This is a genomic window from Streptomyces sp. NRRL F-5650, from assembly GCF_000721365.1.
Taxonomy (GTDB): domain Bacteria; phylum Actinomycetota; class Actinomycetes; order Streptomycetales; family Streptomycetaceae; genus Streptomyces; species Streptomyces ardesiacus.
On the sequence record NZ_JOGV01000041.1, the window covers coordinates 1 to 56,185 of the forward strand.

The window sequence follows — 56,185 nt, forward strand, 5'->3', positions numbered from 1 at the left end:
CTGGATGTCCAGCAGGGCCACGTCGACCGCGGTGCTCCGGGCGGTCTCCACCGCCTCCCGGCCGTCCCGGGCCTCGGCGACCACCTCGATGTCCCCGGCCGAGGTGAGGATCATCCTGATGCCGGCCCTGATGAGCGGCTCGTCGTCGGCGACGAGGACCCGGATCATGCGGCCTCCTGCGCGGGGTCGGTGTGCGGCGGCGGTATGACAAGCGGACGGCAAGCCCGCTCATCATGCCCGATCCGCCGCGGCCGTCGGCACGAGCCGCCGTCACGGGCCGGCGTCACGGGCCGCCACCACGGGCCGTCCGTCAGACCTTGTGCGCGTAGGACTCCTTGGAGGACAGCTTCCCGTCGCGGAAGCAGAAGCGGTAGACGATGTCCTCCTCGTCGTCCACGAAGTGCTCGCAGACGGCGTCCTCGGGCAGCGGCGGGCCGTACTTGTCCACGCCGTCGGTGAGCAGGGAGCCGCCCTCCGGGAACTTCGCGCGCAGGTCCGCCTCCGCGTCGCCGACCCGCGCCGACTCGTACACGCTCGCCGGGACGACGCCCTTCTCCACCTCGTCGAGCAGCTTCGACACCCCCCACACCACGAGGGCGCCGACGCCCACGACGAGGACCACGGCGGTGAGGGCACATCCCAGGGCGGCGTTCTTCTTGCTGCTCATGATGGTGGCGAACTCCTTGTGCGGATCGGTGCGTTCGAAGACGCCACCACCGTCGCCCGCGAGGGCCCCGCCGGTCGTCACCCGGAAGTCGCCGTCCGCGACGACCGAAGTCGCGCCGTCCGCAGCGGAGCGCTGCCCGCCGTCGCCGTACGGCAGCACACCGGCGAGCCGGAAGCCACCGTCGGGGGTGGGGCCGGTGTGCACCATGCCGCCGACCAGGCGGACCCGCTCGCGCAGACCCGTCAGCCCCTGGCCGCCGCTGATCGCGGGCGGCCCGGCCGGTGCCCCGGCCGGCACGGGCCCGTTGGCGACCTCCACCACGAGGCTGTCCGGTTCGTAGCGCAGCGCCACGGTGATCGGGGCGCCCGGCGCGTGCTTGTGCGCGTTGGTCAGGCCCTCCTGCGCGATGCGGTACGCCGCGCGGTCGGCGGCGGGGGCGAGGGGCCGCTCGGTGCCCGACCGGCGCAGTTCCACCGCCGTCCCCGCGGCCCGCGACGCCGCGACGAGGCCGTCGACCGAGGCCGCCGCGCGCTCCGTCGACGGCCCCGCCCCCTCCGGGCCGGGCGCGGGCACCTCCGCGTCGTCCCGCAGGACGCCCACCGCCTCGCGCAGCTCCCGCATCGCCGACCTGGCGGCCTCCCGCAGGATGCCCACCCCTTCGCGCCGGCGGCCGTCCAGCTCCGGGTCCACCTCCAGTGCCCCGGTGTGCACGGCGATCAGGGCGAGCTGGTGGCCGAGGCTGTCGTGCATGTCCTGGGCGATGCGCTGCCGCTCCAGCAGCCGGGCCTGCCGCGCCACCATGGCCTGCTCGCGCACCAGTTGGGCGTTGTGCCGGCGCAGGGCGTCGAGCAGGGCACGGCGCTGGGCGCGGTACCGGGCGGCGAACCCCGGCACGACCGCCAGCACCACGAACGGGCTCGCGGCCAGCGCGGCCGTCATCGGCAGCGACGCGCCGAGCCCGTCGTCGCCCGAGGTGGAGACCTCGGCGACGAGGTGGAGGACGAACCCGGCCGTGAACGCGGCCAGCGCGCGCGCCGGGCGCTCGATGCGGCCGCCCGCCGACCAGGCGGCGCAGACCAGCAGCGCGAACGTACCGAGGACCGCCCCCGCCAGTGCCGACGAGACCACCAGCACCGTCGCCGGCAGCGCGCGGCGGGCCAGGGACAGGACGGCGACGGCCAGGGCCAGGGCGCCGCCCAGCACCCCGGACCCGGTGCTCGTCGTGCCGAGGAGACCGGCGACCGCGGAGAGCAGCGAGGCGAGCACGGTCTCCCCGGCGATCCGCCGGCGCGGCCAGGAGGAGGCGGTGACCGGCGGGGTGAGGAACCGCGGACCGGTGCGGGGGGTCTCTGCTACGTCCACGCACAGACGATAGAGGGCCGCCCCGGGACCCCCGCGTCCTCCCTTCGGCGCGGACCCGGACGACGAAAGTGGACGCCCGGCAGAGCCCTACCGGCCCGGCGTCCGGCCACGCGGCACCGCCCCCGGAGCCCCGGTGCCCGGCCCCGCCTGGAAGAATCCCGCCATGGACCTGGACCTCCCCGAACTGCCCTTCCCCTTGCGCGCCCACGGCCCCGACGGCCACTGGTCCCACCGGGACGGCGTCCTCACCGGACGGGCCGGCCCCCGGCAGGACCGCTTCGTGCCGCCCACCGGGGAGTCGCTGGAGTCCGTGTCCGACGCGCCGCGGCTGCTGGGCGAGCCCGAGGGGGACTTCCAGCTCGTCGCGCGCGTCACCGTCGGGTTCCGGAGCGCCTTCGACGCCGGGGTGCTCTACGTCCACGTGGGGGAGCGGGCCTGGGCCAAGCTGTGCCTGGAGTACTCCCCGGACGTGGCCACCGTCTGCACGGTGGTCACCCGGGGCCACTCCGACGACTGCAACTCCTTCACCGTCGAGGGGGACTCCGTCTGGTTCCGGGTCGGCCGGAGCGGCCGGGCCTTCGCCTTCCACGCCTCCCTGGACGGCGAGCACTGGACCTTCGTCCGCCTCTTCACGCTCGGCGACGAGAAGGAGACCGGCGCGGCCCTCGTCGGCTTCCTGGTCCAGGCGCCGACGGGCGAGGGCTGCACGGTGACCTTCGACCACCTGGAGTTCCGGCCGGGGTGGCCCGCGGACCTGCGGGACGGGAGCTGAGGGCGGGAATGCGGCCGGCTGGTTGAAGGTTCACGCAAGGGGCGGAGAAGGACTCCGCCGCCGTACGAGCCGGAGAAGAGCCGAGACATGCGCGTCGAGATCTGGAGCGACATCGCCTGCCCCTGGTGCTACGTGGGCAAGGCCCGCTTCGAGAAGGCGCTCGCCGCCTTCCCGCACCGGGACGCGGTCGAGGTGGTCCACCGTTCGTTCGAGCTGGACCCCGGGCGGGCCAAGGACGACGTGCAGCCGGTGCTGACCATGCTCACCGCCAAGTACGGCATGAGCGAGGCCCAGGCGCAGGCCGGTGAGGACAACCTCGGCGCGCAGGCCGCCGCCGAGGGCCTGGACTACCGCACCCGGGGCCGCGACCACGGCAGCACCTTCGACATGCACCGCCTGCTGCACCTCGCCCGGGAACGGGGACGGCACGAGGCCCTCCTCGACGCCTTCTACCGGGGCAACTTCGCCGACGAGCGCTCCGTGTTCAACGACGACGAGCGGCTCGAGGAGCTCGCCGTCGGCGCCGGGCTCGACGCCGGTGAGGTCCGCGCGGTGCTCGCCGACCCCGAGGCGTACGCCGACGCCGTCCGCGCCGACGAGCGGGAGGCCGCGCAGCTCGGGGCCACCGGGGTGCCGTTCTTCGTGCTCGACCGGGCCTACGGCGTCTCCGGAGCCCAGCCCGCCGAGGTCTTCGCCGAGGCGCTGACCCGGGCGTGGGGCGAGCGCGCGCCGCTGAAGCTGATCGACGACGGGGACGCGGAGGCCTGCGGGCCGGACGGATGCGCGGTGCCCGGGACGTGACGGGGCCGCCGTCGTCGCAGGTGGGCGGCGGTACATAAGCGTTGCTTGGGGGCACCGCGTAGAAAGAGGCGATGGACGGGGAGATCCGGGGGCCGCACAGTGGTGCCATGGAAAGCTTCGAGAACCTCGTCCGTGCCGAGTTCGCGCCGAAGACCACCTACCTGAACACAGCCAGTACCGGCCTGCTCCCCGCGCGGGCCCTCGTAGCGATGCGCGACGCCGCGGCCGCCGCGGCGGCGGGGCAGCCGCTCGACATGTTCGCCGACGTCGAGGCGTCCCGGGCCGCGTACGCCCGCCTCGTCGGGGTGCCCGCCACCCGGGTCGCGACCGGCGCGTCCGTCGCCACGTTCAGCGCGCTCGTCGCCGCGTCGCTGCCGCCGGGGGCCGAAGTCCTCACCGCGGAGGCCGACTTCAGCTCCCTGGTGAACCCGCTGCACGCCCGGGGCGACCTCAAGGTGCGCAGCGTTCCGCTGGAACGTCTCGCCGAGTCGGTGGGCCCCGCGACCGCGCTGGTCGCGGTCAGTTCCGTGCAGTCCGCCGACGGGCGGATCGCCGACCTCGCCGCCCTGCGGGACGCCGCCCGGGCGCACGGGGCGCGGACGCTGATCGACGTCTCCCAGGCGAACGGCTGGCTGCCGACGGCCGCGGACGACTTCGACTTCGTGACCGCCGTCGGCTACAAGTGGGTGCTCTGCCCGCGCGGCGTCGCCTTCCTCGTCGTACCGGAGGACCTGGGCGCGGCGGCCGGGCTCAGGCCGCTGTTCGCCGGGTGGGCGACCGGCGAACGCCCCTGGGAGAGCTGCTACGGTCCGGTCGAGGAGTACGCGCACTCGGCCCGGCGGTTCGACGAGTCCCCCGCCCTGTTCTCGTACACCGGCGCCCGGCACTCCTTGGCACTGATCGAGGAACTGGGCGTCGAGGCCGTGCACGCCCACGACACCGCCCTCGCCGACCGGTTCCGCGCGGGGGTGCGCTCACTGGGTCACGAGCCGGTGCCCGCGCCGGGCTCCGCCGTCGTGTCGGTGCCGGGGCTCGGCCACCGCCAGGGCGGGCTGGGCGAGGCCGGCGTCCAGGTCTCCGACCGGGCGGGCAACCTGCGGGCCGCCTTCCACGTGTACAACACCGAGTCCGACGTGGACCGGCTGCTCGACGTGCTGGCGGGCTGAGCGCGGCGGCCGAGGACGGCGTCGGTCAGGACGGCGTACGGCCGGACGGCATCGGGCAGGGGCCTCCCGTCCCACACGAAAAGGCCCCTGCCCGAGATCAGTCGCGGGTCACTTCACCGGAGTGAAGTCCCGCGCGCCGATGAACTCCGGCCGCCGGATCGGGGCCGCGAAGGGCTCCACGGCCGTGTTCTCCACGCTGTTGAACACGATGAACACGTTGCTGCGCGGGAACGGCGTGATGTTGTCGCCCGACCCGTGCATGCAGTTGCAGTCGAACCAGGTCGCCGAGCCCGCCTTGCCGGTGAACAGCTTGATGCCGTACTCGGAGGCCATCTTCGTCAGCGCCTCGTCGGACGGCGTCCCCGCGTCCTGCATCTGCAGGGACTTCTTGTAGTTGTCCTTCGGCGTGGCCCCCGCGCACCCGAGGAACGTCTTGTGCGACCCCGGCATGATCATCAGGCCGCCGTTGGTGTCGAAGTTCTCCGTCAGCGCGATCGAGACCGAGATCGTGCGCATGTTGGGCAGGCCGTCCTCGGCGTGCCAGGTCTCGAAGTCCGAGTGCCAGTAGAAGCCGCTGGCCCCGAAGCCCGGCTTGACGTTGATCCGCGACTGGTGGACGTAGACGTCCGAACCGAGGATCTGCCGGGCCCGCCCGACCACGCGCTCGTCGCGCACCAGCTTGGCGAAGACCTCGCTGATCCTGTGCACTTCGAAGACCGACCGGATCTCCTTGGACTGCGGCTCCACGATCGAGCGCTCGTCCGCGCGGATCGCCGGGTCCGTGGTGAGCCGCTCCAGCTCGCGCTGGTACTCGGCCACCTCCTCCGGCGCGATGAGCTGGTCGATGGCGAGGAAGCCGTCGCGGTCCAGGGACTGCAGGTCGCTCGCCGAGACCGGACCGGGCGTGTCCGGGGAGCCCCAGACGACCGGGTCCTGCCGGGGGGTTGCCACCTCGGTGGCGCCGCGGGTGGGATAGAGATCAGTGACGTTCGTGGTCGTGGTCACGGTGACTCACACCTCCTCGGTGAGCAGCGGGTAGACGCCGTTCTCGTCGTGATCCTCCCGTCCGGTGACCGGCGGGTTGAAGACACAGATGCAGTGGAAGTCCTCCTTGACCTTGAGCGTGTGCCGCTCGTGGCCGTCGAGGAGGTACATCGTGCCCGGCGTGATGTGGTACGTCTTCCCCGTCTCGCGGTCGGTCAACTCGGCGTCGCCCTTGGTGCAGACGACGGCCTCGATGTGGTTCGCGTACCACATCGACGTCTCCGTACCCGCGTACAGGATCGTCTCGTGCAGGGAGAAGCCGACCTTCTCCTTGGCGAGGACGATCCGGGTGCTTTCCCAGGTGCCGGACGCGCTCTTGACGTGCCGGTCGGTGCCTTCGAACTCCTTGAACGATCGGACGATCACGGTGTTGCGATGCCTCCTAGGTGAAGGATGTGCAAGGGTCTCCGGCGCCCTCGGCCGCGCGGGCGGAAGGCGCCGGAAGCTCTGGTGGTGGTGGACGCCCTGACCTGCGGACGGTCAGGACGGCGTACGGTCAGGACGGCGTACGGTCAGGCCGTCTCGCGCACGGCGCGGGCGAGGGTCTTCATGCCCTCGTCCAGCTCGTCGGGGGTGATGGTGAGCGCCGGCAGGAGCTTGACGACCTCGCTCTCGGGGCCGGAGGTCTCGATGAGCAGCCCCAGCTCGAAGGCGCGCCGGGCGACCCGGCCCGCGCGGCCCTTGTCGTGGAACTCCAGGCCCCAGACCAGACCGCGGCCCCGGTACTCCTTGATGTCGGCGAGGTTCTCCTCGGTGATGGCGATCATGTGCTGCTCGACCTGCTCACCGCGGGTGCGGGTCTGCTTCTCCATCGCCGAGCCGTCGGTCCAGTACGTCTCCAGCGTGGCGGTCGCCGTGACGAAGGCCGGGTTGTTGCCGCGGAAGGTGCCGTTGTGCTCGCCCGGCTCCCAGACGTCCAGCTCGGGCTTGAACAGGGTCAGCGCCATCGGCAGGCCGTAGCCGCTGATCGACTTGGAGACGGTGACGATGTCCGGCGTGATGCCCGCCTCCTCGAAGGAGAAGAAGGCGCCGGTACGGCCGCAGCCCATCTGGATGTCGTCGACGATGAGCAGCATGTCCTGGCGCTCGCACAGGTCGGCCAGCGCCCGCAGCCACTCGGCACGGGCCACGTTGATGCCGCCCTCGCCCTGCACCGTCTCGACGATCACGGCGGCCGGCTTGTTCAGGCCGGAACCCTGGTCCTCCAGGAGCCGCTCGAACCAGATGAAGTCCTCGACGGTGCCGTCGAAGTAGTTGTCGAACGGCATGGGCGTGCCGTGCACCAGCGGGATGCCGGCGCCGGCCCGCTTGAAGGCGTTGCCGGTCACGGCCAGCGAGCCGAGCGACATGCCGTGGAAGGCGTTGGTGAAGGAGACGATCGACTCGCGCCCCTTCACCTTGCGCGCCAGCTTCAGCGCCGACTCCACGGCGTTGGTGCCCGTCGGGCCCGGGAACATGACCTTGTACGGCAGGTCGCGCGGGCGCAGGATCGTGTTCTGGAACGTCTCCAGGAAGCGGCGCTTGGCGGTCGTCGACATGTCGAGCCCGTGCGTGACGCCGTCCCGCTCCAGGTAGTCGATCAGCGCGCGTTTCAGGACGGCGTTGTTGTGCCCGTAGTTGAGCGAGCCCGCTCCGGCGAAGAAGTCGAGGTACTCGTGGCCGTCCTCGTCGTACATGCGGCTGCCGACCGCACGGTCGAAGATGGTGGGCCAGCCGCGGCAGTAGCTGCGCACCTCGGACTCGACGGTCTCGAAGACGCTGAGGTCGGGCTGGGTGATGGTCACGACGAATCGCTCCTCGTGGGGTGAGGTGGGAGAGGAAGGTCGTACGGATCCGGGGGCCGGTGCGGTCCGCCGGGAAGTCTGTGGGCCGGACTGGCACGGGGTGCCGGGCCGTCCGGAGGGCCCGGTCAGCCGGTGGCGGACAGCGGGCCTATGCGGTACAGGACCTCGGGCTCGTGCGGTCCGTCGGGGAACACGCCGGTGTCGAACAGCACCTCGCGCTCCACCCGGGCGCCACGGCGCTCGGCGAACGAGGTGAACAGCCGCTGGGAGGCGGTGTTGTCGGGGGAGATGGTGGTCTCCAGGGTGGTCAGCCCCTGTTCCGCGACGGTCCGCTCGGCCAGCCCGTCGAGCAGGGAGGCGGCGAGCCGGCGCCCGCGGTACGCCTCGTCCACCGCCACCTGCCACACGAGCAGGGTGTCCGGGCGGTCCGGACGCACGTATCCGGTGACGAAGCCGACCGGCTCACCGTTCTCGTCGCGGGCTACGGCCGACGTGGCGGCGAAGTCCCGGCACCAGAGCAGGTAGCTGTAGGAGGAGTTCAGGTCGAGGACCTTGGAATCCCTCGCTATCCGCCACAGGGCGGCGCCGTCGGCCACTCTCGGACGATCGATTTGCAGGTCTGCTTGCGCGGCAGTCATGCAAATTGAATTTACCCAGCGAAAATCGAAATTGCATCGCCGGATGGGGTTACGAATGAGCGCCTCGTGTGTTATCACGCGGGCGCGTGCTTCCGCGCGAGGCGGCGGCGCTATGGGGTGGTTTGTGGGGGATGTAAGCCGCAAAACGGGCGGCTTGTGGATCGGGTCACAATCCCGTAACCCGTGTGGAACGTGTCCGAATTGTGAAGATCGGCGTTCGTGAAATCGCCGTGTTTAGGTCCCGGGAAAGCGGGCAGAAGAATACGGGAAGCTGCGTTGAGTGGAATTCCTTAATTCTGCTTGTGTGAGCATCGGAAATTCCCGCGAATTCATCCTTCCGATGAACTGGTTCCGGCCGGCCGCTCCCACGCCTCCTCGACGGCCCGCCGGGCCGCCTCCGGATCGGCCTTGCCGCCCCGCTCGGTCAGCGCGGCACCCAGTGCCGCCAGGCAGCCCTGCACGGCCCCGGGCGTGGCGTGGGGGCCGTAGTGGTTGACCCGGATCATCTCGCCCGCCAGCGCGCCCCCGCCCGCCGCCAGCGGCAGCGCCGGGTCGGACTCCAGGGCGCGGGCCACCAGCGCGGACGCGTCGACGTCCGGGGGCGTCCGCAACGTCGTCGCGACCGGCGCCGCGTCCTTCGCCTCGTGCACGAACGGCTCCAGGCCGCCCAGCGCGAGTGCGCCGGCCCGGGTCGCCGCCGCGGCGGACGCGTGCCGCGCCATCACCGCTTCGGCGCCCTCCGCCTCGATGCGCTCCACGCACGCCTCCAGCGCGAGCATCTCCAACTGCGCCGGCGCGTGCAGCAGCGTCCTGCGCCCGCCGTCGATCCAGCGCTCCTTCCAGTCCAGGAGGGAGAGGTACGAGCGCCGCGGCGCGTTCGGGTTCGCGGCCATCCGCGCCCAGGCCCGCTCGCTCACCGACACCGCCGACACCCCGGCCGGGCCGCCCATCGCCTTCTGCGCGCCGATCACGCACAGGTCCACGCCCCACGCGTCCGGCAGTACCGGCTCGGCGCCCACGGAGGCCACCGCGTCCAGGTAGAACAGCGCGCCGTGCGCCCGCACCACCTCGCCGATCTCCGCGACCGGGTTGGTGTTGCCCGTGGCCGCCTCGGCGTGCACCAGGGACACGAAGTCGATCTCCGGGTGCTCGGCGAGGGCCTGGCCGATCTGCTCCGCGGAGACGGCCGTGCGGAACGGCACGGCGAGGTCGTGCACGGTCGCGCCGCAGTCCCGCAGCCAGTCCCCGAAGGTCTGCCCGTAGGGCCCCGTGACGACGTTCAGCGCGACGGTGCCGGGGCCCGCGGCGGCGCGGATGGCGCCCTCCAGCGGCAGCAGTGCCTCGCCCTGCATGACCACCACGTCCTGCGCGGTGCCGAGCAGGCGCGCGATCCGGTCCTCGATCGCGGCGAAACGGCCGGCGCTCAACGGGGCGAGATCCAGGAAGGGATGGGTCACGGCGGTGCTCTCTTCAGTAACGGCAGGTGTACGGCGCGGGTGCGGCACGGGTACGGCGAGGTACCTCGCGTACGGAGTCGAGAGTAACCGCGGCACCCGCCGGCACTCGCGCCGGAGGGCTTCCGTTGCGACACCCCCACGCCCGGAACCATGGCTTCCGTCACAGCGGAAGCGCTCGCCGCCTGATGGACTGGCCCGGTGTTCCTGACACTCCTGCTGGTCGTCGTGGTCGCCGTGGTGACGGCCGTCGGTCTGACCGGCCACGGCGTGAGCGTCCTCGCCGCCCGCCGCGAACGGGGACCGGGGCCCGGGCCGGTGCTGCACGCCCTCGCCGCCCTCGCCGGTGCCGCCGCCGTCGCCGCGTACGCCTGGGGGCTGCTGCACGTGACCGGCGCCGTCATGGAGTCCAACGGTGGCGCGAGTTCCGCACCGGCGCCGCCCTGCCGCGGCCACGGGAACGAGGAGCGCGCCCGCCACGTCGTCGACCAGTCGGTCTCCTTCGTGCCCCTGGGCTTCGTCTGTGAGACCGCCGACGGCGGCGAGTACACCAGCGGGGACGTCCCCGGCTACGTCAACCCCGCCACCGCCGTCCTGGCCCTGACCGCCGTCGCGAGCGCCGTCGGGGCCGGGTGCGCGGCCGAGTCGCGTGCCCGTGCGGCAGCGCGCGGGGGCCGCCGGTGACCGGCCCGGCACGGGCGAACGGGCACCGTCTAGGGTGCCGGTCATGAGCGATCGCGCGGTGCTGCACGTGAAGGGTCGGGTGCTCGTCGGACCGGAGGAGGTCCGGGACGAGGTGTGGGTGATCGACGGCCGGATCTCGTACGACCGGCCCACCGGCGCGGCCGACGTCCGCACCGTCGAGGGGTGGGCGCTGCCCGGCCTGGTCGACGCGCACTGCCACGTCGGCCTCGACCGGCACGGGGCCGTCCCCGCGGACGTCGCCGAGAAGCAGGCGCTGACCGAGCGCGAGGCGGGCACGCTGCTCCTCCGGGACGCGGGCTCGCCCTCCGACACCCGCTGGATCGACGACCGCGAGGACCTGCCGAGGATCATCCGGGCCGGCCGGCACATCGCCCGCACCCGCCGCTACATCCGCAACTACGCCTGGGAGGTCGAGCCCGAGGACCTCGTCGCCCACGTCGCCCAGGAGGCCCGGCGCGGCGACGGCTGGGTGAAGCTGGTCGGCGACTGGATCGACCGCGACCTGGGCGACCTGTCGGCCTGCTGGCCGCGCGGTGCCGTCGAGGCGGCCATCGCGGAGGCCCACCGGCTGGGCGCCCGCGTCACCGCGCACTGCTTCGCCGAGGACTCCCTGCGCGACCTGGTCGAGGCCGGAATCGACTGCGTCGAGCACGCCACGGGGCTGACCGACGACACGATCCCCCTCTTCGCCGAGCGGGGGGTCGCCATCGTGCCCACCCTCGTCAACATCGCCACCTTCCCCGCGCTGGCCGACGGCGGCGAGGCCCGCTATCCGCGCTGGTCGGCCCATATGCGCCGGCTCCACGAACGCCGCTACGACACCGTGCGCAACGCCTACGACGCCGGGGTTCCGGTCTTCGTCGGCACCGACGCGGGCGGTGCCCTCGCCCACGGCCTGGCGGGGGCCGAGGTCGCCGAACTGGTCACCGCCGGCATCCCGCCCGTCGAGGCCCTCGCGGCGACGACCTGGGCCGCCCGGCGCTGGCTCGGCCGCCCGGGCCTGGAGGAGGGCGCACCGGCGGACCTGGTGGTGTACGACCAGGACCCGCGCGCGGACGTGCGCGTGCTCACGGCTCCGCGCCGGGTGGTGCTGCGCGGGCGGGTCGTCGGTTAGCCGACGCGGGTGACACGGGCGAACACCCGTGCCGGACGATGCGAAGAAGATTCGAATAGCTTCACCAAAACCCCACGAAGGGGTGAAGTGCCCCCGGTTCACTGACGGTTGGGTGGACGCCGGGACATTCTGTCCGGGTCCCAAGCACGTCGCTCATGCGTGCCCCGCACGCATGTCTCACTGGGGGTCCCACCACCTTGAACGGCAACACCTTCCGCATGCCCGCACGCCGTCTCGCCGCCGTCGCGGCGGCCACGGCCCTGGCCGCCGGTCCCGCGGTCCTGGCCGGCGCGGGCACCGCCCACGCGACCGGCGACCACGGCCGCGCGAGCGCCACCGTGCTGCGCACCGGGCTCGACGTCTCCCTGCTCAACAAGACCGTGAACGTCCCGCTCGCGGTCACCCTGAACGAGGTGCAGGCGCCCGAGAGCGCCGAGAAGACGGCACTCACCGCCCGGCTCGACGGCGTCGACGGCGGAAAGCCCTTCAGCGTCCTGCGCGCCGACGTCGCCGAGGCGAAGGCGACGGCCACCGCCGACAAGAGCGAGGGCACCACGACGCTGGCCCGCGCCCGGCTGCACGTCCCCGGGCTGCCGCTGCTGTCGGTGATCGAGGTCCAGGAGGTCACGTCGACGGCGACCTGCGAGGCCGGGAAGCGGCCGGTCGCGGACGCCGGTCTGCTGGGCCCGGTGACCGTCCTCGGCAAGAAGGTCACGCTCACCACCGGCGGGACGACGGAGGTGAAGGTGCCCGGCGTCGGGGAGGTGCGGCTCGACCTGTCGAAGACCGAGACCACCTCCCGCACGGCCGCCGCCACCGCGCTCGAACTCAAGGTCTCCGTCAACCCCGGAAACCTGAACGTCGCCGAGGTCGACGGCACCGTCACCCTGGCGAAGGCGACCTGCGAGTCCCCGGCCGCCCCGGCGCACGAGGCCGAGCAGCCCCCGGCGAAGGCCGACGAGCCCCCGGCCGGGCAGAAGGCCGAGCCCGCCGCCGAACCGGCGGCCGACGTCGAGGCCCAGGGCGCCCGCACCGAGGCGGGGGCAGACCTCGCCGAGACGGGCGGCAGTTCGTCGACCCCGTACGTCGCGGCCGGCGCCGCGGCCCTGGTCCTCGCGGGAGGCGGAGCCCTGTTCCTGGCCCGACGCAAGCGCGGCTGACCGCGCCGGGACCGGCCGAGCCGTACGCGGCATGTCTCGGGCCGGTCCTGGCACGGCGACCGCCCGCTTCAGGGCTCGCAGGGAGCCTTCGGCCGAGCCGTACGCGGCATGTCTCAGGCCGGTCCTGGCACCGCCACCGCCCGCTCCAGGGCCCGCAGGAAGCCTTCCGTCGTCGCCCGGTCCCGTACGGCCAGGCGCAGCCACTCCTCGCCGAGCCCCGGGAACGTGTCGCCCCGCCGCACCGCGTACCCCAGGCCGCGCAGCCGGCGCCGTACGCCGGCGCCGTCGGGGACGCGGAGCAGCACGAAGGGGGCCTCGGCGGGGGCGACGACCCGCAGTCCGACCGCGGCGAACCGCGCGAGCCCGGCGACCAGACGGTCCCGGTCGGCGGCGATCCGGTGGGCGGCGTGGGCGGCCTCCGCCAGCGCCCGCGGCGCCACGCACGCCTCGGCCGCCGCCAGCGCGGGCGTGGACACCGGCCACAGGGGCTGGGCACGCTCCAGCGCGTCCACCGTCTCCGGGTCCGCCAGGACGTACCCGATGCGCAGCCCCGCCAGCCCCCACGTCTTGGTGAGGCTGCGCAGGACCACCAGGCCGGGCACGTCCGTCCGCCCGGCCAGCGCCTCCCGCTCGCCCGGCACCGCGTCCATGAACGCCTCGTCCACGACCAGCGTCCGCCCCGGCCGGGCCAGCGACGCCAGTACGCCCGCCGGGTGCAGCACCGACGTGGGGTTCGTCGGGTTGCCGACCACCACCAGGTCGGCGTCCTGCGGCACGTCCCCGGCGTCGAGGCGGAAGCCGTCCGCCGACCGCAGCAGCACCCGGCCGACCGTGTGCCCCGCGTCCCGCAGCGCCGCCTCCGGCTCGGTGAACTGCGGGTGCACCACGACCGGCCGGCTCACCTTCAGCGCCCGCGCCAGCAGCACGAACGCCTCCGCCGCGCCCGCCGTCAGCAGCACCCGCTCCACGGGCAGCCCGTGCCGCGCCGCCACCGCCGCCCGGGCGGCGCGCCCGTCCGGGTAGGCGGCGAGCGAACCGAGCGAGGCGGCGACGTGCTCGCGCAGCCAGGCCGGGGGAGTGTCCGCGCGGACGTTCACCGCGAGGTCCACCAGCGACGGACCGCCGTCGCGCACCTCGGCGTCCCCGTGGTGGCGCAGGTCCGGGCCGCCGGGCCCGCTCGTCCCGGACTCAGTGGGCGTGGGAGTGTGCGTGTCCATGCCCGTGATGGTGCCCGTGGTGGTGATCGCCGTCGTCGTCGGGGTGGAAGTGCGGCTGCTGCGGCAGCCCCACCTTGTCCTCGAACCCCGGCAGCGCGATCCGGTACACGCAACTGTCGCAGTTCATCCGCAGGTCGCCCTCGACGGCCTCCTCGTACCGCTCCCACACCAGGTCGAGCAGCTCCGGCTCGGGGCCGATGACGTCCGCCGACCGCACCGCCGTCTCCGGGTGCGCGGCGGCCCACTCCTCCGTCTGCTGCCGGACCCGGTCCGGGAGAATGCCGGTGAACAGGAAGTACGGCAGCACGACGATCCGCCGGGCCCCCAGCCGCGCACACCGCTCCAGGCCGCCCGGCACGTCCGGCTGCGCCAGCGACACGAACGCCGTCTCCACCGCCGCGTAACCGCGTCCCTCCCACAGCAGCCGCGCCGCCTTGAACACCTCGGCGTTGGCGTCCGGGTCCGTCGACCCGCGCCCCACCAGCAGCACGGTCACCTCGGCGGGGTCCCAGGCCGGGTCCACCGCCTCCGCCAGGCGCCGCTCCAGCACCCGCAGCAGTGCGGGGTGCGGGCCCAGCGGGCGCCCGTACGTGTAGGAGATGCCGGGGTGGCGCTCCTTCTCCCGGGACAGGGCCGCAGGTATGTCGCCCTTGGCGTGCCCGGCGGACACCAGCATCAGCGGCACCGCCGCGAAGCGGCGCACACCGCGCTCCACCAGTTCGGCGACCGCCTCGCCCAGGGGCGGCGGGGACAGCTCGATGAAGCCGCCCGCGACGGGCAGCTCGGGGTGGCGTCGGCCCAGCGCGCGCACGAAGTCGCGGAACGCCTCGGCTCCGGCCTCGTCCCGGGTGCCGTGTCCGGCGATGAGCAGGGCGGGCGGGGTCGTCACAGGTTCTCCTCGGGTTTCTCGGATGCGGACGTCCCGGACCCGGAGGCCCGGGAGGCGGCGGCAGGGGAGCGGCGGGTCGCCGGGTCCTCCTGCCAGCGGTAGCCGCGCGGTGTCACCATGCGCCCGGAGATCTCCCGGGTCGCGGTGTTGCCCACCGTCACGACGGTCATCATGTCGACGGTCGCCGGGTCGAGGGCGGCGAGCGTGGACAGTCGGCTCGACTCGTCGGCGCGCGACGCGTTGCGCACCACGCCCACCGGAGTCGACGGCTCGCGGTGCTCCGCGAGGATCGCCAGCGCCTTCGGCAACTGCCAGTCGCGGCCCCGGCTGCGCGGGTTGTAGAACGTCACGACGAGGTCCGCCTCCGCCGCCGCCCGCACCCGCCGCTCGATGACCTCCCACGGCGTGTGCAGGTCGGACAGGCTGATGGACACGTGGTCGTGGCCCAGCGGCGCGCCCAGGAGCGCCCCGGCCGCCAGCGCCGCCGTCACGCCCGGCACCCCGACCACGTCGATGTCGTCGCCCGCCTCGGCCAGCGCGGGCGAGGCCATCGCGTACACCCCGGCGTCCCCGCTGCCGATCAGCGCGACGGCGTGTCCGCGCCGGGCCTGTTCGACCGCCGTCCGGGCCCGCTCCTCCTCCGCGCCGAGCCCCGACTCCAGCACCCGCGTGCCGGGCCGCAGCAGGTCGCGGATCTGGTCGACGTACTGGTCGAGCCCGACCAGCACCGACGCCCGCCGCAGCTCCGCCCGCGCCCGCGGCGTCACCAGGTCCCGCGCGCCGGGCCCCAGCCCGACCACCGCGAGCCGCCCGCGCCCGGGCCGCCGTACGACCGCGCACGTCGCCGTCGCGGGCACCGCCGCCGACTTCCGCTTGGGCACCAGGAGTTCACCCCCGCGCACCAGCGCCGCCGCCTCCGCGACCGACGGCGTGCCCACCGCCGCGAGCGGCGCGTCGGAGGGGTTGGGCACCTCGACACCCGCCAGCTCCCCGGCCGGGTACGTCACCAGGGGCACGCCCAGCCGCCCGGCCGCCCCGACGATCCCGGGCTCCTCCGCCTTCGCGTCGACGGTGGCCAGTTCGGCGACCGACGCGGCCGACAGCCCCGCCTCGCGCAGGGCGTCCTCCACCACCCCGAGCACCTCCTCCACCGGCGCGCCCCGCGAGGCGCCGACGCCGACGACCAGGGACGGCGGCCGCAGGACGGCCTCGCCCTCGGCCGGGTCCACCACACGGTCCGTCACCCGGATGCCGTAGGCCCCCTCTTCCGCCACCGGCAGCGGCGGCAGCGGCCAGGCCACCTCCGCGCGCAGCGCCACCGGCTCACCGTCCAGCAGCGCCCGCGACACCCCGGCGACGTCGCCCTCGACGGGCAGCCCGAGCGTGTCCAGCCCGGCCAGCCCGACCGCGTCGGTCGCCGTCGTCACCACCGGCTCCGCGCCCAGCACCTCGCCGACCGCGCGGGCCAGTTCGTTGGCCCCGCCTCCGTGCCCCCCGACCAGAGACACGGCGAACCGCCCGCCCTCGTCGACGCACACCACACCCGGGTCGGTGCGCTTGTCGTCCAGCAGCGGCGCCACGAGCCGCACCACGGCCCCCGTGGCCAGGAAGCACACCAGCCGGTCGCACTCGGCGAACGCGGTCCGTACGGCGTCCGCCACGGGACCCCCGTACACGCGCGTGCGCTCCGGCCACGCCGCGGCCAGCCGGTCCCGCGCCGCCGCTCCCGCCGCCGTGGCGGAGATGAGGCCGATCAAGGGGCAACTCCTTCGGTACGGCTGTGCGGCCTCGCGCCCCACAGCAGGAAGACGGGATTGGTGGCCGCCAGCCGGGTCACGTCCCCCGGCAGCGGCGCGAGCCGCGAGGACTGCAGCAGCACCCCGTCGCACTCCAGTCCGGCGCCGAGCAGCGCCTCGCGCGCCGCCGGCACCCGGTCCAGCGCGGCCACGGCCACGACCACGACGCGCCGGGCCCGGCGCGCGCACGCGCCGACGATCCCGGGCAGCCCGCGCCCGCCGCCGCCCACGAACACGGCGTCGGGGTCCTCGTCCAGCCCGGACAGCACCGCGGGCGCCGCCCCGTGCACCACCCGCACGTCGACACCGTGCGCGGCGGCGTTGGCACGGATGCGGTCCACCCCGTCGGGCGCCTTCTCCACGGCGGTGACGGCGGCACCCAGCCGCGCGCACTCCACGGCCACCGACCCGGAGCCCGCGCCGACGTCCCACACCAGGTCGCCGGGCCGGGGACCGAGCCGCGCCAGCGCCAGCGCCCGCACCTCGAACTTGGTGATCATGGAGTCGCGGTGGGCGAACTCCGTCTCGTCCAGCGCCCACCCGGCGGGCCCCGGCCCCGGCCCGGCGACCGAGCGGACCGGTCCCAGCACCCGCTGCCCGTCCAGGCACAGCACCACGCTCACCGCCCCGCCCCAGTCGCGCGCGGCGGCCTCGGCCGGCGTCACCCGCTCCACCCGCTCCTCGGGCGAGCCCAGCGCGGAGGCGACGACGAACACCCGCCCGTCCCGCGCCAGGGCGGCCCCCAGCTCCGCCGGACCCGCCCCGGGGCCGGTCAGCACGGCGACCTTAGGGTGCGCCCGGCACAGGTGCACCGCCGTCCGCAGGTCCCGCCCGTGGGCGCTCGCCACCACGGCGTCGTCCCACGGCAGCCCGACCCGCGCGAAGGCCGCCGCGACCGAGGACACCCCCGGCCGCACGTCCAGCCGCGCGGACCCGAACCGCTCGGCCAGCGCCCGCACGATCCCGAAGAACCCCGGATCACCGGAGGCCAGCACGGTCACCGGCCGCTCCTCGGCGACGTACCGCGCGACCGTGTCCAGGGCGGGCGCCAACGCCCCCAGGACCACCGTCCTCGCCCCCTCCGGCAGCCGTACGGCGTCCAGGTGCCGCCGCCCGCCGACGACCAGCTCCGCGCCGCCGGCCACGTCCTCGGGCAGCACGGAACCGGTCCCGGCGCCGACCACCGTGATCACGTGCTCGCACCCCGCGCCCGCAGCTCCCGGCGCGCCTGCGGGTCGGCCCTGCGATAGCCGTGGAAGTGCCCCGGGTGGTACAGGTGCGAACGCGTGCCGTGCGCGTCGAGGGCCGGGCCGACCAGGAAGAGCGTGTGCTTCCAGAGCCTGTGCTCCTTGACCGTCTCCTCCAGCGTCCCGATCGTGCACCGCACGACCAGCTCCTCGGGCCAGGTGGCCTGGTGGGCGACGACGACCGGCGTCTCGGTCGGGTAGCCGCCCTCCAGCAGCTCCCGCACCAACTGCCCGCTGCGGGCGGCCGACAGGAAGACCGCCATGGTCGTCCCGTGCTTCGCGAACTCCCGGACCTCCTCGCCCGGCGGCATCGGTGTCTTGCCCCCGCCGAGCCGTGTGAGGATCACCGACTGCGCGACCTCCGGGATCGTCAGCTCCCGCTGCGCGAGCGCCGCGACCGCCGAGAACGCGGAGACACCGGGCACCACCTCGGTCGCGATGCCGATCTCCGCACACCGGTCGAGCTGCTCCTGCGTACCGCCCCACAGCGCCGGGTCCCCGGAGTGGACGCGAGCCACCCGCAGCCCCTCCTCCCGGGCCCGCCGGTACACGGCGACCACGTCCTCCAGCGACATCGTCGCCGAGTCCAGCACCTCGGCGCCCTCCCGCGCGTGGAGCAGCACGTCCGCGTGGACGAGGCTCGCCGCCCAGATCACCACGTCCGCCTCGGCGATGGCGCGCGCCGCGCGGAACGTCAGCAGATCGGCGGCGCCGGGACCGGCACCGACAAACGTCACCCTGGCCTCGGAATCCATCGTGCTCCGTCCTCTCCTGTGCGTCCTGCGCATATTTACTGCGGTTGCTGCTGTCGTACGCGCGTGAACGCGGTGCGATCGGATACCAAGGGCCCATGGCGGTCTTCGTCGCGCTCGGCGCGTTCCTGATGACGCTGGCCGGCGGCTGGACGGCGCAGCGGGTGACCGACCGGCGCCACCTGGTCCTGGGCCTGGCCGGCGGCCTCATGCTGGGCGTGGTCGGCCTCGACCTGCTGCCGGAAGCCCTGGACGCGGCGGGCGACGAGGTGTTCGGCGTCCCCGCCGCCCTGCTGCTCTTCGTCGCCGGGTTCCTGCTCGCGCACCTCGTGGAGCGCCTGCTGGCGGCCCGCCGCGCCGCACACGGCGCCGACGAGCACGGGCACCGCTCGCCCGAGGTGGGCCTGACGGCCGCCGCCGCGATGGTCGGCCACAGCGCGATGGACGGCGTGGCGATCGGCGCGGCCTTCCAGGTCGGCGGCGGCATGGGCGCGGCGGTGGCGCTGGCCGTGATCGCCCACGACTTCGCGGACGGCTTCAACACCTACACGCTGACCAGCCTCTACGGCAACGCCCGCCGCCGCGCCGTCGCCATGCTCGTCGCCGACGCCCTCGCCCCGGTCCTCGGCGCGTCCTCCACCCTGCTCTTCACCATCCCGGAGCAGGCGCTCGGCGCCTACCTCGGCCTCTTCGGCGGCGTACTCCTGTACCTCGCCGCGGCGGAGATCCTCCCCGAGGCCCACCACGAGCACCCCGCCCGCTCGACCCTGCTGTGCACGGTCGCGGGGGCGGCGTTTATCTGGCTGGTGGTGGGCCTCGCGGAGTGAGCGTCGGGAACGGGAGGCGGTCACAGCTTCCCGCCCCGCCCGCCCTCGCGCCGGGCGGGCGCGATGAGCGTCGACAGATACGGCAACGGTGCCCCGTCCAGCTCACCGGCGGGCCGTACGGACTCCTCCGGCAGCCCGAGCGCCGACCCCCACACGGCGTCGTCGAGGCGCCCGCTCTCCCGCAGCGCCTCCGCAACCTCGGCCGCCTGCCGGCCGAACTTGTAGGCGACGACCGTGCCGGGCCCGTGCAGCGCCTCCTTGAGCACGGCGGCCCCCGCCGTGACCGGCACCAGCGTCAACGGCTCGGTGCCCTCGGTCAGCACCGCACCCGACCGCGCCGCGAGATCCTGCATGGCGGTGATCCCGGGCACGGTCTCCACGACCGTCCCCGGCACGAGCGCTCCGACGGTCTGCGCGAGATAGGTGAAGGTCGAGTAGACGTTGGGATCGCCGATGGTCGCGAAGGCGACGGTGGCATGCTCCCGCAGCAGCCCGGCCACCCGCTCCCCGGCCGCGTCCCAGGCAGCCTCGCGCCGCGCCCGGTCGGCGCGCTCGTTCAGCGCGAACACCACCCGCACGACGTTCTCGGCGCCCACGTAGTGCAGCACGGTCGCCTCGGCGCGCCCGCGCTCGCCGCCGTCCGTCCCGTCGGGAGCGGCCATCACGGGGACGACGACGACATCGGCGTCCCGCAAGGCGTTGACCCCCTTCACGGTCACCAGCTCGGGGTCCCCGGGCCCGACCCCCACCCCGATCAGCCTGCTGCTCATGACGTCCGGCACCTCTCCACGAACCGACGGGCGACACCGGGCTCGGCCGCCCAGTGCGTGTGCAGATAGCTCGCGTGCACACCGCGCTCCACGAATCCCTCGACGCGCCGCTCGGGCGCCCGCATCCCCCACGCCGGCGCGGCCCCGGCGCCCGGCTCCACCACCGTCCGGTGGAACTCGTGCCCCCGCATCCGCGTCCCCGCCCCGGCCAGCACGCTGTCCGACACCGCCACCGCGGCCCGGTAGCCCAGCGTCAGCCGCTCCGACATCCGCGCGGAGGCGTCCAGCACCCCGCACATCGGCAGCCCGTCCAGCTCCCGGCACAGATACAGCAGCCCCGCACACTCGGCGGCGACGGGAGCGCCGCTCAGCGCCAGCTCGGCGACGGACTTCCGCAGCCCCTCGTTGGCGGACAGCTCGGAGGCGTACACCTCGGGGAAGCCGCCCCCGACGACGAGCCCGGCGGTCCCCTCGGGCAGCTCCTCGTCCCGCAACGGATCGAACGTCACGACCTCGGCCCCGGCGGCGGCGAGCAGCTCGGTGTGCTCGGCGTAGGAGAACGTGAAGGCGGGTCCGCCGGCGACGGCGACGCGGGGCGTCGACCTCTCGACCGACCGAGCCGGGTGGTGGGTGGTCGGGCGGTGGGTGGGCACAGGCCCGGGGGTCCAGGGGGCGGAGCCCCCCGGCAACGGCCCGGCAGCCCGCGCCAACCCGACCAACGCCTCCAGGTCACACCCCGCGGCAACCTGCGCACCCATCGCCGCCACGGCGTCCACCGCATCCGAGCCCCGCTCGGCGACAGGCACCAGCCCCAGATGCCGCGACGGCACGTCGACCCGCGCGGCCCGCCGCAAAACCCCGAGCACCGGCACCCCGACGGAGTCCACCGCCTCCCGAAGCAACGCCTCGTGCCGGTCCGACGCGACCTTGTTCAGGATCACGCCCCCGATCCGCACCTCCGGGTCGAAGGACACGAACCCGTGCACCAGCGCCGCCACCGACCGCGACTGCGACGACGCGTCCACGACCAGCACCACCGGCGCCCGCAGCAGCTTGGCGACCTGCGCGGTGGACGCCAGCTCGCCCTCCCCGGCGGCACCGTCGTACAGCCCCATCACCCCCTCGACCACGGCGATGTCGCACCCGCGCGCCCCGTGCAGGAACAGCGGCCCGACCAGCTCGGGCCCGCACAGGTACGCGTCGAGGTTGCGCCCCACCCGCCCGGTCGCGAGCGCGTGGTACCCGGGGTCGATGTAGTCGGGCCCGACCTTGTGCGGCGACACGGCGAGCCCGCGCCCGGTGAGCGCGGCCATCAGCCCGGTGGCGACGGTGGTCTTGCCGCTCCCGGACGAGGGCGCGGCAACGACCAGCCGGGGAACACCGGAGTCCGGGGAGGTCACCACTCGATGCCCCTCTGCCCCTTCTGCCCCGCGTCCATCGGATGCTTGACCTTGGACATGTCGGTGACGAGATCGGCGAAGTCCACGAGGGCGGCGGGCGCGTTCCGCCCGGTGATCACGACGTGCTGGGTCCCCGGCCGCTCCCGCAGCACGGACACCACCTCGTCGGTGTCGACCCAGCCCCAGTGCATCGGATAGGCGAACTCGTCCAGCACGTACAGCTTGTACGTCTCGGCGGCCAGGTCCCGCTTGACCTGCTCCCAGCCCTCCCGGGCCTTCTCCTCGTTGTCGAGCTGCGCGTCGCGCTGGACCCAGGACCAGCCCTCGCCCATCTTGTGCCAGTCGACGGACCCGCCCTCGCCGCTGGCGCCCAGCACCCGCAGCGCGTTCTCCTCGCCGACCTTCCACTTGGCCGACTTGACGAACTGGAACACCCCGATCGGCCACCCCTGGTTCCAGGCGCGCAGCGCCAGCCCGAAGGCGGCGGTGGACTTGCCCTTCCCGACGCCGGTGTGCACGACGACCAGCGGACGATTGCGCCGCTGACGGGTCGTCAGCCCGTCGTCCGGTACGACACTCGGCTTGCCCTGCGGCATTACGCAGCCCTCCTGCTGCCCTGAACGTCCTTCACGAGAGAGGCGATCGAGTCCGCCCGCAGCTCGTCCAGCGTCACCGCGGTACCGCCCAGCTCACCCGCGAGCTGCCCGGCGAGCCCGAGCCGCACGGGCCCCGACTCGCAGTCCACGACGACGGAGGCGGTGCCCTCGGCGGCGAACAGCCGCGCCGCACGCGAGGCCAGCGCGACAGGCTCCGGACCGCCCGTCGCCCGCCCGTCCGTCACCACCACGACCAGCGCCCGCCGTGCCGGATCCCGCAGCCGCTCCACCCGCAGCACCTCGTGCGCCCTGAGCAGCCCGGCGGCCAGCGGTGTACGCCCGCCCGTCGGCAGCGACTCCAGCCGCACCGCCGCCGCGTCCACCGACGAGGTCGGCGGCAGGGCGACGTCGGCGGCCGACCCCCGGAAGGTCACCAGCCCCACCTTGTCCCGCCGCTGGTACGCGTCCAGCAGCAGCGACAGCACGGCACCCTTGACGGCACCCATCCGCTGCCGCGCGGCCATCGAACCGGAGGCGTCCACGACGAACAGCACGAGGTTGCCCTCACGCCCCTCACGGCTCGCCTGCCGCAGATCGTCCCGCCGCACCACCAGCCCCGGCCCGCTGCGGCCCCGCGCCCGCTGGTGCGGTGCCGCGGCCTGCACGGTGGCGGCCAGGTGCAGCTTGGTCAGCGCCCCCCGGGGACGCCGGGCCCCGATGGTCCGCCCGTGCTCGGTCCGCGCCCGCGAACGGCGCCCCGCGGCACCCTCCCCGAGCCCCGGCACGCTGAGCACCTTGGTCCGGAACGGCTCGGCGGCCCGCGCGGGGGACCGCTCACCGGCACCACCGGAGGGCTGCGGCTCGCCACCCTCCCCGGCCTCGGGGCGCGCGGTGGCGTCCCCGTCCCCCTGGGGCGCGTCGTCGGGCTCGGGCCGGCCGCCGGGACCGCCGCCGGGACCCGGACCGGGATCGTCGTCCCCGCCTCCGTCCCCGTCCCGCCCGTCCGACCCGCCGAACTCCTCCAGCGTCTCGTCCAGCTTGTCCTCGTCGAGCCCCGGCGCGTCGAACGGATTGCGCCGCCGCCGGTGCGGCAGCGCCAGCAGCGCCGCCTGCCGTACGTCTTCCGCGAGCACCTCCGTCCGCCCGGCCCAGGCCGCGAGCGCGGTCGCCGTCCGCGCCATCACGATGTCGGCCCGCATGCCGTCCACCTCGAAGGCCGCACAGGTCGCCGCGATCTGCCGCAGCGCCCCGTCGCCCAGCCGCACCGACGGCAGCAGCTCCCGCGCCGCCACGATCCGCGCCCGTACGGCGGCCTCCTCGTCGGCCCAGCGCGCGGCGAAACCGGCCGGGTCGTCGTCGTACGCCAGCCGGCGCCGCACGACCTCCACGCGCTGGTCGGGCTCGCGCGAGGCGGCGACCTCGACGGTGAGGCCGAAGCGGTCGAGCAACTGCGGGCGCAGCTCGCCCTCTTCGGGGTTCATGGTCCCGACGAGCAGGAACCGCGCCGCGTGCCGCACCGACACGCCCTCGCGCTCGACGTAGGAGGCGCCCATCGCGGCGGCGTCCAGCAGCAGGTCCACGAGGTGGTCGTGGAGCAGGTTGACCTCGTCGACGTACAGGATCCCGCGGTGCGCGTCGGCCAGCAGCCCCGGCTCGAAGGCCTTCACGCCCTCCGCCAGCGCCCGCTCGATGTCCAGCGCGCCCACCAGCCGGTCCTCGGAGGCCCCGACGGGCAGCTCCACCATGCGGGCCGGACGCGAGGCGAAGGCATGCGGCTCGTGCGGGCCGTCCGGGCAGCCCGGGTCGGGGGAGCCGGGGTCGCAGGAGAAACGGCACCCGGAGACGACGTCCACCTCCGGCATCAGCGCCGACAGCGCGCGCACGGCCGTGGACTTCGCGGTGCCCTTCTCGCCGCGCACCAGCACACCGCCGACGGCGGGTGACACCGCGTTCAGCAGCAACGCCAGCCGCAGGTCGTCCTGGCCCACGACGGCCGTGAACGGGAACGGGGTACTCACTTGTCGTCGCCCTCCAAGTCGCCTTCGAGCTCCAGATAGGTGGCGCGCAGCCGCTCCAGCGTCTCCGCGTCCGGTTCGGCCCACAGGCCGCGGTCGGCCGCCTCCAGCAGCCGTTCCGTGATGCCGCGCAGCGCCCACGGGTTGGACTTCTTCATGAACTCCCGGTTCTCCGCGTCGAAGACGTACTCCGCGCTGAGCTTCTCGTACATCCAGTCGTCCACCACCCCGGCCGTGGCGTCGTAGCCGAAGAGGTAGTCCACGGTGGCCGCCATCTCGAAGGCGCCCTTGTAGCCGTGGCGCCGCATCGCCGCCATCCACCTGGGATTGACCACCCGGGCTCGGAAGACTCTGTGCGTCTCCTCGCCCAACGTCCGCGTCTTCACCTGGTCCGGAGTCGCGGAGTCCCCGACGTACGCCTCCGGACTCTCTCCCGTCAGGTGCCGCACCATCGCCACCATGCCGCCGTGATACTGGAAGTAGTCGTCCGCATCGGCGATGTCATGTTCACGCGTATCGACATTCTTCGCCGCCACCGCGATCCGCCGGAACGCCGTCTCCATGTCGCCGCGCGCCGCCCGCCCGTCAAGACCGCGCCCGTAGGCGTAGCCGCCCCACACCGCGTACACCTCCGCGAGGTCCGCGTCGCTGCGCCAGTTCCGGGCGTCGATCAGCGGCAGCAGACCCGCGCCGTACGCGCCCGGCTTGGAGCCGAAGATGCGGGAGGTCGCCCGGCGGCGGTCGCCGTGCTCGGCGGTGTCCTCGTCGGCGTGCGCGCGGACGAAGTTCCGCGAGGCGGGCTCGTCCAGCTCCGCCACCGCCCGTACCGCGTCGTCGATCAACCCCACCACGTGCGGGAACGCGTCCCGGAAGAAGCCCGAGATGCGCACCGTGACGTCCACGCGCGGCCGGCCCAGCTCCGCGAGCGGGACCACCTCGAAGCCCGTCACCCGGCGCGACGCGTCGTCCCAGACGGGACGGCAGCCCAGCAGCGCCAGGATCTCCGCGATGTCGTCGCCCTGGGTGCGCATCGCCGACGTGCCCCAGACCGTCAGGCCGACCGACTTCGGGTACTCACCGGTGTCGGTCAGGTAGCGCTGCACGAGCGAGTCGGCCAGCGACTGACCGACCTCCCAGCTCAGCCGGGACGGGATCGCCTTCGGGTCGACGGAGTAGAAGTTCCGGCCGGTCGGCAGGACGTTGACCAGGCCGCGGGTCGGGGAGCCGGACGGACCGGCCGGGACGTAACCGCCGTCCAGGGCCCGCAGGATGTGCCCGATCTCGTCCGTGGTCCGGGCGAGCCGCGGCACGACCTCCGTGCAGGCGAACTCCACCACCGCGACCGCGTCGGGGAGTTCGGCGCCGAGCACGTCGCGGACCAGACCCGGCGCCGCCGCCGCGTCCCACGCCCGCAGTTCCATGCCCTCCGCGATGCGCCGGCACAACTGCTCCAGCAGGTCGATCGCGTCCGCCGCCGACCGGGCCGGGCCGTCCACCAGGTCCGTCAGCTCCGCCGGCACCTTCACCGGGGCGCCCGGCTCGGCCAGCAGCTCCTTCTCCACCAGCCCGAAGTGCTCGGCCAGGGACGCCCGCAGCCCCGGCAGGGCGTTCGCCCGCCCGCCCCACACCTGGGAGGCGCGCAGCACGGCCAGCACCAGGTTGACGCGCGGCTCGCCGACCGGACCGCCGCCCAGGACGTGCAGGCCGTCGCGGATCTGCACGTCCTTGATCTCGCACAGGTAGCCGTCGATGTGCATGACGAACTCGTCGAAGTCGTCGTCGTCCGGCTGGTCGTCCACGTGCAGGTCGTGGTGGAGTTCGGCCGCCTTGACCAGCGTCCAGATCTGCGCGCGGACCGTCGGCGCCTTCGCCGGGTCGAGGTCGGAGACGAGCGCGTACTCGTCGAGGAGCTGCTCCAGCTTGGCCAGGTCGCCGTAGGTGTCGGCGCGGGCCATCGGCGGAACCAGGTGGTCCACCACCGTGGCGTGTCCGCGCCGCTTGGCCTGGGTGCCCTCGCCGGGGTCGTTGACGATGAACGGGTAGACCAGCGGCAGGTCGCCGAGCACGGCGTCCGGTGCGCAGCCCGCGCTCAGGCCGAGGCCCTTGCCCGGCAGCCACTCCATCGTGCCGTGCTTGCCCATGTGCACGATCGCGTCGGCGCCGAAGCTGTTGTCCAGCCAGCGGTAGGCGGCCAGGTAGTGGTGCGACGGCGGCATGTCGGGGTCGTGGTAGATCGCGATCGGGTTCTCCCCGAAGCCGCGCGGCGGCTGGATCATCACCACGACGTTCCCGAACTGCAGGGACGCCAGCACGATGTCGTCCCCGTCGACGTACAGCGACCCCGGCGGCTCGCCCCACGCCCGCGTCATCGCCTCCCGCAGCTCCGGGTCCAGCTTCTCGAACCAGGCCCGGTAGTCGGCCAGCGGCACCCGCGCGGGCGCGGCGGCGAGCTGGTCCTCGGTCAGCCACTCGACGTCGTGACCGCCGGCCTCGATCAGGCGGTGGATCAACTCGTCGCCCCCGGACGGGTATCCGGTGACCCCGTACCCCGCGTCCCTGAGCGCGTCCAGCACCCGCACCGCCGACGCGGGGGTGTCCAGGCCGACCGCGTTGCCGACGCGGGAGTGCTTGGTCGGGTACGCCGTGAAGACCAGCGCGAGCCTCTTGTCGGCGTTCGGCTTGTGCCCCAGCGCCGCGTGCCGTACGGCGATCCCGGCGACCCGTCCGGCCCGCTCGGGGTCGGCGACGTACACCGGCACGTCGTCCGGACCCTGTTCCTTGAAGGAGAACGGCACCGTCACCAGACGCCCGTCGAACTCCGGGATGGCCACCTGCATCGCCGCGTCCATGGGGGACAGTGCGGCGTCGGAGTCCTGCCAGGCGGCCCGCGAGGAGGTGAGGCAGAGCCCCTGCAGCACCGGCACGTTCAGGTCGGCCAGGGCCCCGATGTCCCAGGCCTCCTCGTCGCCGCCCGCCGAAGCCTGCGAGGCGTGCGCGCCGCCCGCCGCGAGGACGGTGGCGACGAGGGCGTCGGCGCGGCCCAGCAGCTCGTACAGGCCGGGGTCCGCGCCGCGCAGGGAGCCGCAGTACACGGGCAGGGCGTTGGCGCCGCGCGCCTCGATCGCGTCGCACAGCGTGTCGACGAACGCGGTGTTGCCGCTGAGCTGGTGGGCGCGGTAGAAGAGCACGCCGACGGTGGGGCGGCCCGCCACGACGTCCCGGGACCCGTGGACGCCGTACTCCGGCATCTTCCGCGGTTCGTCGAAGCCCTCGCCGGTCAGCAGCACCGTGTCCGACAGGAACCGGGCGAGCTGGGTGAGGTTGTCCGGGCCGCCCTCGACCAGGTAGCGCAGCGCCTCGGCCACCACTCCGGCCGGGACCGACGACTCGGCCATCAGCTCCGCGTCCGGCACGCTCTCGCCGCCCAGCAGGACGGTCGGGAGGCCGGCGGCCTTCAGCGCGGCGAGTCCGTCCTCCCAGGCGCGCTTGCCGCCGAGCAGGCGCACGACGGCGAGGTCCGCGCCCTCGACCAGGCCCGGCAGCTCCTCGCGGACGTCGACGCGGGTCGGGTTGCCGATCCGGTAGGCGGCGTCCGACGCGCGGGCCGCCAGCAGGTCCGTGTCGGCGGTCGACAACAACAGCACAGTGCTCATGCGGGCGCTCCCGGTGGAATGAAGGGCAGTCCTTGCGGCGCGCCGGACTCGATGAGCCGCCACAGCGCGTCGGTGTCCGCGTGGTGTTCGATCAGGTCGCCGAGGCGGTCGAGCTGCTCCTCGCGCAGCGCGGCGAACGAGGTGTCGGGGGCCGGCACGAAGCGGCGGCCCGCGGCGGCGGCCACCTCGCGCAGGAACGCCCGCCGGAAGCCGTCCGACTCCAGCGAGCCGTGCCAGTGCGTGCCCCAGGTCTGTCCGGCCCGGCAGCCGTCCAGGAAGGGGTCGCCGCCCACGACCTCGGCGACCCCGTGGTGGATCTCGTACCCCTCGACGCGCTCGCCGAGGGCCTCTCCGACGGGCCGCGCGAGGGTCTTCTCGCGGGCGAACCGCACCCGCACGGGCAGCAGTCCGAGCCCGTCCACGTGCCCGGCGCGGGACTCGACCTCGTCCTCGATGTGCTCGCCGAGGAGCTGGAACCCGCCGCAGATCCCGAGCACCGGGCGCCGCTCGGCGGCCCTGCGGGCGATCGCGTCCGCGAGGCCCCGCTCCCGCAGCCACCGAAGCGCCCGCACCGTCCCGCGCGTGCCCGGCACCACCACCAGGTCGGCGTCGGCGAGTTCCTCCGGCCGGTCCACGAACCGGACCACGACGCCCGGCTCGGCGGCCAGCGCGTCCACGTCCGTGAAGTTGGACATCAGCGGCACCGCGCACACGGCGATCCGCAGCACGTCCTCGCCCACCGGCGGGGCGACGGCCGACTCCCGCACGCTCCCGCGCAGCGAGACACGCAGCCCGTCCTCCTCGTCGATGCCGAGCCCGTGCCGGAACGGCAGCACGCCGTAGGCCCGCCGCCCGGTGAGGCCGTGCAGCATCTCCAGCCCCGGCTCCAGCAGCGAGACGTCGCCGCGGAACTTGTTGACGAGGAACCCGGCGACCAGTGCCTGGTCCTCCGGCGCCAGCAGCGCCACCGTGCCGAAGAAGGAGGCGAAGACGCCCCCGCGGTCGATGTCGCCGACGACCAGGACGGGCAGCCCGGCGCCCCGGGCGATGCCCATGTTGACGATGTCGGTGCGGCGCAGGTTGATCTCGGCGGGGCTGCCCGCCCCCTCGCAGATCACCACGTCGTAGGAGGCGCGGAGTTCGGCGAGCGAGTCCAGCACGGTGCCGAGCAGCCGCTGCTGGCGCCCGCCGTGGTAGCCGCGGGCGCTCATCTCGCCGACCGGCCTGCCCAGCAGCACGACCTGGCTGCTGCGCTCCCCGCCGGGCTTGAGCAGCACGGGGTTCATGTGGGCGGTCGGCTCCACCCGGCAGGCCTGGGCCTGCATGGCCTGCGCCCGCCCGATCTCGGCGCCCTCGCGGGTCACGAACGAGTTGAGGGACATGTTCTGTGCCTTGAACGGCGCCACCTTCACGCCCCGGCGCACCAGCCAGCGGCAGATGCCGGCGGTGACGACGCTCTTGCCGGCGTCGGAGGTGGTGCCGGCCACGAGCAGGCCACCGTTCATGACGTACGTCCCTTCGTGACGATGCCGTGCGCGAGCAGCCGCGCGCCCGCGCACACGCCCAGCGCCAGCCAGCCCACGCGCCGGGACAGCCGTACGGCACGGTCGATGTCGCCGGAACCGGCCCGCACGGGGCGGCCCGCGGCGCCGTTGAGCACGGGCCGGTGCTCGACCCGCCCGCCGTAGGAGAGCGTCCCGCCGAGCCGCACGCCCAGGGCGCCCGCGAAGGAGGCCTCGACGGGCCCGGCGTTGGGGCTCGGGTGCCGGTGGGCGTCCGCGCGCCAGGCCCTCGCGGCGCCGCGCGGACGCCCACCGGCCACGGTGGTCAGGACGGCGGTCAGGCGGGCGCCCGGCCAGCCCGCGAGGTCGTCCAGGCGGGCCGAGGCCCAGCCGTAGCGGCGGTACCTGGGCGACTTGTGGCCGACCATGGCGTCCAGCGTGTTGACCGCCCGGAAGCCGAGCAGCCCGGGCACTCCCGCCACGGCGCCCCACACCAGGGCGCCCACGACCGCGTCCGAGGTGTTCTCGGCGACGGACTCCACGACGGCCCTGGCGATCCCGTCGGCGTCCAGCGCCTGCGGGTCCCGCCCGCACAGGTGCGGCAGCCGCGCCCGCGCCGCCTCGACGTCCCCGGCCTCCAGGGCCCGGCCGATCGCGGTGGCCTCGCGGGCGAGCGAGGTGCCGCCGACCACGGCCCAGGTGGCCGCGCCGGTCAGCGCGACGCGGGCGGCGGGGGAGCGGCGTACGACGTGCGAGGCGGCCGCACCGAGGGCGGCGGCGCCACCGGCGCACACGGCGGTGTGCACGGCGCCCCGGCCCCGGTGGTCCCGCCACAGCACCCGTTCCACGGCGCCCGCGGCACGGCCGAACGCGGCGACCGGGTGTCCGCGGCGCGGGTCGCCGAGGAGGAGGTCGCCGAGGAGGCCGGCGGCGGCGCCGTACGCGAAGACGCGTCCGGCACGCACGGGCTCAGCCGGTCACACGGTCGGGGAAGCACCTGGCACGGGGTGTCGAACGGTGGCGGCAGCCGGGCATCGCGTCATGTCCTCACTCAGGGTGTCCACGCCCTGGTTCGAAGAGTCCGGCGGTGAGAGTTCCTGGCTCCCGGGGGGGGTCCTGATCCCCGGTCACAGTGGCGGGACCGCGCCGGATTCGCACCGGGCTTCCTCTCCTGCCGCCGTAGATGGCCCCGGAAGTCCACCACGGCCCGCGAACACCCGTCAACCTGGCGTTGACCTGCGGCGGGGGAGTGTGCGGAGGCCCACACCCGTGAGGTGTGCGCCGGAACGCGCAGAGGCGGGGCGCGGAACGGTGCGAGTCCGTTCCGCGCCCCGCCCCGGGCGTGCGCGGCAGTGCCGGGGGCGCTCAGGCGACGATCAGGTAGATCCCGTACGCCACCGCAGCCGTGCAGGCCGCGAAGCACGCGTACGCGCCGGTGACCGCGAGGGCCGCGGAGCCGCCCTGCGCCGCGGCCCGCTCCTGGCGGGAGAGGCCGACGATGCCGAGGGTGAACAGGCCCACCAGGGCCACCGTGACCACGAGGCTGACGCCGAAGACGGAGCCGAGGGCTGCCCAGTCGATGCTCATGGAGGTTCGCTTCCTTCGTACCCGGGACGGGGGCTCAGACGGTGGTGGCCGAGGGGGCCTTGGGGTCGGCGGCGGGCGGGGCCGGGACGGTGGCCGTGAGGTCCTCCGTCACGCCCGCAGGGGGCGGTGCGACGGCGGCCATGGCCGTGGTGACCACACCGGCGGGCTCGGCCGCACCGACGGGCCCGGCCGTCGCGGCAAGCGTGGCCGACGCGGGCTCGTCCGTGTCGACGACGTTGGTGTGGTCGACGACCTCGCGGCGGGAGATCCGCCAGATCGCGTAGCTGGAGGCGACCAGGAACACCGCGACGAGGGCCGTGCCCCAGTCGCCCGCGCGGCAGACCCACTCGGCGAGCGCGGCGACCAGGGCCGCGGCCGGCAGCGTCAGGCCCCAGGCGACGAACATCCGGGTGGCCGTGGACCAGCGGACCACGCCGCCCTTGCGGCCGAGGCCCGCGCCCATCACCGCACCGGAGACCGAGTGCGTGGTGGAGAGGGAGAAGCCGAGGTGGGAGGAGGCCAGGATGACCGTCGCGGCGCTGGTCTGGGCGGCGAAGCCCTGCTGCGGCTGGAGGTCGGTCAGGCCCTTGCCCATGGTGCGGATGATGCGCCAGCCGCCCAGGTAGGTGCCGAGCGCGATGGCGAGGCCCGCGCTCAGGATGACCCACACGGGCGGGTCGGAGTCGGGGGCGAGCGCGCCGCCGGCGATCAGGGCGAGGGTGATGATGCCCATGGTCTTCTGGGCGTCGTTGGTGCCGTGGGCCAGCGAGACCAGGCCGGCGGAGGCGATCTGGCCGGCGCGGTAGCCCTTCGCGGCCGCCCTGCCGTCGGCCTTGCGGCCCAGCGAGTACGTCATGCGGGTCGCGAGCATCGCCGCGACGCCGGCCACGATCGGGGCGGCGACGGCGGGCAGGAGCACCTTGGTGACGAGTACGTCGCCGTTGACCGCGCCGATGCCGGCCGAGGCGACGGCGGCACCGATCAGGCCGCCCATCAGGGCGTGCGAGGAACTGGACGGGAGGCCGACCAGCCAGGTCAGCAGGTTCCAGAGGATCGCGCCGACCAGGGCGGCGAAGATGACCTCGGGACGGATGCCGGTCTCGTCGACGAGACCTTTGGAGATCGTGTTGGCGACCTCCACCGAGAGGAAGGCGCCGACAAGGTTGAGGACGGCGGACATCGCCACCGCCACCTTGGGCTTGAGCGCACCGGTCGAAATGGTCGTTGCCATCGCGTTCGCGGTGTCGTGGAAACCGTTCGTGAAATCAAACGCGAGTGCGGTTACCACCACAATCGCGAGGATCAGCGAGAAGCTTTCCATTTACCCAGGCAATCGTTCGAGGTCGTTGGCGCGACGAACGTAGGTAACCAGGGTGAACGGAAGATGAACTGGGCAGGGCGCCACGGTGACCGGAAGCGGTGCCGAAGCCTCCCTCTGCGTGCCCGTTCCGGTGCTCTCCGGAGACGGCCCTGGCAGGATCGCCGGAAGGCCGTTCGGCGGCGGAGGCGAGGGGCGCGCGGGCGGCCCGGGAGGAGGCGGCGACTGTGACGAATTCGCGGGCCACGGAGGCGGACGCGGCCAAGGGGACGGACTCGGCACCGGGCCGGAAGCCGGCCCGGGGGCCGGCGGGGGAGGGAGCCCGGGGGCCGGTGGGTGAGGGGACCAGGGAGTCGGCCTGGGCGGAGCTGGTCGCGACGGCCCGGCGGACGGTCGCCGACGGCCTGGTGGTCGGCACCTCCGGCAACGTCTCGGTACGCGTCGGCGACACGGTCCTGGTCACCCCTTCGGGCGTGCCCTACGACCGGCTGACCCCGGCCGACGCGACCGGCGTCGACCTGGACGGACGCCAGGTGCTCGGCACCCTCGTCCCCACCAGCGAACTGCCCATGCACCTGGCCGTCTACCGCGCCGACCCCGGCGCCCGCGCCGTCGTCCACACCCACGCCGTGCACGCGACGGCGGTCTCCCTGCTGGTGCCCGAACTGCCGCCGGTGCACTACATGACCGCCGCCCTCGGCGGCCCCGTCCGGGTCGCCCCGTACGCGGCCTACGGCACCGGCGAACTCGCCCGCGGCATGCTCGACGCCCTCGCGGGCCGCACCGGCTGCCTGCTCCGCAACCACGGCACGCTCACCTACGGCACCTCCCTCGACCAGGCCTACGACCGCACCGCCCAGCTCGAGTGGATGTGCCGCCTGTGGCTGACGGCCGCCTCGGTGCCGGGCCACTCGCCGTCCCTGCTGACACCGGCCCAACTGGCGGAGGCCGCCGAGCGGCTGAGCGGGTACGGCCAGTAGGGCCGGCGCGAGGTGCGTGCCGGGCGCCTCAGGGGGTACCGGCTACGGGACACGAGCACCTCGTCACCCACCGTCACGCGTCCACTGGCCGCCCGAGTACTCCCCCAGGAGACTGGCCCCATGCGCACTGTCACCGCGACGGCAGCCGCCGTCACCGCAGCCCTGGCGACCGGGGCGGCGAGCGTCGTCGCAGGCCGGCTGGCCAGCGACGCCGCGCTCAAGGCGACCCCCGGCCGTCCCCTGCCCACCGAGCCCCGGCTGACCGTGCACGGCACCGCCGCCGGGCAGATCACCCTCACCCGGGACCTGGCCGCGCTGCGCCCGGGCCGGTACGGGCTGGCCGGCGACGGCTCCCACGCGGTCGTCGGCCCGGTCCTCGGCACCGCCGAACACGGCGCCGACACCGTCGTACGCCGCCTCGAACGCGTCACGCACGGCACCCTCCGCACCGGCGACCGGGTGTGGATGACCCCGAACCTGTACGTCGGCAACCCGGGCACCGCCCTCGGCCTGGACCACACCGACGTCGAGGTACCGGGGGAACTCGGGCCGCTCCCGGCCTGGTTCGTGCCCGGGGCCCGGCCGACCTGGATCATCGCCGTGCACGGCCTGGCCGCCACCCGCGAACACGCCCTGAACCTGATCGCTCCCCTGCACCGCAGGAACGTCGCGGTGCTCGCCCTCGCCCACCGCGGCGACGTCGGCGCCCCGCCCTCTCCCGACGGAGTGCACCACTTCGGCGAGACCGAGTGGCGCGACGTGGACGCCGCCGTCCGCTACGCCGTCGACCACGGCGCCCGCAAGGTCGTCCTGCTCGGCTGGTCCACGGGCGCCACCATGGCCCTGCGTACCGCCGCGCTCTCCGGCGTGCGCGAGCGCATCGCGGGGCTCGTCCTGGACTCCCCGGTGCTCAGCTGGGAGACCACCCTGCGTGCCCTGGCCGCCGCCCGCCGCACGCCCGCCGCGCTCCTCCCGCTCGCCGTCCGGGCCGCGCAGGGCCGCGCCGGTCTGCACGCCGACCGGGACGCCGGCATGGCGGGTCTGTACCGCCCGTCGGTGCCCACCCTGATCTTCCACGGCCCCGACGACGCGGTGGCCCCCTGGCGCTTCTCCCGCCGCCTCGCCGACACCCACTCGCGCCTGGTCGCCCTGCACACGGTCCGCGACGCCCCGCACGGCGCCATGTGGAACGCCGACCCCGAGGGCTACGAGGAGGCCCTGCGCCGCTTCATGACCCCGTTGGTGTGACCCCCTGGTGCGACCTCGCGAGTGCGACCTCGCCAGTGCGACCCCGGCTGTGCGACCGCGGCGGCGTGACCCCCGCGCCCGGGGCCGGCGGGCCGCGTCGGGCGACCCCGGTCGCGTCGCCGTCCCGGCCCGCGTCGCCGCGGCCGCCTCCGGTGCCGTACCACTGGCCTGATCCGGTGCCCGGACAGGTCCGTCGAGCCCCGCGCCGACCGCTCCAGGAGGCCGCCGGGGACGTCCGTTTGGGTTTTCGGACCGTCAACCGGAAGACTGCACCCGTGACGTCCCGTATCCCGCGCGACTCCAGGCTTCGACTTGTCCGCCCGCGACCCCTGGCCGCCGCCCCCCGAGCGATCGATCAGCGGCGTCCGCGCCGCCCCGCGCCGCGCCCCCCGGAAGGCACACCAGCCCGGTCGGAACTGGCCGGAATGGCACGTTCCGGTCTCGCCGACGCGGCCCGTGTCGCCCGCTGGGCCGACTCCGCCCTCGGCCCCGGCCGCGGCAGCGCGACCGCCGACGGCAAGGCCACCCTGTCCGACGCCACCGCCGCCCACGCGGCCCGCGAACTGGGCCTCACCGTGGCCAAGGTCCGGGCCGACTGGGACACCGCCCGCCTCGCCGGACTGATCGAGGTGCACGGCGACACCGCCCGCCCGGGCTGGCGCCTGCGCGCCTGGAACCGCGACGACAGCGCCGTGCTGCGCGGCTGGGTCGCCCTCTTCGACGCCTGGTCGCTCGCCCAGCCCGAACCCGCCGGGGAACCGGCGGCCGTCGCCGAGGTCGTCTCGGCGATGCCCCAGGTGCTCTCCTTCCTCCAACTCTCCGCCGGACCCGTCCCCGTGGCGCAGCTCCTGGACCTGCTGGAGCAGCGCGTCACCGAACTGCGCACCGAGCGCTGCGAGGTGCCCTACGGCCCCGGCCCGGAGGCCGGCACCGCGGGAGCGGTCCCGCCCGCCGAGGACCCCGACACCCCGCTGGCCCCGCTGCTGGACTGGGCCCTGCACGCCCTCGCCTCCGTCGGCGCCCTCACCTGCGGCGACGGACACGCCACGCTCACCCCGCTCGGGAGCTGGGCGGTCTGGGTCAAGCTGGAGCAGATCTGCGTCGCCGCGCAGAGCCCCGCCGGCAACATCGAGCAGTCGGCCGAGGGCATGCTCCGCGGCTGCGCCCGGCTCCGCCCCAACGCCGCCCGCGACGAGTACCGGGCCTGGCTCGCCGCCCGCCCCGTCGGCAGCGCCGTCGCCGAACTGCTCGGCGCCGCCCGCGGCGAGGACGCCCTGCTGCGCGGCCTCGCCTTCGACGCGCTGCGGGTCGTCGGCGCCCCCGCCGAGCCGGACGTGCGCGGCGTCCTCGACGAACCGACGCTGCGCCCGTACGCCCTGCTGTGGCTGGCCGAGCACGACGGTGCCGACCCCGAGGACGCCCACGAGGTCCTCACCCGCACGGAGGCCACCTGGCTGTGGGTGGACACCGCGGCGGCCGTCGCCGACCACGGGGAGGCCCCGCTGCTCGTGCGGCACCTGGAGTCGGCGGTGCAGCCCACCGTCCCGGCCCTGCTCGACGAGGTCCGCGCGGTCGGCCACCCCCGCACCGTGCAGGTCCTGGTCGCGCTCGCGGCCGCGCATCCCGACCCCGCGCTGGCCAAGGCCGTGCGCCGGGCGGCCTTCCAGGTCCACACCGGGGCCGGCTGAGCCCGGAGCCCCCTCCGTGGGTGCAGCGCCGGAGGCTACCCGAGTGCCTCCGGCGCGTACGTCCCGAAGCTCCAGACGTTGCCCTCCAGGTCGCGGGCCATGTAGTCCCGGGAGCCGTAGTCCTGGTCGGTCGGGGGCATGAGGATCTCCGCGCCCTGCTCCACGGCCCGCCGGTGGTGGGCGTCGACGTCCGCCACCACGACGTACACCCCCGAGACGCCGCCGTTCTTCATCGCCTCGTCGAAGCGGCCGCCCTTGCCCTTCGAGCCGAGCATGACCACGCCGTTGCCCTGGCCCAGCTCGGCGTGGGCCACCGAGCCGTCCTGGCCTTCGTAGACCGCGATCTCGGTGAAGCCGAAGGCCGTGGTGAGCTGCCGGATCGCCGCCCTGGGGTCCGCGTACCGGAGCGTCGGGCAGATGCTCGGACGCCCGCTGTCATTGCCTGCCATGCCGATCACTTCCTTGTGAGCCGGTGGTTCGTCGTCGGGACCTGGCCAGGTCCGCGGCCGGAGCCGCTTTCGACTCGTTCGCCCAGTCTTGCACCGGCCACTGACAACGCACGGGCACCGCTCGGACGGCCCCCGGCGACGCTCGCGGGAAAACAGGTTGCACCGCCCCGTTAGACTGGCCCCCATGGCCATTCTCCTCGTGCATTAGACGGCGGGAACCTCCACAGCCGCCCACCCCGCCAATCCACCCGCCCAGGAGTCTGACCGTGATCTCCGCTTCCGGCATCGAGCTGCGCGCCGGTGCCCGCGTCCTCATCGAAAGCGCCACCTTCCGCGTCGCCAAGGGCGACCGCATCGGCCTGGTCGGCCGCAACGGCGCGGGCAAGACCACGCTCACCAAGGTGCTGGCCGGCGAGGGCCAGCCCGCCGCCGGTGCCGTCACCCGCTCCGGCGAGGTCGGCTACCTCCCGCAGGACCCGCGCACCGGCGACCTCGACGTGCTGGCCCGCGACCGCATCCTGTCCGCCCGCGGCCTGGACGTCCTGATCCGCAAGATGCGCGAGAACGAACAGCGCATCGCCAACGGCCAGGGCGCCACCCGCGACAAGGCGCTGCGGCAGTACGAGCGCCAGGAGACCGAGTTCCTCACCAAGGGCGGGTACGCCGCCGAGGCCGAGGCCGCCACCATCGCCGCGGCGCTCAACCTGCCCGACCGGGTGCTCGGCCAGCCCCTGCACACGCTCTCCGGCGGTCAGCGCCGCCGCATCGAGCTGGCCCGGATCCTGTTCTCGGACGCCGACACGCTGCTGCTCGACGAGCCGACCAACCACCTCGACGCCGACTCGATCGTCTGGCTGCGCGACTACCTCAAGACCTACCGCGGCGGCTTCATCGTCATCTCCCACGACGTGGAACTGGTCGAGACGGTCGTCAACAAGGTGTTCTACCTGGACGCCAACCGTTCGCAGATCGACGTCTACAACATGGGCTGGAAGCTGTACCAGCAGCAGCGCGAGGCCGACGAGAAGCGCCGCAAGCGCGAGCGCGCCAACGCCGAGAAGAAGGCCGCCGCGCTGCACTCGCAGGCCGACAAGATGCGCGCCAAGGCCACCAAGACCGTCGCCGCGCAGAACATGGCCCGCCGCGCCGACAAGCTGCTCAGCGGCCTGGAGGCGGTCCGCCAGTCCGACAAGGTCGCCAAGCTCCGCTTCCCGGAGCCCGCGCCCTGCGGCAAGACCCCGCTGACCGCCGAGGGCCTGTCGAAGTCGTACGGCTCGCTGGAGATCTTCACCGATGTCGACCTGGCCATCGACAAGGGCTCCCGGGTCGTCATCCTCGGCCTCAACGGCGCGGGCAAGACCACCCTGCTGCGTCTGCTCGGCGGCGTCGAGAAGCCCGACACCGGCCAGGTGATCGAGGGTCACGGGCTCAAGCTCGGCTACTACGCGCAGGAGCACGAGACCCTCGACCCCGAGCGCACCGTCCTGGAGAACATGCGCTCGGCCAACCCCGACCTGGACCTGGTCGAGGTCCGCAAGACGCTGGGCTCGTTCCTGTTCTCCGGCGACGACGTCGACAAGCCCGCGGGCGTCCTCTCCGGCGGCGAGAAGACCCGTCTCGCCCTGGCCACCCTCGTGGTGTCCTCGGCGAACGTGCTGCTCCTGGACGAACCCACCAACAACCTCGACCCGGCCAGCCGCGAGGAGATCCTCGGGGCGCTGCGCACCTACAAGGGCGCGGTCGTCCTGGTCACCCACGACGAGGGCGCCGTCGAGGCGCTCCAGCCGGAGCGGATCATCCTGCTCCCGGACGGCGTGGAGGACCTGTGGGGTGCCGACTACGCGGATCTCGTCGCGCTCGCCTGAGCGTGGCGCTCGCCCGGTGGTCGTCTTCGCTTGATCGTCGCCTTCGCCCGGGCGTCGTCTTCGCTTGATCGAATGGATGATCCACCGGTATGGATCATTCGGCCGATCCGTGATCCACCATCTGTGTGAGATCTCCTCATCAAGAGGTGTGTCCTACATCGATTTCGCGGCCGGGGCCCCTTTGCCGGGGCCCCGGCCGCGACGCCTTTCTGACCTGGACCTACGCGGAGAAACCCGTTCGGCCGAACGCGCCCGATTCTCTGGAATCACCGATTCCGTATGTGGGGGCCCGCTCCTGTCGTCACATCCTTGTCTCATCGACCTTGCCGAATGGGTGGCCATGAGCGCCATGAGGGGTGATCATGAGGAGTACCAGAGCGCACTTCCCATGAGGAGGCACGGGTGGCCGAGACTCTGAAGAAGGGCAGCCGGGTGACCGGCGCCGCGCGCGACAAGCTCGCGGCAGACCTGAAGAAGAAGTACGACGCCGGTGCGAGCATCCGGGCGTTGGCCGAAGAAACCGGCCGCTCGTATGGCTTCGTGCACCGCATGCTCAGTGAGTCGGGCGTCACGCTCCGAGGGCGTGGCGGGGCTACCCGGGGCAAAAAGGCCTCATCGGCCTGACGTTCCGGGCGGCCCCCGACTTCGAAGGCGATTCGAAAGCGATGGTGGCCACCCGGTCGGTCGTCCGGCCTTCCGGGTGGTTACTGTGCAGTCACTCAGCCCTGCCGTCGCACGGCGCAGTCCGCGCCCGGCGGGGACGACGACCGCACCCTTCGGAGGCGCCCCATGGCTTCGCCCGCCCACGACCCCGCACTCGACCGGGACGGCGTGCGGCTCACCGTCGACGACGCGATCGCCACGGTGACGCTGACCAACCCGGCCAAGCGCAACGCGCAGAGCCCCGCTCTGTGGCGGGCCCTCACCGAGGCCGGCCGACTGCTGCCGGGCTCCGTCCGGGCCGTGGTGCTGCGTGCCGAGGGCAAGTCCTTCTCGGCCGGGCTCGACCGGCAGGCGTTCACGCCCGAGGGCTTCGACGGGGAACCGTCGTTCATCGACCTCGCCCGGGGCGGCGACGCCGAGCTGGACGCGACCATCGCCGAGTACCAGGAGGCGTTCACCTGGTGGCGGCGCAGCGACCTCGTCTCGGTCGCCGCCGTGCAGGGACACGCCATCGGTGCCGGTTTCCAGCTTGCCCTCGCCTGCGACCTGCGGGTCGTCGCGGACGACGTGCAGTTCGCCATGCGCGAGACCAGCCTGGGCCTGGTGCCGGACCTCACGGGCACCCACCCCCTGGTGTCCCTGGTCGGATACGCCCGCGCGCTGGAGATCTGCGCGACCGGGCGCTTCGTCGCGGCCGAGGAGGCCGTCGGTACCGGCCTGGCCAACCTCGCCGTCCCCGCGGACCAGCTCGACGGCACGGTGCACGACCTGGTGTCCGCGATCCTGGCCGCACCGCGCGACGCCGTCGTCGAGACCAAGGCGCTGCTCCAGGGCGCCCGGACGCGGGACTACGAGACCCAGCGCGCCGCCGAACGGGCCGCCCAGGGACGCCGGCTGCGCGACCTGGCGGGGCTCGGGGAGTAGGGCGCTCCCCGCGGCGCAGCCCCGCCACCGTTCCTCCGGCCCGCCGCGCCCGTGGCGCGCGTCCGCGCAACCCCGCCTAACGTGGTGACAGGACTACGACCGGAAGGGACGTACGGGCATGAGTGACATGGAGAGCCACCGGAGCGGACAGGACACGGTCGACACCCCCGGCACGGCCAAGGCCCAGTCGGTCCGGCGCGGCGGCGGTGCCCCCGGCACCCGGGGACGCACCACCATCGCCGACGGCGTCGTGGAGAAGATCACCGGAATGGCGGCACGCGACGTTGCCGGTGTCCACGCGATGGGCAGCGGCATGTCGCGCACCTTCGGCGCCGTGCGCGACCGGGTCCCCGGCGGGGCCAAGTCCGGGGTGACCCGCGGCGTGAAGGCCGAGGTCGGCGAGAAGCAGACCGCCCTCGACCTGGAGATCGTCGTCGAGTACGGCGTGTCGATCGCGGACGTGGCCCAGGACGTGCGGGAGAACGTGGTGGCGGCGGTGGAGCGGATGACCGGTCTGGAGGTCGTCGAGGTGAACATCGCCGTGTCCGACGTGAAGCTGCCCGACGAGGAGGACGAGGAACCGGAGCCCAGGATCAAGTGACGCGGACCGAGACCGGAAGGGACGAAGCGGTGGACGAGGGGATCGCACCATGAGCATGGCCGTGGTCGGCATGATCGCCGGCATGGCACTGGGCTTCGCCGGATACTTCGGCGGGTTCGGCGCCTTTCTGCTGGTGGCGGCCCTGGGAGCCGTCGGGTTCGTCGTCGGCCGCCTCCTGGAGGGCGACATGGACCTGGGCGACTTCTTCCGCTCCCGCGACGACCGCCGGCGGTGACCGGCGTGAGCGACGCGGCCGGCGAGCTGCTGGAGCCCCTGGCCCGGGTGGCGCCGGGCGAGCGCGGTGCCACCCGGATCGCCGACCGGGTCGTCGCCAAGATCGCCGCGCGGGCGGCGCACGAGGCCCTGGGCCCGCTCCACCCGAACGCGGCCCGCCCGTACGCCACCGTCGTCGTCCACCACGACACCGCCCGCGTCAGTGTCCACCTCGAACTCGACTACCCCTGTGACATCGGCGCCCGCTGCGGCCGGGTGCGTCACCAAGTCGTCCAGCGGGTACGCGCGTTGGTGGGCATGGCGGTGCCGGAGGTCGCCGTCCGGGTGGAGCGGCTGCACCTGGCGGCGGAGTACAGCGCGAGGCAGGGGAGGACCCGATGAGCGAGCCGCAGGGCGCCGGGACCGGGGAGGGCAGCACCCAGCGCCTGCCCGTGGTGGAACGCGGCAGCGGACCCTACGCGGCCCCGGCGCCGGACGACCAGGGACCCGGCGCCCCGGACGCGCCCGCCGTCGGCCGGGCCGGCCGCTTCTGGTCCGCGCGCCGCGTCCCGGCCGGAATCGTCGCCCTCCTGCTCCTGCTCCTCGCCGGAGCCTTCCTCTACGACGTCGTCGCCGTGCGCGCCGGGCGGGCCGCCCTCGGCTGGCGCCAGGACCTGGCCCGGCAGCTCGCCGAACGGCCCGTCGACGACACGTGGGTGCAGGTCGGTGCGGGAGTCGCCGCGGCCCTCGGGCTCTGGCTGCTCGTGCTGGCCCTCACCCCGGGGCTGCGCCGGCTGCTGCCGATGCGCCGTACCCACCCCGGCGTGCGCGCCGGGCTGCACCGGAACGCCGCCGCCACCGTCCTGCGCGACCGGGCCATGGAGGTCTCCGGGGTGCAGTCGGCACGCGTGCGGGTGCGCCGCCGCCGGGCCCGGGTACGGGCGCAGTCGCACTTCCGGGAACTGGACGACGTACGGGCCGACCTGGACGGCGTGCTCGACGACGCGGTGCGCGGCCTCGGCCTGGCCCGGCCGCCCGCCGTGTCGCTGCGGGTGAAGCGCCCCGGACGGAAGGGGTGAGCGCGGTGCTCACAACGGTGAACCGGGCGCTGACCGCCCTGGTGGGTCTGATCCTGCTGGCGCTCGGCGGCGTCGTGCTGGCCGTGGGATTCGACGCGCCGATGCCCTCCTGGTGGCTCCACCGGGGGCCGCACGACGTGCTGCTCAGTGACGCCGAACGGACCCGGTGGCGGGACGCGGGCTGGTGGTGGCCGGTCGTCATCGCCGCGCTCGCCGTCCTGCTGCTGCTCGCCCTGTGGTGGCTGGTCGCGGTGGTACGCCGCCGCAGGCTCACCGAGGTCCTCGTCGACACCGGGGACGGCGAGGGCGCCACGCTGCGCGGCAGGGCGCTGGAGGACGTCCTCGCCGGTGAGGCGGAGCGCGTGGACGGCGTGGAGGGCGCCGGCGTGCGGCTCATGGGCCGCCGCGACGCCCCGGCGGCCCGCGTCCGGCTGCTCCTGGCCCCGCACGTGGACCCCGGCACCGCCCTGCACGACCTCACCACCCGGGCCCTCGCCCACGCCCGCACCTCGGCCGCCCTGCCGGCCCTCCCGGCGGAGGTCCAACTGCGCGGCGTCAAGCACGGGGCCGAACGCGTGAGCTGAGACCGACGGGGCAGTCCCCCGTCCGGCCTAGAACCCGTGCCGTACGCCGCCGTCCACCGGCAGCATGACGCCCGTGAGGTACGACGCCGCGGGGGAGAGCAGGAACGCGCAGGCGCGGCCGAACTCGTCCGGGGTGCCGTAACGGCGCAGGGGGATGCGGGACTCGGTGGCCGCCCTGGTCGCCTCCGGGTCGGCCGACAGGCCGTCCAGCTCGCGCACCCGGTCGGTGTCGATGCGCCCAGGCAGCAGGCCGACGACGCGGATGCCGCGCGGGCCCAGCTCGTCGGCGAGGGACTTGGCGAAGCCCGCCAGCCCCGGGCGCAGGCCGTTGGAAATGGTCAGACCCGGGATCGGCTCGTGCACCGAGCCCGACAGCACGAAACCGATCACCCCGCCGTCCTCCAGCTCGGCCGCGGCCGACCGCGCCAGCCGTACCGCGCCGAGGAACACCGACTCGAACGCCGCCTGCCACTGCTCGTCCGTGTTGTCGGCGACGAACCCGGGCGGCGGCCCGCCCACGCTGATCAGTACGCCGTCGAAACGGCCGAAGTGCTCACGCGCCGTCGCGATCAGCCGTCCGGCGGCCTGCGGGTCGGCGTTGTCGGCGGCCACGCCGGCCGCCCCCGGTCCCAGCGCCGAGGCCGCCGCCGCGGCGCTCTCCTCGTCCCGGCCCGTGACGACCACCTTCGCCCCGTCGGCGAGCAGTTCGCGCGCGGCGGCGTTGCCCAGGCCCCGGGTGGCTCCCGTGACGACGTACACCCGGTCCTTCAGTCCAAGATCCATGGCCCTATCCTGCCCCCTCGTGCCCGGACGGGGCGAGGGCCGTGTCACCGGGCCGACCGGGCGGAACCGCAGGACCACCCACGTCTACACCGCGGCGGGTTCCGGACGCGCCGGCTCCGTGTCCTCGCCGGCCTCGCGCTCGCGCTTCTCGCGGCGGACCAGGAACCACCAGCCGACCGGTACGGCCGCGGCGAACAGCCACCACTGGATCGCGTACGCGTAGTTCAGCGCGGCGTTCTCGTTGCCGGGCCCGCCGATCGGCTCGGGGCTGTTGTCCTTGGGCTCCGGCGTCTTCAGGACGACGTACCCGCCGAGCACCCGGGCGCCCAGGCGCTCGGCCTGCTGCTCGCTGTTGATGAGCATGACCTGCCGGTCCGGCAGGCCCTCGAGGTCCTTGATGCCGCTCGCCTCGGTCGTCTCGTCGGGCATCAGCCGCCCGGTGACGGTGATCTCGCCCCGGGGCGGCGCGGGGATCTCCGGGAACTCCGTCTGGCTCGGGCCGTCCGCGGGGATCCAGCCCCGGTTGACCAGCATGACCTTGCCGTCGTCCAGCACGAACGGGGTCAGCACGTGGTAGCCGATGTTGTCGTCGGAGTCGGTGCGGCGGCGGACGACAACCTCGTGCTCCGTGTCGAAGCGGCCCGTCGCGGTGACGGTCCGGTACCGCTCACGCGTGGTGATCTTCTTGCCGGGTGCGGTCAGCGACTCCACGGGCGCCGGCGCCGCCTCGAGCGCGCGCGCGACCAGGTCGTTCCGGGCGGTGCGTTCCTCGTAGCGGTGCATCTGCCAGAAGCCCAGCTTGATCATCGTGGGGATGAGCAGCACGGCGATCAGCGTGAGGATCACCCACTGGCGGGACAACAGGAAGCGGTACACGCGTCGACGGTACCTCGGCCGGGATCGGCCCTCGCGGGGAGGTCCCCCCCGGGAGGGCCGCGGTCAGACCTTGTCGACGATGCCCGCCCTCCCCTCGGCGCGGGCGCAGTGGGCGCCGCAGAACCAGTGGCCGTCGACCTCGACGCCCTGGCCGATGATCTGCACCCGGCAGTGCTCGCAGATGGGTGCCATCCGGTGGATCGCGCAGGAGAAGCAGTCGAAGACGTGCACCGCTCCCTGGGCGTGGACCTCGAAGGTCATTCCGTAGTGGTTGCCGCAGACTTCACATGTCGCCATGCGCCACAGGGTGGGCCGTGTCCGCGGACGCGGACGGGCGGACGCCGGGCGAGTCGCCCGGAATCACCCGTCCGTACGGCTCCGCGGCGCCGCGCCCGTCAGGAGGCGGCGTCCGCGGGCTCGACGTCCGCCAGCAGTTGCCCGAACGCCGCCTCGTCCACCACCGGCGTGCCGAACTGCCGGGCCTTGACCACCTTGGAGGTGCCCGAGTCCGGGTCGTTGGTGACCAGGAGGCTGGTCAGCCGGGACAGGCTGGTCGCCACGTGCAGGCCCGCCTCGACGGCACGGTCCTCCAGCAGGTCCCGCTCGACGGACGTGTCGCCCGAGAAGGCGACCCGCATGCCCTGCTTGAGTTTTTTGCCCGCTTCGTACCGGCCCGGGTTGGGATAGGGGCATGCGGGCCTTTTGCGGGAGGGGCGCCAACTGTTCGGCCGGTGGCTTCCGTAGCTCGCCTGCTGCCCGATCCGGGGCGCGGGACGGTCCGTCCACTCCGTCAGCGGCCGGCATTCGTGCAGGGGCAGCCGCACACCGCCCGCCGCCGCGGCCAGCAGGCTCGGCCGGAACGCCTCCGCCAGCACCCGCGCGTCGTCCAGCGCGTGGTGCGCCCGCCGCTGCACGACGCCGAAGTGCGCGGCCAGCGACTCCAGCTTGTGGTTGGGCAGCGGCAGGTCGAGCGCCTTGGACAGGGCGATGGTGCACAGCCGTTGCCGCACCGGCGCCTCGCGCCTCGCGCGCGCGTACTCGCGGGCGATCATCTGCCAGTCGAAGACCGCGTTGTGCGCGACGAGGACCCGCCCGTCCAGCCGGGCCGCGAACTCCTCGGCGACGTCCGGGAAGAGCGGCGCGTCCCGCAGCACGTCGCTCGTCAGGCCGTGTATCCACACCGGCCCGGGATCGCGCTCGGGATTGACCAGGGTGTACCAGTGGTCCTCGACCTCGCCGCGGGCGTCCAGGCGGTAGACGGCCGCCGAGATGATGCGGTCGTCGCGGGCCAGGCCGGTGGTCTCCACGTCGACGACCGCGTACCCCTGCGGATACGCGGCCGGCCACGCCGTGGCGGACGGCGCTGCGGTCGTACGGTCTTCGAGCATGGTCAATGAGGATACGGGCCGGGACCGACACTCCGGTCGCGCAGGTGCCCCGTGCCGTCAAGTTCCGGGCGCCAAGGGAGCGTTGCGGCACCCGGCGGGCGCACTCACCAGCGGATGGGCACCGGAAGCGCCGTCAGGAGCCCCGAGACCGCCACCACCACGCCCAGCGCGACGACCTCCGCGCGCGCGGGGGAGCAGGCGGACAGCGGATCGGCGGCGCGGCCCAGCCGGACCCTGGCCCACAGGGCGAGCACGGCGACGGCGGCCACCAGGAGCACCTTGGCGAGCAGCACACGACCGTACGCGGTGTCCGTGAGCTGCTCCAGGATGGTGCCCGCCGGCATCCGGCGCAGCGAACTGCACACCCCGGTCGCCGTGAGGGCGGCCAGCAGAACGGCCGCCACGCGCGCGTAGAGCCCCAGCAGGGCGGGCCCCGCCTCCGCGCCCCGCCAACGCCGCAGCACCCGCAGCGCGTACAGCAGGCCGCCCGCCCACAGCGAGGCGCACGTCAGGTGGACGAGGGTCAGACCGGAGCCGAGCAGCGGGCTGTACTCGGTCGTGGGGTGCGCGCGCAGCGCGTCCGCGACGATCACGGCGGCCAGCGGCCAGAGCTGGAGTCCGGGGCGGCGCGAGGTCGCGCACAGCCAGGCCGCGAGGAACCCGTTGACCTCCAGGAGCGCGAGCTTGCCGTCGCGGGAGGCGTACAGGCCGCCGACGTCGATGTCGGCGGCGGAGTCCGGCACCAGGTTCCCCGTGGCCACCACCGAGGCCAGCCCCAGCGCGGCGACGAAACCGGCGGCGGCCGCGTACGGGGACCAACTGCGCGGCCGGTCCCCGGGAGCGCCGGGCAGCGAGCGGGCCAGGCGGTGCACGAAGAGTTCGCCGAGCGGGACGCTCAGCGCGGCGAACAGCACCGTGCGCAGCAGGGCGATGCCGCCGGTGCCGGGAGCCTCGGCCTCCCCGGTGCCGTGCAGCGCGGGGGAGGGGCCGAGCACGGGTATCAGCGCGCCGAGCGCGACGAGCACGAGTACGGCCACGGTCCGGCCGGTTCCGGAGGGCCGCGAGTGGCGTCCGGTGCCGGTGGTACGGGACGGCGGGCGTATCGAAGTCACCCCAGGATCTTCACCAAGTCCTCAGATCCGGGCAAGTCCGGGCAGCGTTCACCCGTCCCGGGCCCGCTCGTGCCGCAGCTCGGGCCGGGTCACGCACCAGGAGACCGGCCGGGCGATGCCGCCGAGGACGTCGTCCGTGACAGGGATACCGCGGCACGACGGGGGCGGCGATCCCGGTGGAATCCGGACCGCCGCCCCTCGCCCAGAGGCGCGTGTGTTCACGCGCGCGTACCGGCTACCAGGTCACCGCGTCCAGCGCGTCGGCCATGCCCCAGCCGTAGAAGCCGTTGCGGTTCTTGGGGCCCTCGCACACGGCGTCGACCTTGCCGTCGCCGTCGATGTCGTACGGCTTGGTGCACGCCGTGGCGTCGGCCTGGGCGTACAGCAGGGCCTTGACCATCGCCGGGGAGGCGTGCGGGTGCGTCGACTTGATGAGGGCGGCGACACCCGCGACGTGCGGGGAGGCCATCGACGTACCCGCCATGTAGCCCCACTTGCCGCCGGGCAGCGTGCCCAGGATCAGTCCGCTGGTGGCGGGCGGCTCGGGCGTCTGGTAGGCCGTCGAGTCGCCGCCGGGCGCGGCGATGTCGATGACGCCCCGGCCGTAGTTGGAGAAGGACGACTTGAGGCCCTTCGCACCGGTCGCCGCGACCGTCACGACGCCCGGGAGCTGGGTCGGGATGTCCAGGCACTTGGACGGGTCGACGGTCCGGTCGCCGGGGGTGGTGTCGTTCGGCGAGGACGGGTCGGTGATCTCGTCGGAGGCGAGGTCGTAGTTCTCGTTGCCGGCCGCGGCGACGTTGACCGCGCCCTTCTTCTCCGCGTACCGCGTGGCCCGCGAGACGGCCTCGACGAGCGCCTTCTGGTCCGGGTCGTCCTTGCAGTTGAAGTACCACGGGTCGGTGTAATAGCTGTTGTTGGTCACGTCGACGCCGTGCTCGGCCGCCCACATGAAGCCGCAGACCACGGCCTCGGCGTAGAAGAAGCCGTCGGGGTTGCCGACCTTGATGCCGGACACCTTGACCCCGGGCGCCACGCCGGTCATGCCGATGCCGTTCTTGGCGGCGGCTATCTCCCCGGCGACGTGGGTGCCGTGCGGGCTCTCGGAGGCGCTCGGCCGCCAGGCGCCCTCGGTGGTGTCCGGCTTGCCCGCGACGCAGTTCACCGACGCCTCGCGGTCGAAGTTCGGGGCGAGGTCCGGGTGCGTGTCGTCGACGCCGGTGTCCAGGACGGCGACGGTCACCCGGCTGCTGCCGAGCGACTTCTCGTGCGCCTTGTCCGCCTTGATGGCGGGCAGGTCCCACTGCAGCGACTCCAGCGGGTCCTGGTCCCCGGCCTTGGCGGAGGAGGCCTGGGCGGCGGCTAGTTCCGCACCGCTGAGCACCTGCGGCGCGCCCGTGTCCGTCGTGGCGGCCGAGGGCAGCGGCGCGGTGCGGGTGGCACCGGCCGACTGCACGCCGGGCGCCTTGCGGACGCTCTTGGCGAAGTCGGGGTCGGCGGAGTGGACGACGACCACGCCGATCCGGTCGTACGACGTGACGATCGTGCCGCCCGCCTTGGCTATCGCGCGCCGCACGGCGGCCGAAGGGCCGTGCCCGGGGGAGACGTTGACGACGTAGCTCATCGAGGCCCCGTCGGCCGCCGCCGAGGGGGCGGCCTGCGCGGCGGGAACCGCGGCGGCCGGCGCGCCCGGCAGGAGCGCCAGCGACGCGGCCACGGCCAGGCCGGCCGGGATCGCGAGGGCGCGACGGTGACGCGGGTGGGGTGCGGTCATGCTTGGTGTCTCCAGTCCGTCGGGAAAGCTCGGGAATCTCGTGATGCCGGTGCGTGGCAGGGAGGCAGAGGTGCCCGCGGGACACGCAGGGGTGCCCGCGAGGCGTCGCTCACCGTGCTGTCCGACCCCTGCCCGCCCGGTGCGACCGGCACCGCGAGGGCGAGCCCGGGTCTGGAGCGCGGAGCACTCGGGGAACGCAGATGATCCATGGGGTCTCCACATCATCGGCAAAACGGCACCTGCCCGGACACGGGTGACAGGTCGGGCAGGTACATGACGTAGTGGTGCAGGGCGAAGCTATCCCCGAAGTCGCTGGCCAGCAATGACCCGCCGAGGGTGACTTCGGAAAGTGCCACGGGTGTTGAACCGGTCCCCCCGGGGCGCCGTGTCGTTGGACAGGGAGCCCGAGCACCATCGGCCCCCTGTGAGAACACCGAGGTCCAAGCCGTCATGTCCGTCGTACGAGGAGACTCCGTGGCCACCGACGCACCGCCCCCCTCGAAAGAGGAGCCCCCCTCGCAAGAGGAGCACCGACTCCCCTCCGCCGAGGAGTTCTCCGAAGTGCAGCAGAGCGCCGAGTTCGCCGAACTGCGCCGCTCCTTCCGCTCCTTCGCCTTCCCGCTGACCGTCGCCTTCGTCGCCTGGTACCTGCTCTACGTACTGCTGTCGAACTACGCCGGCGGCTTCATGGGCACCAAGCTCTTCGGCAACATCAACGTCGCGTTCGTCTTCGGCATCGCCCAGTTCGTCACCACGTTCCTCATCGCCTGGTGGTACTCGCGGCACGCCGCCGCGAAGCTCGACCCCAAGGCCGAGGCCATCAAGTCCCGGATGGAGGGCGGCGCATGAGCCCCGCACAGTCCGTACTCGCCGCCGAACTCGCCGCCAACGAGGCGAGCGAGCACCGGCCGCTGATCATCACGCTCTTCTCGGTCTTCGTCGTCGCCACGCTGTTCATCACCGTGTGGGCGGGCCGCCAGACCAAGGACGCCGCCGACTTCTACGCGGGCGGCCGCCAGTTCAGCGCCTTCCAGAACGGCCTCGCCGTCTCCGGCGACTACATGTCGGCCGCGTCCTTCCTCGGCATCGCCGGCGCCATCGCCCTGTTCGGCTACGACGGCTTCCTGTACTCCATCGGCTTCCTGGTGGCCTGGCTGGTCGCCCTGCTGCTGGTCGCCGAGCCGCTCAGGAACTCCGGCCGCTACACGATGGGCGACGTCCTCGCGTACCGCATGCGTCAGCGGCCCGTGCGCACCGCCGCCGGCACCTCGACGATCGTCGTGTCGATCTTCTACCTGCTGGCCCAGATGGCGGGCGCGGGCGTCCTCGTCTCGCTGCTGCTCGGCATCACCTCCGACGCCGGCAAGGTGCTCATCGTCGCCCTCGTCGGCGTCCTGATGATCGTGTACGTCACCATCGGCGGCATGAAGGGCACCACCTGGGTCCAGATGGTCAAGGCCGTGCTGCTGATCGGCGGCACCATCCTGATCACCTTCCTGGTGCTGCTGAAGTTCGACTTCAACATCTCCGACCTGCTCGGCAAGGCCGCCGAGAACAGCGGCGCCGGCTCCGCCTTCCTGGAGCCCGGCCTCCAGTACGGCGCGAGCGGCACCACCAAGCTCGACTTCATCTCCCTGGGCATCGCCCTCGTGCTCGGCACCGCGGGCCTGCCGCACATCCTGATCCGCTTCTACACGGTGCCCAACGCCAAGGCCGCCCGTAAGTCCGTGAACTGGGCGATCGGCATCATCGGCGCCTTCTACCTGATGACCATCGCCCTCGGCTTCGGCGCCGCGGCGCTCATCGGCAAGGACGAGATCGTCGCGTCCAACCCGTCCGGCAACACGGCGGCGCCCCTGCTGGCGCTGCACGTGGGCGGTGTCGACTCGGCCTGGGGCGCGATCCTGCTCGCCACGATCTCGGCGGTGGCCTTCGCGACCATCCTCGCCGTGGTCGCGGGCCTCACCCTCGCCTCGTCCTCGTCCTTCGCCCACGACATCTACGCCAACGTCATCCGCAAGGGGCAGGCCACCGAGAAGGAGGAGATGCGGGCGGCCCGCTGGGCGACCGTTTTTATCGGCATCGTCTCGATCGCGCTCGGCGCCCTCGCCCGCGACCTGAACGTGGCCGGCCTGGTCGCGCTCGCCTTCGCGGTCGCCGCCTCCGCCAACCTGCCGACCATCCTCTACAGCCTGTTCTGGAAGCGGTTCACCACCCAGGGCGCCCTGTGGTCGATCTACGGCGGCCTGATCGTCGCCGTCGGCCTGGTGCTGTTCTCGCCCGTGGTGTCCGGCGACCCGACGGCGATGTTCCCGGACGTCGACTTCGCCTGGTTCCCGCTGAAGAACCCGGGCCTCATCTCCATCCCGTTCGGCTTCCTGATGGGCTGGCTCGGCACGGTCCTGTCGAAGGAGGAGCCCGACAGGGCCAAGTACGCGGAGCTGGAGGTCCGGTCCCTGACCGGCACCGGCGCGCACTGACGGCGCCGCCCGGCCGGAACGGACGCGGCCGCTCGTAGATCCCTACGACGCGGCCGCGTCCCGCGTCGTGGGTTCGGGCGGCTGTCGATGTCGGACCCGTCACGTAGGCTCGACAGTGTCGGAGGAGAGAAGTGCTCCGCCGATCCGCGTCGAGGGAGGGGGCCACGTGCTCATCGACACCTACGGCCGAGTGGCCACCGACCTGAGGGTCTCGCTCACCGACCGCTGCAACCTGCGCTGCACCTACTGCATGCCCGAAGAGGGCCTCCAGTGGCTCGCCAAGCCCGACCTGCTCACGGACGACGAGATCGTCCGCCTGATCGACGTCGCGGTCACCTCCCTCGGCATCGAGGAGGTCCGCTTCACCGGCGGGGAGCCGCTGCTGCGCCCCGGCCTCGTCGGCATCGTCGAGCGCGTCGCCGCCCTGACCCCGCGCCCCCAGATGTCCCTGACCACCAACGGCATCGGCCTCAGGCGCACGGCGGAAGCCCTGAAGGCCGCGGGCCTGGACCGGGTCAACGTCTCGCTGGACACCCTGCGCCCGGACGTCTTCAAGACCCTCACCCGGCGCAACCGCCACAAGGACGTCCTGGAGGGCCTCGAAGCCGCCCGCGAGGCCGGACTGACCCCGGTCAAGGTCAACAGCGTCCTGATGCCCGGGCTCAACGACGACGAGGCCCCCGACCTGCTCGCCTGGGCCCTCGAGCACGAGTACGAACTGCGCTTCATCGAGCAGATGCCCCTGGACGCCCAGCACGGCTGGAAGCGCGAGGGCATGATCACCGCCGGGGACATCCTGGCCTCCCTGCGCACCCGCTTCGAGCTGACCGCGGAGGACGCCGGGTCACGCGGCTCGGCCCCCGCCGAGCGCTGGCTGGTGGACGGCGGCCCGCACCGGGTCGGGGTCATCGCCTCGGTCACCCGCCCGTTCTGCTCGGCCTGCGACCGCACCCGCCTGACCGCCGACGGACAGGTGCGCACCTGCCTGTTCGCCACCGAGGAGACCGACCTGCGCGCGGCCCTGCGCTCCGGCGCCCCCGACGAGGAGATCGCCCGCATCTGGCGCCTGGCCATGTGGGGCAAGAAGGCGGGCGCGGGCCTGGACGACCCGGCGTTCGTGCAGCCGGACCGCCCGATGTCGGCGATCGGCGGCTAGCCGACCCGAGCCCGTCACGCGTAGAGTTGCCGCACACCACAGGGGCCGCACCCTGGCAGGCGCGGCCCCGGGCCCCGGTCTGTCGAGAAGGCAGGCCGGGCGACCGCTGGCACGGTCGACGGTGTTACATCCGGCGCCCGGCTACAGGCCGTGCCGGTCGCTCCACCAGGAGCTGAGTGCGGCGCCGACCAGACGCCCCAGCAGCCCCATGAAGAACGACCGTGCGGCCTGGGCCGAGCGTTTCTCGTTTCCCTTCCGTCCATCAACCACGTGCGTCACTCCTGGGCACCCGCGTGCGCGGCCTGTTGCCGCGGACTCCGTTGCCGGGGCCTGGAGTTGCTCGGCGATGGTGGCCGGGCGCTGAAAGCATGCCACGGGCCACCGAGTACCCGGCATCGGAACAACGTGGTTCATCTGAGCTTTTCTGCGGCCCGGCACAGGCGCCGTGTCAGTGCTCGGGCGACTCCCACTCGGCGAGCAGGACCACGTCCTTCAGGAAGCCCCGCACCCCCAGGAACTGGGACAGGGACTCCCGGTGCTCGTCGCACGCGATCCAGGTCTTGCGGCGCTCCGGGGTGTGGAGCTTCGGGTTGTTCCAGGCCAGCACCCACACGGCGGCGGCGCGGCAGCCCTTGGCGGAGCAGATCGGGGTGGTTTCGTCACTCACGGTTTCATCTCACAGGCCCCCGCACATGGCGACGCCGAGCAGCCACGGGGGGAGCTGCCCGGCGTCGGTCCGTCGCTCCGACGGGGGATGCGGAGCGCGTACGAAGTATGTCACGGCCCACCCTTGGCGGAGCCCGGAACAACACGAATTCATCTGAGCAGTTCGTCGGTCTGGCGCGGAATCGACGCCGCCGCAAAGGGGCCCGCGATCACGACCGGCCGGGCGCGTCACCTGCCGCGCCGGGCCCCGGGTCGGCCGTGGCGCCCTCCGGAACGGGTTCCGCAGCACCCTTGCCGGCCCGGGGCGGCGTGATCATCGGAGGGGTCTGCGGCGTCACGAACGTCGACGGCAAGGATGGCGCGTTCTCGCGCCCGGCGTTGGCGATCACGACCGCGACGTACGGCAGCACCGCCCCGAGGACCAGGGCCGCGATCGCGACCGGCCGTTCCACGTTCCACAGGCAGACCGCGAGGATCACGGACGCGGTACGGACCGCCATCGAGATGACGTACCGGCGCTGCCGGCCGCGCACGTCCTCCTGGAGGCCCGTGCGGGCCCCGGTGATCCGGAACACCTCGGCACTGCCACCGGTACTCAGCTTCCGCATCTGGTTCCACCATCCGCCCGCATCGGACTCCCCGCCCCGCTCTCGTCCGCGGCCGCTCGGGGACGCGGGTCCCGGACAACTCACCACGTTACGCCGCGCCCGCGCCGCCCACGAGACCGGGGCACCCCGCTTCGACCGCGTCCTGTACGCCGTACGGCGCAGGCACCGGTGCCCCGTTCGGCCGTATGCGGCATGCGCCGAACGCGGTACGGCCGAACACTGGTGGCAATGCTCGCGTGGAGCCGGACGAGGAGGCAGCCATGGGCTGGTTGTGGGCGATCATCGTGGGATTCGTGCTCGGACTGATCGCCAAGGCGATCATCCCCGGCAAGCAGCACATGCCGCTGTGGCTCACCACGATCTGCGGCATGATCGGCGCGATCATCGGCAACGCCGTCGCCCGCGCGGCCGGCGTGGCGGCGACGCCCGGCATCGACTGGTGGCGGCACCTGTTCCAGCTAGTCGCGGCGATCATCGTGGTCGGCCTGGGCGACGCGGCCTACACCTCGATGCGCGGCAGGAGGCGACGCGAACGGGCCTGACGGTACCGCTTGCCGGCACTGGCCACCGGTACGGGCGAAGGGGCGGCCCGGCAGTCGCACGACTGCCGGGCCGCCCCTCACACACGCGCCACACACGCGCCGGCTCAGGCGCCCGTGACCTCCACCGCGGCCAGGTTCTTCTTGCCGCGGCGCAGCACCAGCCAGCGCCCGTGCAGCAGGTCCCCCTCGGCGGGGACCGCGTCCTCGGCGGTGACCTTGGCGTTGTTCACGTACGCGCCGCCCTCCTTCACCGTGCGGCGCGCGGCGGACTTGCTGGCCACCAGGCCGACCTCGGCGAGCAGGTCCACGACCGGGGCCGGCTCGGCGACCCGGACGTGCGGCAGCTCGGAGAGCGCCGCGGCCAGCGTCGCCTCGTCCAGCTCCGCCAGGTCACCCTGGCCGAAGAGGGCCTTGGACGCGGCGATCACGGCGGCCGTCTGGCCGGCGCCGTGCACCAGCGTCGTCAGTTCCTCGGCCAGCGCCCGCTGCGCTGCCCGGGCCTGCGGACGCTCCTCGGTCTGCCGCTCCAGCTCCTCCAACTCCTCGCGGGAGCGGAAGGACAGGATCCGCATGTACGTCGAGATGTCCCGGTCGTCCACGTTCAGCCAGAACTGGTAGAACGCGTACGGCGTGGTCATCTCCGGGTCGAGCCAGACGGCGCCGCCCTCGGTCTTGCCGAACTTGGTGCCGTCCGCCTTGGTCATCAGCGGCGTCGCGTAGGCGTGGACGGCGGCGTCCGGCTCCAGGCGGTGCAGCAGGTCGAGACCGGCCGTGAGGTTGCCCCACTGGTCGCTGCCGCCCTGCTGCATCGTGCAGCCGTACCTCCGGTAGAGCTGGAGGAAGTCCATCGCCTGGAGGAGCTGGTAGCTGAACTCCGTGTAGCTGATGCCCTCGGAGGACTCCAGGCGGCGGGCGACGGAGTCCTTGGTCAGCATCTTGTTGACCCGGAAGTGCTTGCCGATGTCCCGCAGGAACTCGATCGCCGACAGGCCCTCGGTCCAGTCGAGGTTGTTGACCATGACCGCGGCGTTCTCGCCCTCGAAGGACAGGAACGGCTCGATCTGACCGCGCAGCCGCCGCACCCAGCCCGCGACGGTCTCCGGCGAGTTCAGCGTGCGTTCCGCGGTCGGGCGGGGGTCGCCGATCTGGCCCGTGGCCCCGCCGACCAGCGCCAGCGGCCGGTGACCGGCCTGCTGGAGCCGGCGCACGGTGAGCACCTGCACCAGGTGCCCCACGTGCAGGGACGGCGCGGTCGGGTCGAAACCGCAATAGAACGTGACGGGACCGTCCGCGAGCGCCTTGCGCAAAGCGTCCTCGTCGGTGGACTGGGCGAACAGCCCGCGCCACTTCAGCTCGTCGACGATGTCCGTCACGGTTCTCGTGTCTCCTACGTGCTCATGCGTGCTTGCTGATCTTCGGGCAGTCGGGTGACGGCCGCCTACGAGGTTATACGCCCTGACTGACAGAGCTCATGTTGAAGTCGGGGACCCGCAGCGCCGGCATCGCGGCCCTGGTGAACCAGTCGCCCCACTCCCTGGGCAGCGTCTTCTCCGTGCGCCCCGCCTGCGAGGCCCGCCCCAGCAGGTCCACCGGCGACTCGTTGAACCGGAAGTTGTTCACCTCGCCGACGACCTCGCCGTGCTCGACGAGGTAGACGCCGTCCCGGGTCAGCCCGGTCAGCAGCAGCGTCGCCGGGTCGACCTCCCGGATGTACCACAGGCAGGTCAGCAGCAGCCCGCGCTCCGTGCCCGCGACCATCTTCTCCAGGGACAGACCCGGGTCGCCGCCGTCCAGGACCAGGTTGCCGATCGCGGGCGCCACCGGCAGGCCCGTCAGACCCGCGCTGTGCCGGGTGGTCGTCAGCCGGTGCAGCTCGCCCTTCCGGATCCAGTCGGTCGCCGACACCGGCAGTCCGTTGTCGAACACCGACTGGTCGCCGCCCGAGGAGTGCGCGACCACGAACGGCGCGCTCTCCAGGCCCGGCTCGTGCGGATCACTGCGCAGGGTCAGCGGCAGCGCGCCGAGCCGCTCGCCGAGCCGGGTGCCGCCGGGCTTGGAGAACACCGTGCGCCCCTCGACCGCGTCCCGCCCGGAAGCCGACCAGTACTGGTAGATCAGCAGGTCCGCGACCGCCGTGGGCGGCAGCAGCGTCTCGTACCGCCCGACGGGCAGCTCCACCCGCCGCCCGGCCCAGCCGAGCCGTACGGCCAGCTCGGCGTCGAGCGCCGCCGGGTCGACGTCCCTGAAGTCCCGCGTGGCCCGCCCCGCCC

55 protein-coding genes and 1 riboswitch (1 of these 56 cut by a window edge) are annotated in these 56,185 nt (G+C 73.7%); of the genes, 22 read left to right on the forward strand and 33 right to left on the reverse strand.

The annotated features are described in order from the left end of the window. Both IG88_RS0129070 and IG88_RS0129075 read right to left on the reverse strand, forming a co-directional pair. On the reverse strand, positions 1 to 168 hold a 168-nt coding region (locus IG88_RS0129070), incomplete at its 3' end, for a response regulator transcription factor (protein ID WP_031047548.1). 142 nt (positions 169 to 310) lie between these two features. Continuing rightward, complete coding sequence (locus IG88_RS0129075) at positions 311 to 2,029, reverse strand: sensor histidine kinase (RefSeq protein WP_031047552.1); 1,719 nt, start codon at positions 2,027 to 2,029, stop codon at positions 311 to 313. 163 nt (positions 2,030 to 2,192) lie between these two features. Here IG88_RS0129075 and IG88_RS0129080 point away from each other — a divergent pair, with 163 nt between their 5' ends. The 3 genes from IG88_RS0129080 to IG88_RS0129090 all read left to right on the forward strand — a co-directional run bounded on the left by IG88_RS0129080 (position 2,193) and on the right by IG88_RS0129090 (position 4,768). Next, the gene (locus IG88_RS0129080; protein ID WP_031047555.1) at positions 2,193 to 2,801 is read left to right on the forward strand and encodes a DUF1349 domain-containing protein; all 609 of its coding nucleotides are present in this window, start codon (positions 2,193 to 2,195) and stop codon (positions 2,799 to 2,801) included. Positions 2,802 to 2,888: 87 nt separating this feature from the next. Beyond that, positions 2,889 to 3,602, forward strand: coding sequence for a DsbA family oxidoreductase (locus tag IG88_RS0129085; RefSeq protein ID WP_031047557.1), 714 nt, complete (start codon positions 2,889 to 2,891; stop codon positions 3,600 to 3,602). A 71-nt stretch (positions 3,603 to 3,673) separates the two neighbouring features. Beyond that, the gene (locus tag IG88_RS0129090) at positions 3,674 to 4,768 is read left to right on the forward strand and encodes an aminotransferase class V-fold PLP-dependent enzyme (protein ID WP_031047560.1); all 1,095 of its coding nucleotides are present in this window, start codon (positions 3,674 to 3,676) and stop codon (positions 4,766 to 4,768) included. Positions 4,769 to 4,876: 108 nt separating this feature from the next. On the opposite strand, the gene thpD is transcribed toward IG88_RS0129090, so the two are convergent. The 5 genes from thpD to IG88_RS0129115 form a co-directional block, all read right to left on the reverse strand. Beyond that, positions 4,877 to 5,773 (reverse strand): ectoine hydroxylase, encoded by an 897-nt coding sequence (gene thpD, locus IG88_RS0129095; RefSeq protein ID WP_031047564.1) that lies wholly within the window; start codon positions 5,771 to 5,773, stop codon positions 4,877 to 4,879. Positions 5,774 to 5,779: 6 nt separating this feature from the next. After that, on the reverse strand, positions 5,780 to 6,178 hold the full coding sequence (locus tag IG88_RS0129100; protein WP_031047567.1) for an ectoine synthase: 399 nt from the start codon (positions 6,176 to 6,178) through the stop codon (positions 5,780 to 5,782). A 146-nt stretch (positions 6,179 to 6,324) separates the two neighbouring features. Beyond that, positions 6,325 to 7,596: a diaminobutyrate--2-oxoglutarate transaminase gene (gene ectB / locus IG88_RS0129105; RefSeq protein WP_031047568.1), complete on the reverse strand. Its 1,272-nt coding sequence runs from the start codon at positions 7,594 to 7,596 to the stop codon at positions 6,325 to 6,327. Between the two features lie 125 nt (positions 7,597 to 7,721). After that, on the reverse strand, positions 7,722 to 8,234 hold the full coding sequence (ectA, locus tag IG88_RS0129110) for a diaminobutyrate acetyltransferase (protein WP_031047570.1): 513 nt from the start codon (positions 8,232 to 8,234) through the stop codon (positions 7,722 to 7,724). Positions 8,235 to 8,563: 329 nt separating this feature from the next. Continuing rightward, positions 8,564 to 9,691 (reverse strand): pyridoxal-phosphate-dependent aminotransferase family protein, encoded by a 1,128-nt coding sequence (locus IG88_RS0129115; RefSeq protein ID WP_031047571.1) that lies wholly within the window; start codon positions 9,689 to 9,691, stop codon positions 8,564 to 8,566. 198 nt (positions 9,692 to 9,889) lie between these two features. Here IG88_RS0129115 and IG88_RS0129120 point away from each other — a divergent pair, with 198 nt between their 5' ends. The 3 genes from IG88_RS0129120 (at position 9,890) to IG88_RS0129130 (ending at position 12,667) form a co-directional block, all read left to right on the forward strand. Continuing rightward, positions 9,890 to 10,372 carry a hypothetical protein gene (locus IG88_RS0129120; RefSeq protein ID WP_031047573.1) on the forward strand — a complete coding sequence of 161 codons (483 nt, stop codon included), beginning with the start codon at positions 9,890 to 9,892 and terminating at the stop codon, positions 10,370 to 10,372. A gap of 43 nt (positions 10,373 to 10,415) precedes the next feature. Next, on the forward strand, positions 10,416 to 11,507 hold the full coding sequence (locus IG88_RS0129125) for an amidohydrolase family protein (protein ID WP_031047575.1): 1,092 nt from the start codon (positions 10,416 to 10,418) through the stop codon (positions 11,505 to 11,507). 197 nt (positions 11,508 to 11,704) lie between these two features. After that, positions 11,705 to 12,667, forward strand: a complete 963-nt coding sequence (locus IG88_RS0129130; RefSeq protein WP_031047578.1) for an SCO1860 family LAETG-anchored protein — start codon at positions 11,705 to 11,707, stop codon at positions 12,665 to 12,667. A 113-nt stretch (positions 12,668 to 12,780) separates the two neighbouring features. On the opposite strand, the gene cobC is transcribed toward IG88_RS0129130, so the two are convergent. From cobC to cobM, 5 genes are read right to left on the reverse strand one after another with little or no spacing between them, the layout of a single operon-like run. Next, complete coding sequence (gene cobC, locus IG88_RS0129135) at positions 12,781 to 13,884, reverse strand: Rv2231c family pyridoxal phosphate-dependent protein CobC (RefSeq protein ID WP_031047581.1); 1,104 nt, start codon at positions 13,882 to 13,884, stop codon at positions 12,781 to 12,783. Then, entirely contained in the window at positions 13,856 to 14,773 is a 918-nt protein-coding gene (locus tag IG88_RS0129140) for a sirohydrochlorin chelatase (RefSeq protein WP_031047583.1), read from the reverse strand. The genes cobC and IG88_RS0129140 overlap by 29 nt, the downstream gene beginning before the upstream one ends. Beyond that, on the reverse strand, positions 14,770 to 16,530 hold the full coding sequence (gene cobJ / locus IG88_RS0129145) for a precorrin-3B C(17)-methyltransferase (protein ID WP_234332351.1): 1,761 nt from the start codon (positions 16,528 to 16,530) through the stop codon (positions 14,770 to 14,772). The genes IG88_RS0129140 and cobJ overlap by 4 nt, the downstream gene beginning before the upstream one ends. Then, positions 16,527 to 17,762 (reverse strand): bifunctional cobalt-precorrin-7 (C(5))-methyltransferase/cobalt-precorrin-6B (C(15))-methyltransferase, encoded by a 1,236-nt coding sequence (locus IG88_RS0129150; RefSeq protein WP_031047590.1) that lies wholly within the window; start codon positions 17,760 to 17,762, stop codon positions 16,527 to 16,529. Before IG88_RS0129150 ends, cobJ begins: the two co-directional genes overlap by 4 nt. Continuing rightward, positions 17,759 to 18,571: a precorrin-4 C(11)-methyltransferase gene (gene cobM, locus IG88_RS0129155; RefSeq protein ID WP_031047592.1), complete on the reverse strand. Its 813-nt coding sequence runs from the start codon at positions 18,569 to 18,571 to the stop codon at positions 17,759 to 17,761. Before cobM ends, IG88_RS0129150 begins: the two co-directional genes overlap by 4 nt. A 95-nt stretch (positions 18,572 to 18,666) precedes the next feature. On the opposite strand from cobM, the gene IG88_RS0129160 reads away from it, so the two are divergent. Beyond that, the gene (locus IG88_RS0129160) at positions 18,667 to 19,395 is read left to right on the forward strand and encodes a ZIP family metal transporter (RefSeq protein WP_031047595.1); all 729 of its coding nucleotides are present in this window, start codon (positions 18,667 to 18,669) and stop codon (positions 19,393 to 19,395) included. Between the two features lie 20 nt (positions 19,396 to 19,415). Here IG88_RS0129160 and cobI read toward each other — a convergent pair whose 3' ends face one another. The 9 genes from cobI to IG88_RS0129205 form a co-directional block, all read right to left on the reverse strand. Further along, complete coding sequence (gene cobI / locus IG88_RS0129165; RefSeq protein WP_031047598.1) at positions 19,416 to 20,165, reverse strand: precorrin-2 C(20)-methyltransferase; 750 nt, start codon at positions 20,163 to 20,165, stop codon at positions 19,416 to 19,418. Continuing rightward, entirely contained in the window at positions 20,162 to 21,565 is a 1,404-nt protein-coding gene (locus tag IG88_RS0129170) for a cobyrinate a,c-diamide synthase (RefSeq protein WP_031047600.1), read from the reverse strand. The genes cobI and IG88_RS0129170 overlap by 4 nt, the downstream gene beginning before the upstream one ends. Continuing rightward, positions 21,562 to 22,161, reverse strand: a complete 600-nt coding sequence (gene cobO, locus IG88_RS0129175; RefSeq protein ID WP_031047604.1) for a cob(I)yrinic acid a,c-diamide adenosyltransferase — start codon at positions 22,159 to 22,161, stop codon at positions 21,562 to 21,564. The genes IG88_RS0129170 and cobO overlap by 4 nt, the downstream gene beginning before the upstream one ends. Next, a complete protein-coding gene (locus tag IG88_RS0129180; RefSeq protein WP_031047607.1) occupies positions 22,161 to 24,179 on the reverse strand; it encodes a putative cobaltochelatase in 2,019 nt (672 codons plus the stop codon). The genes cobO and IG88_RS0129180 overlap by 1 nt, the downstream gene beginning before the upstream one ends. Next, the gene (gene cobN / locus IG88_RS0129185) at positions 24,176 to 27,829 is read right to left on the reverse strand and encodes a cobaltochelatase subunit CobN (RefSeq protein ID WP_031047610.1); all 3,654 of its coding nucleotides are present in this window, start codon (positions 27,827 to 27,829) and stop codon (positions 24,176 to 24,178) included. The genes IG88_RS0129180 and cobN overlap by 4 nt, the downstream gene beginning before the upstream one ends. Continuing rightward, entirely contained in the window at positions 27,826 to 29,334 is a 1,509-nt protein-coding gene (locus IG88_RS0129190) for a cobyric acid synthase (RefSeq protein ID WP_031047611.1), read from the reverse strand. Before IG88_RS0129190 ends, cobN begins: the two co-directional genes overlap by 4 nt. After that, positions 29,331 to 30,296, reverse strand: coding sequence for a cobalamin biosynthesis protein (locus tag IG88_RS0129195; protein WP_031047612.1), 966 nt, complete (start codon positions 30,294 to 30,296; stop codon positions 29,331 to 29,333). Before IG88_RS0129195 ends, IG88_RS0129190 begins: the two co-directional genes overlap by 4 nt. A 126-nt stretch (positions 30,297 to 30,422) precedes the next feature. Next, positions 30,423 to 30,501: riboswitch (cobalamin riboswitch) on the reverse strand. A 195-nt stretch (positions 30,502 to 30,696) separates the two neighbouring features. Beyond that, on the reverse strand, positions 30,697 to 30,918 hold the full coding sequence (locus IG88_RS0129200; protein WP_031047613.1) for a hypothetical protein: 222 nt from the start codon (positions 30,916 to 30,918) through the stop codon (positions 30,697 to 30,699). A 34-nt stretch (positions 30,919 to 30,952) separates the two neighbouring features. After that, positions 30,953 to 32,239 carry an inorganic phosphate transporter gene (locus IG88_RS0129205; protein ID WP_031047615.1) on the reverse strand — a complete coding sequence of 429 codons (1,287 nt, stop codon included), beginning with the start codon at positions 32,237 to 32,239 and terminating at the stop codon, positions 30,953 to 30,955. Between the two features lie 329 nt (positions 32,240 to 32,568). Here IG88_RS0129205 and IG88_RS0129210 point away from each other — a divergent pair, with 329 nt between their 5' ends. From IG88_RS0129210 to IG88_RS0129220, 3 genes are all read left to right on the forward strand, one after another. Next, positions 32,569 to 33,216 carry a class II aldolase/adducin family protein gene (locus IG88_RS0129210; protein ID WP_031047617.1) on the forward strand — a complete coding sequence of 216 codons (648 nt, stop codon included), beginning with the start codon at positions 32,569 to 32,571 and terminating at the stop codon, positions 33,214 to 33,216. Between the two features lie 120 nt (positions 33,217 to 33,336). Then, positions 33,337 to 34,464, forward strand: a complete 1,128-nt coding sequence (locus IG88_RS0129215; protein ID WP_031047620.1) for an alpha/beta hydrolase — start codon at positions 33,337 to 33,339, stop codon at positions 34,462 to 34,464. Positions 34,465 to 34,739: 275 nt separating this feature from the next. Then, entirely contained in the window at positions 34,740 to 36,152 is a 1,413-nt protein-coding gene (locus IG88_RS0129220; RefSeq protein ID WP_199807516.1) for a hypothetical protein, read from the forward strand. Positions 36,153 to 36,187: 35 nt separating this feature from the next. Here the strand turns inward: IG88_RS0129220 and IG88_RS0129225 are convergent, their stop codons facing one another. Next, positions 36,188 to 36,601 carry a VOC family protein gene (locus IG88_RS0129225; RefSeq protein ID WP_037836958.1) on the reverse strand — a complete coding sequence of 138 codons (414 nt, stop codon included), beginning with the start codon at positions 36,599 to 36,601 and terminating at the stop codon, positions 36,188 to 36,190. A gap of 266 nt (positions 36,602 to 36,867) precedes the next feature. Between IG88_RS0129225 and IG88_RS0129230 the strand changes: the two genes are divergently transcribed. The 8 genes from IG88_RS0129230 (at position 36,868) to amaP (ending at position 42,530) form a co-directional block, all read left to right on the forward strand. Next, a complete protein-coding gene (locus tag IG88_RS0129230; RefSeq protein ID WP_031047630.1) occupies positions 36,868 to 38,466 on the forward strand; it encodes an ABC-F family ATP-binding cassette domain-containing protein in 1,599 nt (532 codons plus the stop codon). Between the two features lie 402 nt (positions 38,467 to 38,868). Further along, complete coding sequence (locus IG88_RS0129235; RefSeq protein ID WP_030404458.1) at positions 38,869 to 39,090, forward strand: helix-turn-helix domain-containing protein; 222 nt, start codon at positions 38,869 to 38,871, stop codon at positions 39,088 to 39,090. Between the two features lie 165 nt (positions 39,091 to 39,255). Then, a complete protein-coding gene (locus IG88_RS0129240) occupies positions 39,256 to 40,053 on the forward strand; it encodes an enoyl-CoA hydratase/isomerase family protein (protein WP_031047633.1) in 798 nt (265 codons plus the stop codon). A 118-nt stretch (positions 40,054 to 40,171) separates the two neighbouring features. Next, positions 40,172 to 40,654 (forward strand): Asp23/Gls24 family envelope stress response protein, encoded by a 483-nt coding sequence (locus tag IG88_RS0129245; protein WP_031047634.1) that lies wholly within the window; start codon positions 40,172 to 40,174, stop codon positions 40,652 to 40,654. A 49-nt stretch (positions 40,655 to 40,703) separates the two neighbouring features. Continuing rightward, positions 40,704 to 40,889, forward strand: coding sequence for a hypothetical protein (locus IG88_RS0129250; protein WP_031047637.1), 186 nt, complete (start codon positions 40,704 to 40,706; stop codon positions 40,887 to 40,889). Further along, positions 40,886 to 41,269: an Asp23/Gls24 family envelope stress response protein gene (locus tag IG88_RS0129255; RefSeq protein WP_031047638.1), complete on the forward strand. Its 384-nt coding sequence runs from the start codon at positions 40,886 to 40,888 to the stop codon at positions 41,267 to 41,269. The genes IG88_RS0129250 and IG88_RS0129255 overlap by 4 nt, the downstream gene beginning before the upstream one ends. Next, on the forward strand, positions 41,266 to 41,946 hold the full coding sequence (locus tag IG88_RS0129260; RefSeq protein ID WP_031047641.1) for a DUF6286 domain-containing protein: 681 nt from the start codon (positions 41,266 to 41,268) through the stop codon (positions 41,944 to 41,946). Before IG88_RS0129255 ends, IG88_RS0129260 begins: the two co-directional genes overlap by 4 nt. Then, the gene (gene amaP / locus IG88_RS0129265) at positions 41,943 to 42,530 is read left to right on the forward strand and encodes an alkaline shock response membrane anchor protein AmaP (RefSeq protein ID WP_031047644.1); all 588 of its coding nucleotides are present in this window, start codon (positions 41,943 to 41,945) and stop codon (positions 42,528 to 42,530) included. The genes IG88_RS0129260 and amaP overlap by 4 nt, the downstream gene beginning before the upstream one ends. A 27-nt stretch (positions 42,531 to 42,557) precedes the next feature. On the opposite strand, the gene IG88_RS0129270 is transcribed toward amaP, so the two are convergent. From IG88_RS0129270 to IG88_RS0129295, 6 genes are all read right to left on the reverse strand, one after another. Then, on the reverse strand, positions 42,558 to 43,313 hold the full coding sequence (locus IG88_RS0129270) for an SDR family oxidoreductase (protein WP_031047647.1): 756 nt from the start codon (positions 43,311 to 43,313) through the stop codon (positions 42,558 to 42,560). Between the two features lie 84 nt (positions 43,314 to 43,397). Further along, positions 43,398 to 44,189, reverse strand: coding sequence for an SURF1 family protein (locus IG88_RS0129275; protein WP_031047649.1), 792 nt, complete (start codon positions 44,187 to 44,189; stop codon positions 43,398 to 43,400). A 63-nt stretch (positions 44,190 to 44,252) separates the two neighbouring features. Further along, positions 44,253 to 44,486, reverse strand: a complete 234-nt coding sequence (locus IG88_RS0129280; RefSeq protein ID WP_031047651.1) for a hypothetical protein — start codon at positions 44,484 to 44,486, stop codon at positions 44,253 to 44,255. Positions 44,487 to 44,584: 98 nt separating this feature from the next. Beyond that, positions 44,585 to 45,577 (reverse strand): DEDDh family exonuclease, encoded by a 993-nt coding sequence (locus IG88_RS0129285; protein ID WP_031047653.1) that lies wholly within the window; start codon positions 45,575 to 45,577, stop codon positions 44,585 to 44,587. Between the two features lie 104 nt (positions 45,578 to 45,681). After that, complete coding sequence (locus IG88_RS0129290; protein ID WP_031047654.1) at positions 45,682 to 46,689, reverse strand: CopD family protein; 1,008 nt, start codon at positions 46,687 to 46,689, stop codon at positions 45,682 to 45,684. 235 nt (positions 46,690 to 46,924) lie between these two features. Continuing rightward, the gene (locus IG88_RS0129295; RefSeq protein ID WP_031047656.1) at positions 46,925 to 48,463 is read right to left on the reverse strand and encodes a S8 family peptidase; all 1,539 of its coding nucleotides are present in this window, start codon (positions 48,461 to 48,463) and stop codon (positions 46,925 to 46,927) included. A gap of 474 nt (positions 48,464 to 48,937) precedes the next feature. Here IG88_RS0129295 and IG88_RS0129305 point away from each other — a divergent pair, with 474 nt between their 5' ends. The 3 genes from IG88_RS0129305 to moaA all read left to right on the forward strand — a co-directional run bounded on the left by IG88_RS0129305 (position 48,938) and on the right by moaA (position 52,099). Continuing rightward, positions 48,938 to 49,312 (forward strand): DUF485 domain-containing protein, encoded by a 375-nt coding sequence (locus IG88_RS0129305; RefSeq protein WP_031047659.1) that lies wholly within the window; start codon positions 48,938 to 48,940, stop codon positions 49,310 to 49,312. Beyond that, positions 49,309 to 50,943: a cation acetate symporter gene (locus IG88_RS0129310; protein WP_031047662.1), complete on the forward strand. Its 1,635-nt coding sequence runs from the start codon at positions 49,309 to 49,311 to the stop codon at positions 50,941 to 50,943. Before IG88_RS0129305 ends, IG88_RS0129310 begins: the two co-directional genes overlap by 4 nt. A gap of 166 nt (positions 50,944 to 51,109) precedes the next feature. Next, entirely contained in the window at positions 51,110 to 52,099 is a 990-nt protein-coding gene (gene moaA / locus IG88_RS0129315) for a GTP 3',8-cyclase MoaA (RefSeq protein WP_031047665.1), read from the forward strand. A gap of 141 nt (positions 52,100 to 52,240) precedes the next feature. On the opposite strand, the gene IG88_RS44995 is transcribed toward moaA, so the two are convergent. The 3 genes from IG88_RS44995 to IG88_RS0129330 all read right to left on the reverse strand — a co-directional run bounded on the left by IG88_RS44995 (position 52,241) and on the right by IG88_RS0129330 (position 53,373). Further along, the gene (locus IG88_RS44995) at positions 52,241 to 52,369 is read right to left on the reverse strand and encodes a hypothetical protein (protein WP_267884673.1); all 129 of its coding nucleotides are present in this window, start codon (positions 52,367 to 52,369) and stop codon (positions 52,241 to 52,243) included. A 178-nt stretch (positions 52,370 to 52,547) separates the two neighbouring features. After that, positions 52,548 to 52,766 (reverse strand): hypothetical protein, encoded by a 219-nt coding sequence (locus tag IG88_RS0129325; protein ID WP_031047668.1) that lies wholly within the window; start codon positions 52,764 to 52,766, stop codon positions 52,548 to 52,550. 208 nt (positions 52,767 to 52,974) lie between these two features. After that, on the reverse strand, positions 52,975 to 53,373 hold the full coding sequence (locus IG88_RS0129330; RefSeq protein WP_031047669.1) for a DUF3099 domain-containing protein: 399 nt from the start codon (positions 53,371 to 53,373) through the stop codon (positions 52,975 to 52,977). A 260-nt stretch (positions 53,374 to 53,633) separates the two neighbouring features. On the opposite strand from IG88_RS0129330, the gene IG88_RS0129335 reads away from it, so the two are divergent. Further along, positions 53,634 to 53,915, forward strand: a complete 282-nt coding sequence (locus IG88_RS0129335) for a GlsB/YeaQ/YmgE family stress response membrane protein (RefSeq protein WP_030404475.1) — start codon at positions 53,634 to 53,636, stop codon at positions 53,913 to 53,915. A gap of 104 nt (positions 53,916 to 54,019) precedes the next feature. Here IG88_RS0129335 and tyrS read toward each other — a convergent pair whose 3' ends face one another. Together tyrS and IG88_RS0129345 are read right to left on the reverse strand one after the other, a co-directional pair. Then, a complete protein-coding gene (gene tyrS / locus IG88_RS0129340; protein WP_031047671.1) occupies positions 54,020 to 55,288 on the reverse strand; it encodes a tyrosine--tRNA ligase in 1,269 nt (422 codons plus the stop codon). Between the two features lie 73 nt (positions 55,289 to 55,361). Further along, positions 55,362 to 56,185, reverse strand: partial view of a metallopeptidase TldD-related protein gene (locus IG88_RS0129345; protein WP_031047675.1) — the 3' portion only. 571 nt of this gene lie beyond the right edge of the window; 824 of the gene's 1,395 nt are visible here — the last part of the coding sequence; its start codon lies beyond the right edge, outside the window; the stop codon is at positions 55,362 to 55,364.

What these genes read in the sequence shown, in the direction of transcription:
- IG88_RS0129080 (WP_031047555.1), top strand. Translation starts at nt 2,193, where the DNA reads ATGGACCTGGACCTCCCCGAACTGCCCTTCCCCTTGCGCGCCCACGGC.
- IG88_RS0129085 (WP_031047557.1), top strand. Translation starts at nt 2,889, where the DNA reads ATGCGCGTCGAGATCTGGAGCGACATCGCCTGCCCCTGGTGCTACGTG.
- IG88_RS0129090 (WP_031047560.1), top strand. Translation starts at nt 3,674, where the DNA reads ATGGACGGGGAGATCCGGGGGCCGCACAGTGGTGCCATGGAAAGCTTC.
- ectA (WP_031047570.1), bottom strand. Translation starts at nt 8,234, where the DNA reads ATGACTGCCGCGCAAGCAGACCTGCAAATCGATCGTCCGAGAGTGGCC.
- IG88_RS0129125 (WP_031047575.1), top strand. Translation starts at nt 10,416, where the DNA reads ATGAGCGATCGCGCGGTGCTGCACGTGAAGGGTCGGGTGCTCGTCGGA.
- cobC (WP_031047581.1), bottom strand. Translation starts at nt 13,884, where the DNA reads ATGGACACGCACACTCCCACGCCCACTGAGTCCGGGACGAGCGGGCCC.
- cobM (WP_031047592.1), bottom strand. Translation starts at nt 18,571, where the DNA reads ATGGATTCCGAGGCCAGGGTGACGTTTGTCGGTGCCGGTCCCGGCGCC.
- IG88_RS0129160 (WP_031047595.1), top strand. Translation starts at nt 18,667, where the DNA reads ATGGCGGTCTTCGTCGCGCTCGGCGCGTTCCTGATGACGCTGGCCGGC.
- cobI (WP_031047598.1), bottom strand. Translation starts at nt 20,165, where the DNA reads ATGAGCAGCAGGCTGATCGGGGTGGGGGTCGGGCCCGGGGACCCCGAG.
- cobO (WP_031047604.1), bottom strand. Translation starts at nt 22,161, where the DNA reads ATGCCGCAGGGCAAGCCGAGTGTCGTACCGGACGACGGGCTGACGACC.
- cobN (WP_031047610.1), bottom strand. Translation starts at nt 27,829, where the DNA reads ATGAGCACTGTGCTGTTGTTGTCGACCGCCGACACGGACCTGCTGGCG.
- IG88_RS0129190 (WP_031047611.1), bottom strand. Translation starts at nt 29,334, where the DNA reads ATGAACGGTGGCCTGCTCGTGGCCGGCACCACCTCCGACGCCGGCAAG.
- IG88_RS0129200 (WP_031047613.1), bottom strand. Translation starts at nt 30,918, where the DNA reads ATGAGCATCGACTGGGCAGCCCTCGGCTCCGTCTTCGGCGTCAGCCTC.
- IG88_RS0129205 (WP_031047615.1), bottom strand. Translation starts at nt 32,239, where the DNA reads ATGGAAAGCTTCTCGCTGATCCTCGCGATTGTGGTGGTAACCGCACTC.
- IG88_RS0129215 (WP_031047620.1), top strand. Translation starts at nt 33,337, where the DNA reads ATGCGCACTGTCACCGCGACGGCAGCCGCCGTCACCGCAGCCCTGGCG.
- IG88_RS0129225 (WP_037836958.1), bottom strand. Translation starts at nt 36,601, where the DNA reads ATGGCAGGCAATGACAGCGGGCGTCCGAGCATCTGCCCGACGCTCCGG.
- IG88_RS0129240 (WP_031047633.1), top strand. Translation starts at nt 39,256, where the DNA reads ATGGCTTCGCCCGCCCACGACCCCGCACTCGACCGGGACGGCGTGCGG.
- IG88_RS0129245 (WP_031047634.1), top strand. Translation starts at nt 40,172, where the DNA reads ATGAGTGACATGGAGAGCCACCGGAGCGGACAGGACACGGTCGACACC.
- IG88_RS0129250 (WP_031047637.1), top strand. Translation starts at nt 40,704, where the DNA reads ATGAGCATGGCCGTGGTCGGCATGATCGCCGGCATGGCACTGGGCTTC.
- IG88_RS0129260 (WP_031047641.1), top strand. Translation starts at nt 41,266, where the DNA reads ATGAGCGAGCCGCAGGGCGCCGGGACCGGGGAGGGCAGCACCCAGCGC.
- IG88_RS0129270 (WP_031047647.1), bottom strand. Translation starts at nt 43,313, where the DNA reads ATGGATCTTGGACTGAAGGACCGGGTGTACGTCGTCACGGGAGCCACC.
- IG88_RS0129280 (WP_031047651.1), bottom strand. Translation starts at nt 44,486, where the DNA reads ATGGCGACATGTGAAGTCTGCGGCAACCACTACGGAATGACCTTCGAG.
- IG88_RS0129285 (WP_031047653.1), bottom strand. Translation starts at nt 45,577, where the DNA reads ATGCTCGAAGACCGTACGACCGCAGCGCCGTCCGCCACGGCGTGGCCG.
- IG88_RS0129295 (WP_031047656.1), bottom strand. Translation starts at nt 48,463, where the DNA reads ATGACCGCACCCCACCCGCGTCACCGTCGCGCCCTCGCGATCCCGGCC.
- IG88_RS0129310 (WP_031047662.1), top strand. Translation starts at nt 49,309, where the DNA reads ATGAGCCCCGCACAGTCCGTACTCGCCGCCGAACTCGCCGCCAACGAG.
- IG88_RS0129330 (WP_031047669.1), bottom strand. Translation starts at nt 53,373, where the DNA reads ATGCGGAAGCTGAGTACCGGTGGCAGTGCCGAGGTGTTCCGGATCACC.
- IG88_RS0129335 (WP_030404475.1), top strand. Translation starts at nt 53,634, where the DNA reads ATGGGCTGGTTGTGGGCGATCATCGTGGGATTCGTGCTCGGACTGATC.